57 protein-coding genes and 15 pseudogenes (1 of these 72 only partly in view) are annotated in these 56,664 nt (G+C 40.5%); 46 read left to right on the forward strand and 26 right to left on the reverse strand.

Annotated elements, in window-relative coordinates; translation table 11 throughout:
* Positions 1–126: 126 nt before the first annotated feature.
* The gene (locus AXI59_RS10190; protein WP_061528103.1) at positions 127–1,287 is read left to right on the forward strand and encodes an N-acetylmuramoyl-L-alanine amidase; all 1,161 of its coding nucleotides are present in this window, start codon (positions 127–129) and stop codon (positions 1,285–1,287) included.
* 111 nt (positions 1,288–1,398) lie between these two features.
* Positions 1,399–1,839, forward strand: coding sequence for a hypothetical protein (locus tag AXI59_RS10195; RefSeq protein ID WP_061528104.1), 441 nt, complete (start codon positions 1,399–1,401; stop codon positions 1,837–1,839).
* A gap of 148 nt (positions 1,840–1,987) precedes the next feature.
* On the opposite strand, the gene AXI59_RS10200 is transcribed toward AXI59_RS10195, so the two are convergent.
* Positions 1,988–2,428 carry an SMI1/KNR4 family protein gene (locus AXI59_RS10200; RefSeq protein ID WP_061528105.1) on the reverse strand — a complete coding sequence of 147 codons (441 nt, stop codon included), beginning with the start codon at positions 2,426–2,428 and terminating at the stop codon, positions 1,988–1,990.
* A gap of 14 nt (positions 2,429–2,442) precedes the next feature.
* Positions 2,443–4,269, reverse strand: a complete 1,827-nt coding sequence (locus tag AXI59_RS10205) for a T7SS effector LXG polymorphic toxin (protein ID WP_061528106.1) — start codon at positions 4,267–4,269, stop codon at positions 2,443–2,445.
* Positions 4,270–4,748: 479 nt separating this feature from the next.
* Here AXI59_RS10205 and AXI59_RS10210 point away from each other — a divergent pair, with 479 nt between their 5' ends.
* Together AXI59_RS10210 and AXI59_RS10215 are read left to right on the forward strand one after the other, a co-directional pair.
* Positions 4,749–5,735 (forward strand): HipA family kinase, encoded by a 987-nt coding sequence (locus AXI59_RS10210; protein ID WP_061528107.1) that lies wholly within the window; start codon positions 4,749–4,751, stop codon positions 5,733–5,735.
* A complete protein-coding gene (locus AXI59_RS10215; protein ID WP_061528108.1) occupies positions 5,702–6,574 on the forward strand; it encodes a DUF3037 domain-containing protein in 873 nt (290 codons plus the stop codon). Before AXI59_RS10210 ends, AXI59_RS10215 begins: the two co-directional genes overlap by 34 nt.
* A gap of 32 nt (positions 6,575–6,606) precedes the next feature.
* Here the strand turns inward: AXI59_RS10215 and AXI59_RS20390 are convergent, their stop codons facing one another.
* The 4 genes and pseudogenes from AXI59_RS20390 to AXI59_RS20720 all read right to left on the reverse strand — a co-directional run.
* Positions 6,607–6,801 carry a MarR family transcriptional regulator gene (locus AXI59_RS20390; RefSeq protein WP_061528109.1) on the reverse strand — a complete coding sequence of 65 codons (195 nt, stop codon included), beginning with the start codon at positions 6,799–6,801 and terminating at the stop codon, positions 6,607–6,609.
* A 403-nt stretch (positions 6,802–7,204) separates the two neighbouring features.
* Positions 7,205–7,702, reverse strand: a complete 498-nt coding sequence (locus AXI59_RS10225) for a tyrosine-type recombinase/integrase (RefSeq protein WP_082791757.1) — start codon at positions 7,700–7,702, stop codon at positions 7,205–7,207.
* 68 nt (positions 7,703–7,770) lie between these two features.
* Positions 7,771–8,019, reverse strand: coding sequence for a DUF6037 family protein (locus tag AXI59_RS20715; RefSeq protein WP_326832633.1), 249 nt, complete (start codon positions 8,017–8,019; stop codon positions 7,771–7,773).
* Positions 8,005–8,353: pseudogene (locus tag AXI59_RS20720) on the reverse strand (endonuclease); the annotation flags it as partial. The gene AXI59_RS20715 and the pseudogene AXI59_RS20720, both read right to left, overlap by 15 nt.
* A gap of 169 nt (positions 8,354–8,522) precedes the next feature.
* Between AXI59_RS20720 and AXI59_RS10235 the strand changes: the two are divergent.
* The 7 genes and pseudogenes from AXI59_RS10235 (at position 8,523) to AXI59_RS10265 (ending at position 13,079) form a co-directional block, all read left to right on the forward strand.
* Positions 8,523–8,777: a SunI/YnzG family protein gene (locus tag AXI59_RS10235; protein WP_061528111.1), complete on the forward strand. Its 255-nt coding sequence runs from the start codon at positions 8,523–8,525 to the stop codon at positions 8,775–8,777.
* 49 nt (positions 8,778–8,826) lie between these two features.
* Positions 8,827–9,384 carry an SMI1/KNR4 family protein gene (locus AXI59_RS10240; RefSeq protein ID WP_061528112.1) on the forward strand — a complete coding sequence of 186 codons (558 nt, stop codon included), beginning with the start codon at positions 8,827–8,829 and terminating at the stop codon, positions 9,382–9,384.
* A 101-nt stretch (positions 9,385–9,485) separates the two neighbouring features.
* Positions 9,486–11,288 (forward strand): T7SS effector LXG polymorphic toxin, encoded by a 1,803-nt coding sequence (locus AXI59_RS10245; RefSeq protein ID WP_061528113.1) that lies wholly within the window; start codon positions 9,486–9,488, stop codon positions 11,286–11,288.
* A gap of 11 nt (positions 11,289–11,299) precedes the next feature.
* Complete coding sequence (locus AXI59_RS10250; protein ID WP_061528114.1) at positions 11,300–11,758, forward strand: SMI1/KNR4 family protein; 459 nt, start codon at positions 11,300–11,302, stop codon at positions 11,756–11,758.
* A 53-nt stretch (positions 11,759–11,811) separates the two neighbouring features.
* Positions 11,812–12,416: pseudogene (locus AXI59_RS10255) on the forward strand (SMI1/KNR4 family protein).
* A 156-nt stretch (positions 12,417–12,572) separates the two neighbouring features.
* Positions 12,573–12,875 (forward strand): hypothetical protein, encoded by a 303-nt coding sequence (locus AXI59_RS10260; protein ID WP_061528115.1) that lies wholly within the window; start codon positions 12,573–12,575, stop codon positions 12,873–12,875.
* Positions 12,876–13,079, forward strand: coding sequence for a helix-turn-helix transcriptional regulator (locus tag AXI59_RS10265; protein WP_061528116.1), 204 nt, complete (start codon positions 12,876–12,878; stop codon positions 13,077–13,079).
* Positions 13,080–13,142: 63 nt separating this feature from the next.
* Here AXI59_RS10265 and AXI59_RS19330 read toward each other — a convergent pair.
* Positions 13,143–13,450, reverse strand: a pseudogene (locus AXI59_RS19330) (IS1595 family transposase); the annotation flags it as partial.
* A 165-nt stretch (positions 13,451–13,615) separates the two neighbouring features.
* Between AXI59_RS19330 and AXI59_RS20400 the strand changes: the two are divergent.
* A pseudogene (locus tag AXI59_RS20400) lies at positions 13,616–13,761 on the forward strand (hypothetical protein); the annotation flags it as partial.
* A gap of 11 nt (positions 13,762–13,772) precedes the next feature.
* Here the strand turns inward: AXI59_RS20400 and AXI59_RS10270 are convergent.
* Both AXI59_RS10270 and AXI59_RS10275 read right to left on the reverse strand, forming a co-directional pair.
* On the reverse strand, positions 13,773–14,792 hold the full coding sequence (locus AXI59_RS10270) for a hypothetical protein (RefSeq protein ID WP_061528117.1): 1,020 nt from the start codon (positions 14,790–14,792) through the stop codon (positions 13,773–13,775).
* Positions 14,793–14,859: 67 nt separating this feature from the next.
* Complete coding sequence (locus tag AXI59_RS10275; RefSeq protein ID WP_167348370.1) at positions 14,860–15,270, reverse strand: YiiX/YebB-like N1pC/P60 family cysteine hydrolase; 411 nt, start codon at positions 15,268–15,270, stop codon at positions 14,860–14,862.
* A gap of 9 nt (positions 15,271–15,279) precedes the next feature.
* Here AXI59_RS10275 and AXI59_RS19335 point away from each other — a divergent pair.
* Positions 15,280–15,678, forward strand: a pseudogene (locus AXI59_RS19335) (DinB/UmuC family translesion DNA polymerase); the annotation flags it as partial.
* Positions 15,679–15,984: 306 nt separating this feature from the next.
* On the opposite strand, the gene AXI59_RS10280 reads toward AXI59_RS19335, so the two are convergent.
* On the reverse strand, positions 15,985–16,488 hold the full coding sequence (locus AXI59_RS10280; protein WP_061528119.1) for a DinB family protein: 504 nt from the start codon (positions 16,486–16,488) through the stop codon (positions 15,985–15,987).
* A gap of 354 nt (positions 16,489–16,842) precedes the next feature.
* On the opposite strand from AXI59_RS10280, the gene AXI59_RS10285 reads away from it, so the two are divergent.
* The 5 genes and pseudogenes from AXI59_RS10285 to AXI59_RS19345 form a co-directional block, all read left to right on the forward strand.
* The gene (locus tag AXI59_RS10285) at positions 16,843–17,202 is read left to right on the forward strand and encodes a hypothetical protein (protein ID WP_061528120.1); all 360 of its coding nucleotides are present in this window, start codon (positions 16,843–16,845) and stop codon (positions 17,200–17,202) included.
* Positions 17,203–17,278: 76 nt separating this feature from the next.
* Positions 17,279–17,506: a hypothetical protein gene (locus AXI59_RS10290; RefSeq protein ID WP_061528121.1), complete on the forward strand. Its 228-nt coding sequence runs from the start codon at positions 17,279–17,281 to the stop codon at positions 17,504–17,506.
* A 63-nt stretch (positions 17,507–17,569) separates the two neighbouring features.
* A complete protein-coding gene (locus tag AXI59_RS10295; RefSeq protein WP_061528122.1) occupies positions 17,570–17,971 on the forward strand; it encodes a hypothetical protein in 402 nt (133 codons plus the stop codon).
* Positions 17,972–17,996: 25 nt separating this feature from the next.
* Positions 17,997–18,719 carry a hypothetical protein gene (locus AXI59_RS10300; protein ID WP_061528123.1) on the forward strand — a complete coding sequence of 241 codons (723 nt, stop codon included), beginning with the start codon at positions 17,997–17,999 and terminating at the stop codon, positions 18,717–18,719.
* A gap of 411 nt (positions 18,720–19,130) precedes the next feature.
* Positions 19,131–19,363 (forward strand): annotated as a pseudogene (locus AXI59_RS19345) (peptidoglycan-binding domain-containing protein); the annotation flags it as partial.
* Positions 19,364–19,402: 39 nt separating this feature from the next.
* Here the strand turns inward: AXI59_RS19345 and AXI59_RS20405 are convergent.
* The 3 genes and pseudogenes from AXI59_RS20405 to AXI59_RS10310 form a co-directional block, all read right to left on the reverse strand.
* Positions 19,403–19,647, reverse strand: a pseudogene (locus AXI59_RS20405) (contact-dependent growth inhibition system immunity protein).
* A 64-nt stretch (positions 19,648–19,711) separates the two neighbouring features.
* Positions 19,712–20,047, reverse strand: a complete 336-nt coding sequence (locus AXI59_RS10305; protein WP_061528124.1) for a hypothetical protein — start codon at positions 20,045–20,047, stop codon at positions 19,712–19,714.
* A 21-nt stretch (positions 20,048–20,068) separates the two neighbouring features.
* A complete protein-coding gene (locus AXI59_RS10310) occupies positions 20,069–21,907 on the reverse strand; it encodes a T7SS effector LXG polymorphic toxin (RefSeq protein ID WP_061528125.1) in 1,839 nt (612 codons plus the stop codon).
* 457 nt (positions 21,908–22,364) lie between these two features.
* On the opposite strand from AXI59_RS10310, the pseudogene AXI59_RS19355 reads away from it, so the two are divergent.
* The 4 genes and pseudogenes from AXI59_RS19355 to AXI59_RS20410 form a co-directional block, all read left to right on the forward strand.
* Positions 22,365–22,675 (forward strand): annotated as a pseudogene (locus AXI59_RS19355) (hypothetical protein); the annotation flags it as partial.
* Positions 22,676–22,759: 84 nt separating this feature from the next.
* Positions 22,760–23,941, forward strand: coding sequence for an alanine racemase (alr, locus tag AXI59_RS10320; protein WP_061528127.1), 1,182 nt, complete (start codon positions 22,760–22,762; stop codon positions 23,939–23,941).
* A gap of 25 nt (positions 23,942–23,966) precedes the next feature.
* Positions 23,967–24,251 (forward strand): HAD family hydrolase, encoded by a 285-nt coding sequence (locus AXI59_RS10325; protein WP_061523204.1) that lies wholly within the window; start codon positions 23,967–23,969, stop codon positions 24,249–24,251.
* Between the two features lie 27 nt (positions 24,252–24,278).
* Positions 24,279–24,578, forward strand: a complete 300-nt coding sequence (locus AXI59_RS20410; protein WP_240491507.1) for a hypothetical protein — start codon at positions 24,279–24,281, stop codon at positions 24,576–24,578.
* A gap of 273 nt (positions 24,579–24,851) precedes the next feature.
* On the opposite strand, the gene AXI59_RS10335 is transcribed toward AXI59_RS20410, so the two are convergent.
* Together AXI59_RS10335 and AXI59_RS10340 are read right to left on the reverse strand one after the other, a co-directional pair.
* Positions 24,852–25,196 (reverse strand): DUF3147 family protein, encoded by a 345-nt coding sequence (locus AXI59_RS10335; RefSeq protein ID WP_061528129.1) that lies wholly within the window; start codon positions 25,194–25,196, stop codon positions 24,852–24,854.
* On the reverse strand, positions 25,180–25,605 hold the full coding sequence (locus AXI59_RS10340) for a MarR family winged helix-turn-helix transcriptional regulator (RefSeq protein ID WP_061523202.1): 426 nt from the start codon (positions 25,603–25,605) through the stop codon (positions 25,180–25,182). The genes AXI59_RS10335 and AXI59_RS10340 overlap by 17 nt, the downstream gene beginning before the upstream one ends.
* A 437-nt stretch (positions 25,606–26,042) precedes the next feature.
* Between AXI59_RS10340 and AXI59_RS20875 the strand changes: the two are divergent.
* Positions 26,043–26,439: pseudogene (locus AXI59_RS20875) on the forward strand (MgtC/SapB family protein); the annotation flags it as partial.
* 614 nt (positions 26,440–27,053) lie between these two features.
* Here AXI59_RS20875 and AXI59_RS19365 read toward each other — a convergent pair.
* The 3 genes from AXI59_RS19365 to AXI59_RS10355 all read right to left on the reverse strand — a co-directional run bounded on the left by AXI59_RS19365 (position 27,054) and on the right by AXI59_RS10355 (position 28,354).
* Positions 27,054–27,227: a YjfB family protein gene (locus AXI59_RS19365; protein WP_082791760.1), complete on the reverse strand. Its 174-nt coding sequence runs from the start codon at positions 27,225–27,227 to the stop codon at positions 27,054–27,056.
* Between the two features lie 43 nt (positions 27,228–27,270).
* A complete protein-coding gene (locus AXI59_RS10350; RefSeq protein WP_061528130.1) occupies positions 27,271–27,678 on the reverse strand; it encodes a ribosomal maturation YjgA family protein in 408 nt (135 codons plus the stop codon).
* A gap of 100 nt (positions 27,679–27,778) precedes the next feature.
* Positions 27,779–28,354 carry a YjgB family protein gene (locus tag AXI59_RS10355; protein ID WP_061528131.1) on the reverse strand — a complete coding sequence of 192 codons (576 nt, stop codon included), beginning with the start codon at positions 28,352–28,354 and terminating at the stop codon, positions 27,779–27,781.
* Between the two features lie 125 nt (positions 28,355–28,479).
* Between AXI59_RS10355 and fdhF the strand changes: the two are divergent.
* The 4 genes and pseudogenes from fdhF (at position 28,480) to AXI59_RS10375 (ending at position 34,557) form a co-directional block, all read left to right on the forward strand.
* Positions 28,480–31,433, forward strand: a pseudogene (gene fdhF / locus AXI59_RS10360) (formate dehydrogenase subunit alpha).
* Positions 31,426–31,955: pseudogene (locus AXI59_RS10365) on the forward strand (helical membrane plugin domain-containing protein). The pseudogenes fdhF and AXI59_RS10365 overlap by 8 nt, the downstream one beginning before the upstream one ends.
* 201 nt (positions 31,956–32,156) lie before the next feature.
* Positions 32,157–33,353 carry a cytochrome P450 gene (locus AXI59_RS10370; RefSeq protein ID WP_061528132.1) on the forward strand — a complete coding sequence of 399 codons (1,197 nt, stop codon included), beginning with the start codon at positions 32,157–32,159 and terminating at the stop codon, positions 33,351–33,353.
* 19 nt (positions 33,354–33,372) lie between these two features.
* Positions 33,373–34,557, forward strand: coding sequence for a macrolide family glycosyltransferase (locus tag AXI59_RS10375; RefSeq protein WP_061528158.1), 1,185 nt, complete (start codon positions 33,373–33,375; stop codon positions 34,555–34,557).
* A 40-nt stretch (positions 34,558–34,597) separates the two neighbouring features.
* On the opposite strand, the gene AXI59_RS10380 is transcribed toward AXI59_RS10375, so the two are convergent.
* Positions 34,598–34,783, reverse strand: a complete 186-nt coding sequence (locus tag AXI59_RS10380; protein WP_053573476.1) for a DUF8096 family protein — start codon at positions 34,781–34,783, stop codon at positions 34,598–34,600.
* Between the two features lie 218 nt (positions 34,784–35,001).
* Here AXI59_RS10380 and AXI59_RS10385 point away from each other — a divergent pair, with 218 nt between their 5' ends.
* Positions 35,002–35,817 carry a uroporphyrinogen-III synthase gene (locus AXI59_RS10385; protein ID WP_061528133.1) on the forward strand — a complete coding sequence of 272 codons (816 nt, stop codon included), beginning with the start codon at positions 35,002–35,004 and terminating at the stop codon, positions 35,815–35,817.
* 35 nt (positions 35,818–35,852) lie between these two features.
* On the opposite strand, the gene AXI59_RS10390 is transcribed toward AXI59_RS10385, so the two are convergent.
* Genes AXI59_RS10390 through AXI59_RS10400 form a run of 3 tightly spaced genes read right to left on the reverse strand, consistent with a single transcriptional unit; the run spans position 35,853 to position 38,384 of the window.
* Complete coding sequence (locus tag AXI59_RS10390) at positions 35,853–36,605, reverse strand: ABC transporter permease (RefSeq protein WP_061523195.1); 753 nt, start codon at positions 36,603–36,605, stop codon at positions 35,853–35,855.
* A gap of 1 nt (position 36,606) precedes the next feature.
* Positions 36,607–37,347 (reverse strand): ABC transporter ATP-binding protein, encoded by a 741-nt coding sequence (locus AXI59_RS10395; protein ID WP_061528134.1) that lies wholly within the window; start codon positions 37,345–37,347, stop codon positions 36,607–36,609.
* A 53-nt stretch (positions 37,348–37,400) separates the two neighbouring features.
* Entirely contained in the window at positions 37,401–38,384 is a 984-nt protein-coding gene (locus AXI59_RS10400) for a DMT family transporter (protein ID WP_061528135.1), read from the reverse strand.
* A 132-nt stretch (positions 38,385–38,516) separates the two neighbouring features.
* On the opposite strand from AXI59_RS10400, the gene AXI59_RS10405 reads away from it, so the two are divergent.
* The 12 genes and pseudogenes from AXI59_RS10405 (at position 38,517) to AXI59_RS10460 (ending at position 50,807) form a co-directional block, all read left to right on the forward strand.
* Entirely contained in the window at positions 38,517–39,014 is a 498-nt protein-coding gene (locus AXI59_RS10405) for a cupin domain-containing protein (protein ID WP_061528136.1), read from the forward strand.
* Between the two features lie 385 nt (positions 39,015–39,399).
* Complete coding sequence (locus AXI59_RS10410; protein WP_061523191.1) at positions 39,400–39,816, forward strand: helical membrane plugin domain-containing protein; 417 nt, start codon at positions 39,400–39,402, stop codon at positions 39,814–39,816.
* Positions 39,817–39,858: 42 nt separating this feature from the next.
* Positions 39,859–41,037 (forward strand): NAD(P)/FAD-dependent oxidoreductase, encoded by a 1,179-nt coding sequence (locus tag AXI59_RS10415; RefSeq protein WP_061528137.1) that lies wholly within the window; start codon positions 39,859–39,861, stop codon positions 41,035–41,037.
* A 197-nt stretch (positions 41,038–41,234) separates the two neighbouring features.
* Positions 41,235–42,615 (forward strand): annotated as a pseudogene (uxaC, locus tag AXI59_RS10420) (glucuronate isomerase).
* 130 nt (positions 42,616–42,745) lie between these two features.
* Positions 42,746–44,038 (forward strand): annotated as a pseudogene (locus tag AXI59_RS10425) (glycoside-pentoside-hexuronide (GPH):cation symporter).
* Between the two features lie 48 nt (positions 44,039–44,086).
* The gene (locus AXI59_RS10430) at positions 44,087–45,085 is read left to right on the forward strand and encodes a LacI family DNA-binding transcriptional regulator (RefSeq protein ID WP_061528159.1); all 999 of its coding nucleotides are present in this window, start codon (positions 44,087–44,089) and stop codon (positions 45,083–45,085) included.
* Positions 45,086–45,160: 75 nt separating this feature from the next.
* A pseudogene (locus AXI59_RS10435) lies at positions 45,161–46,557 on the forward strand (tagaturonate reductase).
* 246 nt (positions 46,558–46,803) lie between these two features.
* Positions 46,804–47,475, forward strand: coding sequence for a response regulator transcription factor (locus AXI59_RS10440; protein WP_061528138.1), 672 nt, complete (start codon positions 46,804–46,806; stop codon positions 47,473–47,475).
* On the forward strand, positions 47,472–48,824 hold the full coding sequence (locus AXI59_RS10445) for a HAMP domain-containing sensor histidine kinase (protein ID WP_061528139.1): 1,353 nt from the start codon (positions 47,472–47,474) through the stop codon (positions 48,822–48,824). Before AXI59_RS10440 ends, AXI59_RS10445 begins: the two co-directional genes overlap by 4 nt.
* A gap of 126 nt (positions 48,825–48,950) precedes the next feature.
* Positions 48,951–49,886, forward strand: a complete 936-nt coding sequence (locus AXI59_RS10450; RefSeq protein ID WP_063668157.1) for an ATP-binding cassette domain-containing protein — start codon at positions 48,951–48,953, stop codon at positions 49,884–49,886.
* A complete protein-coding gene (locus AXI59_RS20420; protein WP_240491509.1) occupies positions 49,867–50,274 on the forward strand; it encodes an ABC transporter permease in 408 nt (135 codons plus the stop codon). The genes AXI59_RS10450 and AXI59_RS20420 overlap by 20 nt, the downstream gene beginning before the upstream one ends.
* A 341-nt stretch (positions 50,275–50,615) precedes the next feature.
* Positions 50,616–50,807 carry a hypothetical protein gene (locus AXI59_RS10460; protein ID WP_061528140.1) on the forward strand — a complete coding sequence of 64 codons (192 nt, stop codon included), beginning with the start codon at positions 50,616–50,618 and terminating at the stop codon, positions 50,805–50,807.
* Here the strand turns inward: AXI59_RS10460 and AXI59_RS10465 are convergent.
* Positions 50,789–51,004: pseudogene (locus AXI59_RS10465) on the reverse strand (TSUP family transporter); the annotation flags it as partial. The gene AXI59_RS10460 and the pseudogene AXI59_RS10465 overlap by 19 nt on opposite strands.
* 146 nt (positions 51,005–51,150) lie before the next feature.
* On the reverse strand, positions 51,151–51,615 hold the full coding sequence (locus tag AXI59_RS10470; protein WP_061528141.1) for a DinB family protein: 465 nt from the start codon (positions 51,613–51,615) through the stop codon (positions 51,151–51,153).
* A gap of 217 nt (positions 51,616–51,832) precedes the next feature.
* On the opposite strand from AXI59_RS10470, the gene AXI59_RS10475 reads away from it, so the two are divergent.
* The 4 genes from AXI59_RS10475 to AXI59_RS10485 all read left to right on the forward strand — a co-directional run bounded on the left by AXI59_RS10475 (position 51,833) and on the right by AXI59_RS10485 (position 54,884).
* Positions 51,833–52,969, forward strand: a complete 1,137-nt coding sequence (locus tag AXI59_RS10475; protein WP_156476260.1) for a response regulator aspartate phosphatase — start codon at positions 51,833–51,835, stop codon at positions 52,967–52,969.
* The gene (locus AXI59_RS19760) at positions 52,959–53,093 is read left to right on the forward strand and encodes a PhrA family phosphatase inhibitor (RefSeq protein WP_156476261.1); all 135 of its coding nucleotides are present in this window, start codon (positions 52,959–52,961) and stop codon (positions 53,091–53,093) included. The genes AXI59_RS10475 and AXI59_RS19760 overlap by 11 nt, the downstream gene beginning before the upstream one ends.
* 151 nt (positions 53,094–53,244) lie before the next feature.
* On the forward strand, positions 53,245–54,195 hold the full coding sequence (locus tag AXI59_RS10480) for an N-acetylmuramoyl-L-alanine amidase (RefSeq protein WP_061528143.1): 951 nt from the start codon (positions 53,245–53,247) through the stop codon (positions 54,193–54,195).
* Positions 54,196–54,275: 80 nt separating this feature from the next.
* A complete protein-coding gene (locus AXI59_RS10485) occupies positions 54,276–54,884 on the forward strand; it encodes a poly-gamma-glutamate hydrolase family protein (protein ID WP_061523180.1) in 609 nt (202 codons plus the stop codon).
* Between the two features lie 38 nt (positions 54,885–54,922).
* On the opposite strand, the gene AXI59_RS10490 is transcribed toward AXI59_RS10485, so the two are convergent.
* A complete protein-coding gene (locus AXI59_RS10490) occupies positions 54,923–55,519 on the reverse strand; it encodes an ImmA/IrrE family metallo-endopeptidase (protein ID WP_061523179.1) in 597 nt (198 codons plus the stop codon).
* Positions 55,520–55,667: 148 nt separating this feature from the next.
* Positions 55,668–56,009: an HTH-type transcriptional regulator Xre gene (xre, locus tag AXI59_RS10495; RefSeq protein ID WP_061523178.1), complete on the reverse strand. Its 342-nt coding sequence runs from the start codon at positions 56,007–56,009 to the stop codon at positions 55,668–55,670.
* A 189-nt stretch (positions 56,010–56,198) separates the two neighbouring features.
* On the opposite strand from xre, the gene AXI59_RS10500 reads away from it, so the two are divergent.
* Positions 56,199–56,378, forward strand: coding sequence for a hypothetical protein (locus AXI59_RS10500; RefSeq protein WP_061528144.1), 180 nt, complete (start codon positions 56,199–56,201; stop codon positions 56,376–56,378).
* Positions 56,368–56,664, forward strand: partial view of a helix-turn-helix domain-containing protein gene (locus AXI59_RS10505; protein WP_061528145.1) — the 5' end (the start) only. 534 nt of this gene lie beyond the right edge of the window; the window shows 297 of its 831 coding nt (coding positions 1–297); it begins with the start codon at positions 56,368–56,370; its stop codon lies off the right edge, out of view. Before AXI59_RS10500 ends, AXI59_RS10505 begins: the two co-directional genes overlap by 11 nt.

Raw genomic sequence — 56,664 nt, forward strand, 5'->3', positions numbered from 1 at the left:
AAAACAACTATGTGACTGAAAAAGGGCATAAGCAAAAAGCCGTTTTAAAACAGCACAACCTGACCAAATAAGGGCTGCCAGCAGGCGGCCTTTTTTATATTTCAAAACAGAATAGGAGAGATTTTTATGTCAGCGTTCAAAAATCAATATATCAATACTAACGAATGGACACGGCCGGGCATTAAAAATAATGGCGTCAGAAAACTTGTCGTTCACTATACCGCAAATCCCGGGGCGCCTGCTGCTAACCATTATAGATACTTTGGAGAAACGCTTCCCGCCCAAAACAGAAAGCTGTCGAAGAAGCAACAAACCTATGCGTCTGCTCATATCTTTGTTGATCGAACAGAGGCTATTTGCATTATTCCATTGAATGAGGTTGCTTATCACGCCAATGATGTCCAGCAGATCGTTAACGGGAAGCCTTACCGCGGCGTAGCAGCATTAAAACCGAATGCGAATTTCTTATCTGTAGGAGTGGAGCTGTGCATTGAAAAAAACGGCACATTCGACCCGGACACAGTGGCCCGCGCAGAACAAGTATGTGCCGAGCTGTGCAAGATGTTTAAACTTGATCCAATCAATGATATTGTGCGGCACTATGATATTACTCATAAAATTTGCCCGGCACCGTGGGTGAGCAGGTCACAGGGATTTACCGATTTTAAGGCCCGTGTTAAAAAGCGAATGGCTGGCACGGTTGTAACGGTGCCTGTGGTATCGAATCCAAACGTTACCCATACAGACACAGGAAGATTTATCAAAAATACCGTGGTGGCAAAGGACGGGCTTGTTTTACGTACACAACGAAGCGCTGCCTCTTCTATGGTGCTTACCCTGCCGAACGGCACGATTGTAAAATATCAGCTTGGTTCAACTGTGAACGGATGGGGCTATGTTGAGTACACCAATTCAAAAGGCCAAACATTCCACGGATATGTCAATGTCTCCTATATTAAGAGTGACAATGAGTTGAAAAGCGGCGGCCAGAAGAAAACGGCGTCGTCAAAGCCTAAAACAACCGAGAAATCAAAATTCAGCCTGCCTGCGGGTATTTTTAAAGTCACAAGCCCGTTGACCCGAGGGGAGTCCGTAAAACAGATTCAGACGGCGCTGGCGGCTCTTCACTATTACCCGGATAAGAGTGCAAAGAATTTCGGTATCGACGGCGCATACGGCCTGAAAACAGCAAATGCAGTCAAACGGTTCCAATCAATGTACGGGCTCCCTCAGGACGGCATTTACGGGCCGAAAACGAAAGCGAAATTAGAGTCTTTGCTGAAGTAATAATAAGCTCTCTCTTTTATGAAGGGAGAAGACTTTTCGAAGTTATTAGATATTCAAGATGTAATAAAAAATAAAGGAATGCAAATGTTAAAGTGAAGGGAGATGATTACTGTGAAAAAAATAATTGTATTGGTGATCTTATGTTTTTCGCTAAGCTCTATCACAGTAGCTGCTGCTAAACAAGAACACCGCCAGAACCCAAAAGTTTCTCAGGAGCTATTTGGTGTTTTTATGCATGAGCTTTTCTGTAAAAATATATTAGACAGTGCCCGTGAATTCTATAAGGATGACACACTCTCTGTTACCATTAAAGGAGGCGTTAAATTATCCGAAGACAAAGAAGGCAGGTATATAGTGAAGTTCATAATTATCCCTCATTCAAAGCTTCCGGGTAAAAAAGGCAAGATTTCAGGAACCGATACATTGACTTTCAGAGTAGACCCCTTCCTTTTGGGTTCTGGTTCAAGGGACAGAAATTCAGCAGTTACATTCCTGCATTTAAAGCATAACAACTCCACAAGCAAAATTGATAAAACAGGACACTCTACATAGGGTGTCCTCTTTTGGTAAAAAGGTTCCTGTCTATCACGAATAAACAGCAGATGCGAATTTACGGGCAAAAGCAAAACTGGAAGAATTACTGAAATAAACAAAGCCCTTCTCAAAAGGGAAGGGCTTTGTTTATACGGACTTTTTGATTCTATTCTTCGTAGAGCTTATCTACCAATTCCGTAAACGAATTACATATATGACTTAAAGCACCCTCAGGGTTTTCAAACGCAATTTCATGATCCCAAAAAACAAGAGGGGGATTACTATGATTCTTTCTAAAATCGTAGCAGATCTCATTACCAAACACATCATCTGCAATAGGAATTACTTTATCTGGCATTCTGCCGTCTCGATAACGATTAGAAACGTTAATTATGTATGATTCACTATCTTCATGAAAACTATGTAAGTATCCGAAAGCAATCCCTTCTCTTCCTTCAAAATCAAAAGTCTCAGGAGTTGGAGTTGCGCCAGAATAGCTTTTGACATATTCTAAGTAATCTTTTGGGAACTTTACTTGTAGCGTATTTTCTACTTCTTGAATTTCTTCGTTACTGATAGGATGTTCACCGAAATCCCATTCAACCATGTTATAACTCTCCTTTATCTGTATTCGGAACCTCCGCCCCAGATGTTTCTTCCACCAGTGTGCCCTGTCTTACCATGTATATCTGAATCAACTAGCTGCATTATACCTTCATTTTGATGGTGATGCCACGTAAACCCTTTTGGTTTTTTCCCTTTTAAAATTTGCTTCAACTGCATTTCTGTAAAGTGATTTTTCAACTCGGGATTTTTGTTGATTTCTTGCAACAGGAGTTCGGTTGCTTTTTTAAACTGTACAGTATCTTTTTCAAGATATAATGACTTATCAATTTTTACTTCTACAACGGGATCAAATATCGGAAAACCATCTTTATCATAAGGTATACCTGTTATAGGATGCACATCATTTTTTAAATGACCATTTTTTAAGTTAGTTGTTACTGTATTTCCAAAGGCATCTTTATGTGTGAACGGCGCGGCCTGTGTCAGCATATCTTGCTTTTTTTGAATTTCTTTCTTTAAAAGCGGGGTGTTTTTTACATTATGGGTGTTTTCAATATCTTGTGCTATTCCAACAAGGGCAGGTTCGTTCTTATTTTTCAATAAAGAGTTGATGTAGTCTGTTCCGTTTTTTATTCCTGTGTGTACATGGCTTGCAGCGCCAGGCTCCAATACTTTTCCCACCTTGGAGAAGCCTGTTTTTGCGAGTTTGCTTGATATGTTAACCGTCGAGCCCACACCTTTCAGGCCGACAAGGCTGCCCACCGCATAGGAGACGTAGTGCGCTCTAGAATACGTATCACCATTTACCATTTGATCATTCCACGAATCGGCTAGGTTTGTCCATATGATTTTTGCGTAAGACGGGGTATTCAATACGGTAGAAATTGTTTTAACAACCTTTTGTTCATCAGAAAGCTGATAAAAGTCCCAGGCGCCGACAGCGAGATCTTTCAGACCTAACACAGTATCTTTCCCAACATCATAAAGGCCGACCGCAATTCCTTTAAAGCCTTCTTCCAATTCATGTGTGTTTTCAATTTGGGTGAAATAACGCTGCTGTTCTTTTGTCAGGTTTTCATAGCCGATCGTTTTGGCCATTGAGTAGAATTCATCGGCATTCGCATAGTCGAAATTGTTCAGTCTTTCTTTCAGTTTTTCGACCTCGCGTTCTCTTGCTTCTTCTTTCTTAATCGTAAGATAAGCATCCGAGTGCCTTGCAATCTCGCCTTTCTTCTTATGGATGTCGCTTTCTCGATAAGCATTGGCGTTGTAGTGAAGCGGAGTGGCGTTTTTTCCTTTGCCTGTTGCGTTTTGGAGCTGCTGGAAGTCAGCTTGGATGAACTGTTCGTTCGCTTCGGTTTCTGCGTATTCTTTCGTTAGATCGTGATCAAGCTTGCCGAGCTTATGTATTGTTTCGCTTCTTTTTTTGTCAGCTGAAGAAAGCTTCTGATCTGTGCTCTCGGTTGAAAACAATTCGAGCGAGATGATGTCTTCGATCTCACCGAGGATGGAGCGCATGTCCTTTTTCTGTTCTTCCATAATCGCCTTTGATTTACTCAGGGCGTGGGTGAGCTCGTGCTCCAGAAACGATTCTTCCACATACGACTGGGAGAGTCCTGCATCATTAACTTTTCCGGAAAGGCTAGTGAGAAATGCGATCTTCATGTCGATTAAATCAAGCCAGCTGTCTGTGACACCGGCATGGTCTTGGAAAAAGGCTTTGATGTTGTCTGCGCCCCGGCCTGAGAAATCATTGTCACCGAGGTCAGCCATGCCCTGGAAGGCTTTTTTTAAATTGAGCATTTGGCTACGGAGTTGCTTGTATTCACTCGCACGCTGCTTCGCGGCGGCAAGGAGGGTGGTTGCTTCGAAAACTTTCATGACCATATCCTTTCATTCGAAATGCTTCAACAAGATATTACCATGGAAGAATGAAGAAAAAGATCAATGTGCGATCCAAAGAGGAAAAATGAATAATTTGATCTGTGTCTTTGTTCCTATCTGTGGATTTTTAAAGTGAGAAGGAGAGACTAAAAACGGCGGAATTTGCAAAGTCCTGTGGACTGAAAGCATTTGATCAATTTGAATATCAAGAAAGTTCAAGCCGGTTAAAAGAATTGGGACAGTCACCTTGTTTTTGTTTGGACATGTACAGCTCTAAAAAAAGATTTAGAAGCCGGCCGGAAGAAATATCGGCCGTATGATGAATGAAACTCCTCTAATTTTAAGAGGAGCTTTCGTACGTTTGCCACCTAATATAATAAAGGTCCTCACCCTTTGGAAAATTTTAATTGAATCAAATTGTACTCTAGAGTAAAATTAAGTCAATTAAATCGTTAAGGGGGAGGGAGCAGGGACAAGTGGTTAAAGAGATACAAGTTAACTCATTTTTAAGATTTCTTGGTCAAGGAATAAGTGAACCTGCACTTGTATTAGCAGATGATTTTCAAAAATACATTTTAAAAACACAAAAAGTTGTTGTCGGGGGAGAACGCGAACATTATAATTGTATGTTCCTAAATGAAATCCTCTCTTACAAATTAGCACAACACTTAGATGTACCCATTCCAGATGCTGCGATAGCTTTTATTGATCCACGCTTGATTGAAAATGATAGAGAAATCGTGTTTGTACATAAATTTGAAGAGGGCTACTTCTTTGCTTCACAAGAATTAGAAAATATAGAAGATAATTTGCGTGATAATTATCAGCAAATGATAGCAATGGGCAAACCATGGATAAAAAGAACTTGGAATGCTTTCTTTGATAATATAAAAAATACTGAAGATATTGCTAAGATTATTGCATTTGATTTATTGATAGCAAACTTTGATAGATATAGAAATCAAGGTAACCTTCTAATAGCAAACACTGAAGAAGGTCGAAAAGTCTTCGCAATTGATCACGGTCATGCTTTCTTTGGCCCTATTTGGACAAATGAAAAAATACAAAATATGAGACAAGTTTCTTTAACTCAACAGTACGTCAACTATTTCACTGATTGCGTTTTAAGTGTAAACAGAGATCAAGTTGATGGTTTAGGCTTGGTGTTTAATGCAATTCAACCTAAAATTGATTTAACGGACGTAAAAAATCATTCTTTTATGAATATTATAGCGGAAATTGAACATATTAATGAACATATAATTGATTCATTCTTTGAAGGAATACCGCAGGAATGGTTTGTTGAGTATAATATGCAAATGACCACTTATAAAGACTTCTTATTAAAACAAAAAAGTCTAGTAAGGCACATAATACAAAGTTTAATGAATAGAAATGCCTTCACAAATTCAGTAGGGGGGGTTTTACATTGGATAGACGAAAAGCGTGCTGGTACAGTGTAGTACGCTACCAATCAGACCAATTGGCAGGTGAGGTAGTTAATGTTGGTGTGATATTGCATACTTTAGATGGGGATGTTCCAACTATGTTTTATCTAGTAGAAGAAACTTCTCCTAAATTAAGATCCCTAATTCATTCTCCCGTTGATGCCAATCTCTATAAAAGTTTTAAAGATGCTTTGGAATATTATCTTATCAAAAGTCAAGACAATATATTAGGGCAAGTAGGCTCTGTAATTATTGGTTCTCAAGATAAAAAAACATTTTTAGATGACCTTTATGACTACTATAAAGATAAAAAATTAACGTTAAGTAGACCTAAATTTTCTCTAGCAGATGATTTGAAAGGATTTCTTGAAGCGATCTTTAATGTATATGTCGGAAAAGGATATATGCAAAAACAGAAAACTCATAGTATTAAGAAACAAATGAGAAGCATTTTCGAAGAAAGAAGGTTGTTGGAAAAGAAAGTTATGCATGATTTCTCAATCGAACCAATTGAAGGATTGGAAAGCGTTAAGATTAAGATAGATTTCGGTTATAAAAATGGAGTTTGGAATTATTTGCAGTCTATTCCTATTATAAATGGAAATACCAAAAAAACAGAATGGTTTGCTAAAACTAAGTTCTTATATGAGAATGCGCCTGATGGTGCAAAAATTCATTTATTATACCGTAAATCAGATTTAGATCAAAGCGATATTAAAAATGAATTGAATTATCTAGAGAATATGGATAACCGAATTATAAGATTTGATTTAGAGAATCAACAAAAAATAATTGAGTTGTGTAATACAATTGAAAGAGAAGCGCATGATATAGATTCACTAAAAATTTCCTAAAAAGAAGCTCAAACTGGGCTTCTTTATTTTGATTAGATAAGATAAGATCTCCATTTTTCCTCTTTTTGGTCCCTCAATTCACCTTTCGACATAAGGCTTTTCACAGCTGCACGTATTGCCTGTTCATCTTTCCCGGTTTTCCTTTTCAATTGTTCCATGGAGGGATTTTTTCCGAAGCGGGTCATATTAAAAAGAATCCGATACACTTTTCGCTCAAAATCAGTCATTTTGGTTTCATCTCCTTGAAAAAATTATATGCGAACTAATGTTCTTTTATCAATGGAGAATATATTGTGAATTCAATTGCTGGTTTTAAGTGGAAAATTGTTGGCGAGTTGTTGTCCAAACCTGCCAACAATTAATATTTTTATTCAGAAAAGATCAGATCTTTATTTTGCAATCCCTTGATAAATAAGTATTTATCAGGAATAAAAATAACAGTTCAGAAGATAATCGCTACCTTGACAGGGTAGAGGTCGCTGGTTCGAGCCCAGTCGGAATCATAGTTAAAAATGTTGGTATGAAGCCATTCTTGAGGTGATCGAGAGTGGCTTTTTGCTTTTCTCCTCAAAAAAAGTAACGAAAAAGTAACATCTGTGCATAAAAAAAGACCACGCATTTTTTACGTGGCTAACTCAATAGACTGTCCAATTGATTGGCGATTTCTTTTTGTGTTGTTGGTAACACGTGAGAATATGTTTCCAAAGTAATTTTAATGTTACTGTGGCTTTCGCTTACAGCTTTAACAGGAGCTCCTGCTAATAACAATATGGTTGCGTGAGTGTGTCTGAGATCATGGAATCTGATTTTGGTTACTCCGGCTTTCTCTATTAATGGATTCATTATTCTGTTTCTGATATTTGATGGATTAACTGGAGTGCCTAACGGAGTACAAAAGACTAAATCCTTATCTTTATAAACAGCTTTATTATTCTCTTTCTCACGCTCAATAAGTTTCTTGTGCTCAAGTAGCTTGTCCACTGTTTTGTCACTTAAATCAATAGTTCGGTTCCCGGCTGCTGTTTTAGCTCCAGAGCATAATTCTTTTGCATCATGGGACATAACTTGTCTAATAGATATTTTGCCGTTATCAAAATCTATATCTTTCCAACGTGTAACCCTAACAATTCACCTTGTACATCCGGTATGAAGAGCAACGTAGTTTGCGCAACATTCCTAGGAAAAATGATAAATGTTTATACATCAGGCAAATAGAATTCTTTTGATTCTGTCTTGTGCTTCGTCCAAGCGCTACTGATGTTATACGCCTTACATATTTGATATGCCTCTTCACCTAAACACTCTCTAGTTTTTTGCAGGTTTCTCACTTTTTTGCCTCTAATATTATTATCCCGCCACCCTTTGAAATAAATTTTCTCCCTATCTTCATAAGTAGGATTCAATTCAGCTATTTCATGAATTTCAACTCTTGAATTAACAAGCAAATAGCGGACAGTTTTGACTTCACCTTTATAATTGACTTTAATTGTAACCCCGTCGACTGTTGTGTTTAGTGTTACATCGACCAGCTTTTTCTTGTCAGATGCCTTTTTATCTGACGCATCTTTCTTTGAAGTGTTTTCGGTCTTTTCTTTCTTGTCGTTAACACTTTTGTCATTTGATTGATTCTCTGTCTTCTGATTAGTTTTTGTCTTTTTTGTATCCTTTTCTTCTTGCTGTGTTGTCTTATCTTTATCTTTATCCGTAGAAGCAGAATCAGATCCACACGCAGCCAAGGAAAAGAGATAATGCACTAATACCTAACAACCATTTCTTCAATGTAATTCCCCCAAATTTGTTTGTTCTGTCTCTATATCGGACAAACCTTCCTAATTATCAATATAAAACCAAAGATTGTAAATCAGGCTTTACTTAACATGTTAATATCAAGGAGAAGCCTAATATGTTAAAATTTAACTTAACACATAGTTGAAAGGGGAATGTAATTTTGTTTGGGATTAAAGTTGAAAAATCTGATGGAAAGTTAATTATCAATTGGCAGCTATCTAATATTGAAATTCCAATCAAAGAAATCAACGATGTATTTCTGGATACAAACTATGGAGGACAGGAGAAAAGTGCAGTAAGGATAGGATTTCCTTATGGCTCTACGGATAGGATAGTAATTAAAACAGCAAAAAACACTTATATTTTGTTTACTTCTAATGCTGCTTCAATTATGAATAATATTGTTACTGATTAACAAATTCGTATCCTCAGTAATTATTCTGAGAAATATGGGGGCGGTTTTATTGACTAACTTTGTCCATCAGACCATCAATGGTTTGAAAAGTCTTTTAGATGAAAAAGGAGCCGTTAAATTGTTTTGTTCTGAGGGGGATATCATGGAATGTCTTGTCACTTTTTCATCGAGCAAAGCATCTCTAAATGAAATCCAAAACTTTCAGTCGAATCACAAGCTTCTACTTCCTGAGGATTATCTGAAGTTTATCTCTCAGCATAATGGTGCAAAAATTTTCGAAATTCTTGCAGAGGGTGAGAATATTGGGGGAGGACTTCATTTATTTAGCCTTGAAGAAATAGATGAAGAACTAAAATATGAGGATTTGTTTGAGGGTATCAATGGAATACCTATTGGCTATCTGTTGGAAGAATGTCATTTAATGATCGACAAGGATAGAGTGAATCAAGGTGATCCTAACTATCTATTTATATTTGAAAGTGGTTCAGAATATAATCCATTAAATTTAAATTTTGAAATATTTTTAGACCGATATATTATGACGAACGGGGATGCTTTTTGGGACTGGCAATACTATACAGCAGAAAATTATTACAGAACGAGATAAAACCGTGTATGTGACAGTCGGAACAGACTGTCTTTTTCTGTTAATCAGATAATAAGGCTATGGTAAAATTTAGACGAGAATAGGTGGAAAGGAGACGTTAAATGAAGGTTTTTGAAGCACAGTCATTAATTTCAGCCGCAGAAAAGCGGGCAAAAGAATACGATCAGTTAAGGGAACAATTTATCAACCTCAGGAAGGCATTTCAAGGAATGGCTGATTTAGATGACAGTGAGTTTTCAGGTAAAGGCGCTGACAACATAAAAGCCTTTTTCCAAGATCACGCAGGCGTTACAGACAGTTGGCTTGATATGATAGATATGAAGATTGCTTTTCTTAACAGCATTTCAGGAAAAGTATCTGATGCTGGGCTGGCTGATTCATTTGTAGAAGAGTCATTCTTAGAGCACGAACTGATTCACTCACATCATAAGTCCAAGGCAATCATGCAGGAACAGCAAAAAGAAATCAGGAACATACTAAATGAAATTAGACATATTGTTCCGCTTGATGTTTTCTCAACGGATAGTGCCGATCAGCAACTTGATTCCGCTGACCAAAAGCGGAATGACACCATACATAAACTAGGCAAACTAGATCACGATTTAACCGCAGAATACGCAGAAACAGAAGCAAATGAACATTTCATTCAAGCCGACTTCCAGCAGCTCCAAAACGCCACAGGCAAAGGGAGAAGCGCAACGCCAATCAATTACAACGCCAAGGCATATAGGGAAAGTGACATCCATAAGAAAAAAGGAGAGATTGCAAGGCACTCGGATGCTTATTTGACGATTAAGAAGGAAGAAGCAAAAGAACGTGAAATCAAAGATCTGAAGAAAAAGCTCGCTGACGGAGTAACAGACCCGGATGAATATTTAGAAATTGCGAAGAAGATCGGTTATGAAAACCTTGAACCTGCTCAGCAACAGTATGTCATTCAACTTGAACAAGCAAAGCAGCTTGAAGAAGCAGGGGAAACTACTTGGGATATTATAAAAGGAGCAGGCGTGGGTCTTTATGATGTCGGGAAAGATACGGTAACCGGTTTATGGGACTTCATAACCGATCCGGGAGAAACGCTGTCAGCGCTGGGGAATGCAGTGATTCATCCAGTTAAAACATATGAAGCTGTTTCAGCAGCAATTGAAGCGTCATATCAAAAAGATATGGTGAACGGAGATGCCTATTCTAGATCAAGATGGGTAACCTATGCAATTGGTTCTGTTGCTGTGGCTGTTGTTGGAACCAAAGGTGCAGGGGCCATTAACAAAGCTGATGTAGCAGGGAATATCATAAACAAGGCAGGGCAAGCAGGGAAGAAAATTAAGGATGTTAAAATTCCAGATTTGCTACCATACAACCCTAAGTATAAGCTTGCTCTAGCTGATAACGTACCATACAATGTGGTTGATAGCCAAAACCTTAAGAATGAACTTTTGACTAATGCGAAGAAATTACCAGTTGGAACAAGAAAACCGTTTACTGGGCAAAAGATAAATCCCCCTTGGCTAAATAAAGAAAAGTATGAAGCATATGAAATAGAGGGGAAGGTAAAGGCAAAGGGGAAAGTTAAAGATGTAAGCCGAAGAGTGTATACTATGAAAGATATAGATATTAATCAAAAAACAGAATTCGGCGTTACAAATCTTCAGCTTATGAAAAACGGGAATGCACCTTATGCAAAAGATGGCACACAGATTAATTTACATCACTTGATTCAAGAAGAACCTGGCCCAATGCTTGAAATCCCAAACAGTTTACATACAAAATATAGTGATGTTATTCATAAGCTTAAGTCTGATGGTGAAAGTTTTAGAAATGATAAGGTTTTAAAAGCACAATACGAAAGCTTTAGAAAGAGATATTGGAAGTGGAGAGCGAAACAATTTGAGAACGAGAATTGAGGTGTTTAAAAATGATTTACTCGAAGGTTGAAAACTTTATTAATGAAAACAAGCAAAATGCTATATTTACAGGTCATGCAAGCCATGAAAACATAGTTGACATTGAAGAAATCCTCCAATGCGATCTTCCCAATAGCTATAAATGGTTTTTAGAAAAATACGGTGCTGGTGGTTTATTCGGTGTTTTAGTTTTAGGTTACAACTTTGATCATGCATCAGTTGTAAATAGAACTAAGGAATATAGAGAACACTATGGCCTTACTGATGGACTTGTGGTTATTGAAGATGTTGATTACTTTGCTTACTGTCTAGATACGAATAAAATGAAAGACGGAGAATGCCCTGTAGTTGAATGGGATAGGGTAATTGGTTATCAAGATACTGCTGCAGAAAGCTTTATTGAATTTTTTTATAATAAGATTCAGGAAGCGAAAGATGACTGGGAAGAGGATGAAGACTGGGACGACTAAAACTGTAAAGAAGGTTTATAACTTGTTTTTTCATACATATGGAGGGTATTATCGTGAGCTTCAATAATATCAAACAAAAGTGAAAAAGTTTTCAATTGATGCAAAAACAGATCGCAGTATTAATACAAATGAACAACTCAAAGAAATTGAAATGAATATAGGCAATCAATTACCTTCTGATTATAAAGACTTTTTGGAGGAATATGGAGGATGAGGCTGTTATTTAGAAAGTAAAAGAACAACAGATGAGATTGATTATGACGTTTGCTACAAACCTATAGAGAAAGATCCTTGGATGGGTAAGGACGATGATACACATCAATTGTTAGAGGGTTTTTATGGTTTAGCAAACGACCACAACAGTCTTCAAGAAGCGATCGATACCTATTCTGATCGCTTTCCTAGAAATATTATTCCTATAGCAAGCTCAGCAGGCGGAAATGAAATATGTATGGATGTCGACAATGAAAAGATATTGTTTTGGGATCACGAATTAAGTCATCCCAATAAAGACTTTTTCCTAATTGCCAATTCGTTTGAGGAGTTTATCCTAAGTTTAGTGGATGAACCGATTGAAACTGATGATAATGGTAGCGATGTGGAAATTGAGATTTTAGACAATGATTTTGGAAAGTTACTCTTTGGTAAGGACAACTAGTCTTTTTTTAAGCTGTTTTCTAAAAGATTGTTGTTTTTAGTTATAATGTTATAGAAAAAATTTATAATGTAAAAAGTATTTGACATTTTTGAAGCTAATGCTACAATAAAAAGTGTCAAATACTTTTTACATTTTTAATAAGGAGGAAACTAAAAAATGGATTGGGTTAAAATTGTGTATTCAGTCATATTGTTAGTTTGCGGAATTTTGATTTTTATTGCACCATTTTCTCAAAAGGGTGATGAAAGAAGGAAGTTTATCAACACGAAAGCTCAATCATATGCATTTATCGTAGTTACAGGTACGCTAATTTTAGAAGTTGCACAGTCAATTTATCTAACTATTCAGGGGAATACTTCTTATAATGGTAATGGAAATTCGCCGATAGTGTTTCTGACGGTGATTTTAATTATGTATCTGGTAACATTACTAATTTACAGGAAAAAATATGGTGATTAAATGAAAAATCACATTAAGAAATTAAGAAAATCAGCTAAATTATCCCAGGAAGAACTGGCTAAACTCTGTAAGGTATCCAGACAAACAATAAATGCAATTGAAAATGATAAATACGACCCTACTTTACAATTAGCGTTTGACATAGCCTCTGTATTGGATACCACAGTAGATGAGCTTTTCATCAGTGGTTCTATTAGAAAGTGATAAATTGACCTCATATCGAGGTCTTTTTTATGCACTCCCCAACATTTGAACAGTCCTGTAATTTTATTTTTGACACGCTGAAATAAGCATTTGTTCCACCTGTTTATCAAACGCTAAATCTTTACCTATTTCGAGCCAACGGAACCAATAAAGATAGTTGTCTAAGTATTTGGTTGCCACCCCTTGAAATCGTTCCATCCATCCCTTTAGACGGATATGAGAGTTATTAACGTGTTGAATGTGATAAATACCCTTCTTTACACGTTGTTTTTGACGTTCATTAACCGTTTCGTGTACTAATCCTTTAAGTTTAGCAACTTCTTATAATTGGTCGCTGTATCTGTGCATAACAAAGCAGACGGGTGAATATATTAATGCAAGCATTAGCATTAATGCCTGAAATGTTGACATAAGCATCACCCCCTTTCCATAGGGGATGAGCAAGACTCCCTTGAGTGAGCTAACTTCATGTACAGGAAATATTATACTATACATAAATGGCCTTGTCGTTTAAACTTCACAAATAAATTGCCAAAATGAAAAAAGAACCTGCATTTAGCAAGTTCTTTTTTCGTATTCAATCCTCAGTTAGTTTTTTTGAATTCTGTGAAAAGCTTGAGAAAAATGAGCTAGTTAAACCTGAGAATAAAAAAGCACACTTGACTTAAATAAATCCTTAGATTATTGCTTTGGTTAATCTAAAACCATAAAATCTTGCACTTTTGTTGTTTCTTCAGGTAAATCAAATTCATTAAGTTTCTTTTTAGTATGGATATCAAAAATCCCCATGTAGCCCCCAATACCTTTTTTGTTTTCCTCTTGCGAAATAACATAAAGTTTTTGATCTTTAAACTTTGCATTCATATATGGGAATTTTAAATCGAATTTTTCAAAAGAAAAATCTTTACCGTACTCAAGTAAACAGGCGTTACCAGATTTATTAATATATGTAACGTAGAATTTGCCGCTTTTTTTGTCGTAATATACTGTGTCCGCTTGTTCGAGATCCTCAGGGTATTTTATGAATTTTGATTTCCATGATCCTTTTTCGATTACAGTTAGTTCATGTTCTGAGCTCGCTACAATATATTTTTCAGAGTGATCAAATAAATCTCCATAGGAAGCTAATCCAAGCGTTTTAATAACCTCTTCTGTTTTTCTATCAATGACGTACATAGACATTCCTTGAATTACGTAAATATACTTATCATCGCTTTCTCCCATGGTTACTAGGGAGGGTAAAGTTAAGCTATATTTTTTATTGAACTTTTTATCCTTTACTTTCAACTCATTCCTATTAGTGTCGACATTATAGGCTTTTACAGAAACATTCTCTCCTTGATACCAAAAAGCGAATGGATTGGACAATTTGTGTTCCTTAATTGTGTTGTTATTTAATGTGTAATAATACGGTTCATGTTCAGCTAACAAGACAATATCGTCTGAAGAATGGGCTTTTTTCTGGATATATGGAATATCTGGTACCTTAAAGTATCGTTTGTTGAATTTTTCTCCTTGTGACGTGGATATGAGTACACTTTTCTTGATGAGTGGGTTTGAATAGATAAAGAAGATTTTATCCTCGGTTGGATCAATTTTAGAAGTACTTACAGAGTGTTCACCTTTATTAATAAAGAAAATATTGATCAACAATATTACTACTACACCAATTAGAACTCCTGAAATCCCATATAAAACATAAGACTTTTTCATACAACGCTCCTATCTTTTATATAAAATAAAAAAAGACACTTGCAGAATAAATCTCCAAGTAAAATTATTAGTAGCTAACAGTTTTTGATGAACCATCAATATCTGCAGGTGTGACAAGTGCTCCCCCATTACTGTCTAGGTCTGTTCCTTTTGTGTTTTTGTATGATTGCCACACAAGTTTAGAGCAATAATATTTATTTGTACTGTTTTTGGTTGTAGCAACTGAATAAGGCTTACCTGTTTTACTACTAGCATATCTCTGAGCCTTTACCTTATCATAGATGTCAGCACCCTTAACATACTGTTTCTTTTTGCTTTTGAATCGCTTACTCCAATTGTTCTGATAATTTCTAACACCCTTTCCAGCCCATGCTTCCATAACCCTTGAATTATCGCTTTGCACAATAGCATCGTGACCATGCCTCCAGCTGGAAGTACTATTATCATATGTTGTAAGTATATCTCCAACTTTACCCATTTGGCCACACGAAGAGCCCGCACACATCATAAAGTGGGGCGAACCATTAGCTTAGGAATCGGTTACAGTAAAGATGAGTTCGGCGGTGGCTTTCATAGAGCTAAAACGATTGATTTACCTACAAATATCACCATGGATATTTATCGATATTGCTTGATGCTGTTTGATAAATTCTACGCGGACAAAACGGTGAGAAGTGTTTCTGTGACTCTGTCTAATATCGAAGATGATGTAAATCAACAATTAAGCCTGTTTGAAAAAGATAATGAGAAGAGAAGAAAGCTTGGATTCGTTATGGATGGGATTAGAAATCAATACGGATCAAAAGCGATCTTACGAGCTGTTTCTTATACGCCTGGAGGTACAGCATTGCATAGAGCAGGTTTGACAGGTGGACATAAATCATAAAAAATACCCCCTATATATGGGGGGGGGGGTGACAAAACATTTATGCGGTTTGCCCTCTACGTTCCACTGAGAAGTCATGGCGATCAAGAGCGATTTGGATACTGGCTGTGTGACCTCTACGAGCTTCTTTTAAAACTTTGTGATCGTCAAGAAAATAATGTCCAACAATCCCAAGTAGGATAACTAAAAAAATAAAAGCTGATGCAAGTTTAAATTTCATAATGAAAGAACATGTTTTGAAAAAAAGATTCCTCAAAACATGTTTTATAATGTAATAGGTTAACTTCTTTATTTAATTAATTTTGATTACACCTGAGGGGGTTCCAAACCAAATTTTGTCCATTCCTCTTTTGCTGGGCCATAAATACCCGGAACAATTAATCCTGCTTGTCTCATAAGAACAGTCATTTGTCCACGATGGTGATTTTGATGTTGAATCAAAAACATCAAAAGTGAACCATTTGGCAATTGTTGACCAATAAAGTTGATACGTTCTTGAAGTGTATTGTCAGTCCATTGGGTTTTTAATGCCTGTACAAATGCATAACTGGCTTGATGATAGCTGTCAGCTATATACTGAGCAGAAGTAGGAACAGGATAATCTTCGACTGGGGCATGAAACGTTAAGTCTGTGTTTGAGGTAATGATGCGAATGGCAGCAACAGTATGCCAAGCGATGCGTCCTAAAGTCCAATTTTGTAAGGTTATTTCTTGTTTAAGTGATTCATCAGTTAGGCTATTTAGTAGTTTCTGTGTAGCATCGGATTCGAACTCCCAAGATTTTAAAAAATGGTCTAAGGTTTGAAACACAAGAATCCTCCTTATGATTTTTTGTTTTCTTTTTATGAACCTATAGTTTAATTATACCTCCCCGATTAGTTAAAAAGAACACCACTTTAGACAAGAATTATTTAAGGAAAAAAAGGCATCGCAACATTTTTATAAACGTCACAAACTAAATGACAACAATGAAGACGAATTAGATTTGTTTGATGTTGAATTGCAAAATGGATTCCTTTTTTACAAGGATTCTGAATAAAACAGCAGTTTCAAGCAAATAAGTGAGCAGCTAGATAAAACTTTATGAGGTTACAAAAGAATTTAGACTATATCACATGACGACTTTAAAATGACTTAGTGAAGTTAATTGAGGGGAATTTAACAATGGAATGGTTATTAAAACAAACAGACGAATATGAAACGTTTTGGCATGTAACTTCAAGAAAAAATATTGACTCCATATTGAAGAGCGGTTTGCTGCAGACCATTTCTGATGATGATGGGGACGGTGTTTATTGCATTGTCGAAAATTTATACGACACCGATCAATTGGAAAATGTTTTGAATTTTATGGAGCAGAACGGTGAGCATAGAAAAGATTTGGTTATTGTTGAATTCGAATATTTAGGAGAGTACTTCATTAATGATGGATGTGCGACTTACGAGAACCACCAGTGGATCCGTATTCCAAGTAATGTTCCTTCGAATTTAATTGATAAAGTAATTGAGTTAGATGAAATATAGAATTTTTTAACTTTGGATGGACAGAAATCCGTTTGCTGCAGTGTATAATAAAGGAAAATTATTTGGGGGTCTTGGAATGGAAATATTAAATTTCAAATATGAGGGTTCATACTTTGAAATTCATATTATGTTTTCGACTGTTGCTGAATTTAATCAAGTTGATCGTGATATTCAGGCTCATGTACGTGAAATAAGTAAGTCCATTTTAAAAGCAGCTACTGGGTTCAATTATTTCTTAAATGGCGCTACATATATCAAAAATGAAGAAGATAATTCGGTTTTTTGCTCTTTTATTCTTGATTAACGTTCAAATAAAACATGTCTTTTAACTAAAACAGTTAAACATAATTAATTAAGGATGAATTGAATGAGAACTTTGAAAACCAGATTTAAACGTTTATTGAGGCTACGCAATTTTGAATTTTTCCAAGTCATATCTGCAGAGAATAACGATTACATAGCACACTTATTAATACATGATGCAAAATCAGCTAAAGATTGTATTGATGTATACCTTATTTATACTCATGATCTAGATGACGATTCTTATAAGGACGTTGTGAGCTTTAACGATGATCTTTTAGGTATGAAGTATAGGCGTTCTCATTTCATGAATTTGTTAAAAGTTGAGGAAGAATTTAATTTTGATTTTCCTTTTGACATGCTTGCCATTCGAAATTATGTTCAAGAAATTTTAAATATACTTGGAATCGATGAAACCCTTCCTACAATGGAAGAAAGCGATTTTGATAGGTTGTCTCAAGATTGAATAAAGAACAAAGAGAGATGTGACAATGGTAAATGTCTTAACTAATATCTTAAAAAATGACAGATTGGACGGATATCCTTTATTTAAAAAGTTTTGTTCCCTCAAAGAAAAAGGGTTACGTAAGGAATCCTTTAAAGCATTATCTTCCTTTATTGATGAAGCAAAGGCATGGGATAATAATGCACAACAGAATTTTGCTTGTTGGCTATTTGCTTTATTTGAAACATCAGATGATATTCACCATATACTAGTTCATCCTTTGGAGAAAGAACTTTTAAAGCCTTTACTTGAGGTATGGATGAAGAGTAATCCCGAAGATCCAAGACCATATAGGTGGTATGGCGTGTTTTTAAATACTGAAAAACGTGTCGATTACTTAAACAATGCACTTAGACTTGGCGGCAGCAATGAACAATTATCCTTATTAACGCTAATCGATATTAATTTGAACGCCCTTTGGTATTCATTTCATCATATATTCGAAGATTTGTATCTTGGCGATATTAATGAAGATACAGCACTTCTTACTAAGTCCCGGCAGTTAAACAACAAGGTAGAATGTCAACAAACAAGAAAAAACAATAACGAAGAACTTAACTATTATCAAGATCTGTTGAATGACTGGGCGATGTTTAAAGAAGAACAATCAAAGGGATTTGTTGAATGGTGTGAAAATAAGGGTAGAACCTATCATTGGGTCAAAGCTTATTATTACGAAAATGTGTCAAGGGTTTGGGCGAATGATTAGGATTGTCTAAGATTAGTCAGAAAACGTGTCTCGTCCTTGACAGGGTAGAGGTCGCTGGTTCGAGCCCAGTCGGAATCATAGCCGAAACCCTTGCGCAGCAAGGGTTTTTTACTTTCTGTATTTAGTATTTTTATTGTCGCTCATCCATATGGGGACAAATTGGGGACGAAACTGTTTTTTTGATCTGGTTCTGTAGCAAATTCAAAATCAGCTCTGTTTCTGTGCTTAGTTTTTAGGATCGAATTGATTAAAGAGTTTTACCGTATTGTTTTCGAGTTTCTCGGAAACGTGGCCGTAAATATCACTTGTTGGCTAAATTTGTATATAAAAAGGGGCGATTTTGATGACAATCACAGTAAAGAAGAATCTTGTTTCTGAAGCTGAAAAATGCCTAATCCACTACTCGGCCGCAAGAAATCATCCTTTCCCCTGCCTTCCGGAATGTTTAAAGTCTCAAGCCCGTTAACAAAAGAGGCGGTCGTGAAACAGATCCAGACGGCGCTGGCGGCTAACCATTACTACCCGGCGCATATCGCCCAAAAACAGCGAATGCGGTCGAACGATTCCAGTCCATGCACAGCCTGACTGCTGATGGCATTTACGGGACGAAGACGAAAGCAAAGCTTGAGGCCTTATTGAATTAATAAAAAGGTCCCTTGAATTTTCAAGGGACCTATAAGTGATTATAAAGCTTCAAATTCTTTTCTATTTTTGAATTGTTCGAGCCACAGTATTGGAGATACTCCGTAACTATTGATATCTAGACCGTCAGCAGACTCCTATAAAATCATTTTTTCTTCATCTGAATAATTGCTATTTATAAACTCTCTTTGAGTGCTTCTACATCGTTTTCTTGCTCTTTTTTAGGTATCTCTTCTAAGTATTCTTCAAGTGCTGACTCTGGAGTGTCTATATCCTGATGAAAAATTCCTCCACAGAAACTTTAATTTCAATCACTCAACTTTCACCACCGAGAAAGGTTGGAATTAAAATTAACCTTTGAATATTTCAGGAATTTTATATCTCCATATCAATATCAACTCTTTAAATTGATCTGTTTCTATTGAGTTTTCATAAGGTTCATCGATCAAAAAAGGGTTTTCAACATTTGTAACATCTTTTTTTATCATCACACTTATACCATTTAAGTCAATTTCAAAATCTTCATGTTCTCCTTTTAAAACTTTCTCAATGTATTCTATATACTCATCAGCTTGTTCTTCAGTTGCAATATTTTCAATGAAGTCAGAGAAAAGACTGATTTCTTCCGGCAAAACTATTCTTAAATCACCAAATGGATCTTCCTCAAATTTGTATGAGTATTTCATATGCTATGATCACCTTTAAGATTATTTTTTATATAATGGATACGCTGTTGCTATTGTTCCATCTTTATTCAAATACATTTCAATTTTAATACCTGATGAAGAGACACCCCTATATTTATTTGAGCCGATTTGTTTTTTAGTTTGATAAGCTTCGTCAATTGCTTTTAATACCTCAGCACGATTCCATTCTCTTGGAAAGAAACTTGAATCCGCTATTTTTTTAACACCTTCAACCTCAACTTTCGCCATATAAACTCCATTTTTATCAGGCTTCTTTTCTGTGCCTGGAATAATCTTTCCACCCATCATACTTTCATGGTGATACCCAACTGCTTTACCTCGTTTATTAACTTCTCCATGGTAAATGTGTTTCATTGTACCTGTAGTATACTTACTATTTCCCGTACTAAAATTTGAACTCACAGATTTAGTAAGGACACTCTCTTTTTGATCTTCAATAATACTTTTCAATAAAGGAGTATTCTTCACATTATGAGTATTTTCAATATCCTGCGCTATCCCAGCAAGTGCGGGTTCATACTTATTTTTAGAGATGGAATTGATATAGTCTTTTCCTTTTTCAATCCCGGTTTTTACATGTTTTGCAGTGGCTTTTTCTCCGGCTTCCAAGACGTTATCCACTTTGGCGGCACCTGTTTTAGCGAGCTTGCTTGTTACTTTCACAGCAGAGCCAGCACCTTTAAGTCCAACAAGGCTGCCGATGGCGTAGGTGATGTAATGTGATCTTGAATACGCGTTCCCGTTAACCATTTTATCATTCCATGAATCCGCCAGGTTTGTCCATATGATTTTTGCGTAGGAGGGCGTGTTCAATACGGTTGATATGGTTTTAGCTGCTTTTTGTTCATCAGAGAGATGGTAAAAATCCCATGCCCCGACAGCTAAATCTTTGACGCCTGTTACCGTGTCCTTCCCGACATCATACAGGCCGACGCCGATTCCTTTTACAACGTCCCAAGCAGTTTCACCGACTTCTTCGAGCTGTTTTGCTTGTTCAAGCTGAATAACATATTGCACCTGAGCAGGTTCAAGGTTTTCATATCCGATTTTCTTGGCGATTTCCAAATACTCATCCGGATCGGTCACACCATCGGCCAGCTTTTTTTTCAAATCCTTGATTTTGCGGTCTTTCGCTTCTTCCTTCTTAATCGTCAAATAAGCATCCGAGTGCCTTGCAATCTCGCCTTTTTTCTTATGGATATCACTTTCCCGGTACGCCTTGGCGTTGTAGTTGATCGGGGTGGCGCTTTTTCCTTTGCCTGTGGCGTTTTGGAGTTGTTGAAAATCTGCTTGAATGAAATGTTCATTTGCTTCGGTTTCTGTGTATTCTGCGGTTAAATCGTGATCGAGCCTGCCGAGTTTATGTATCGTTTCGTTTCTTTTTTTGTCAGCCGCCGAAAGCTGGTGATCTACGTTTTCGGTGGAAAAGAGATCGAGTGAGATGATGTGTTGAATTTCTCCTAAGATGGAGCGCATGTCTTTTTTCTGTTCTTCCATGATCGCTTTTGACTTTTCCAGTGCGTGGGTGAGTTCGTGCTCTAAAAAGGATTCTTCCACATATGAATGGGAGAGCCCGGCGTCCTCGACTTTTCCGGAAAGGCTTGTGAGAAATGCGATTTTCATGTCGATCAGTTCGAGCCAGCTGTCCGCGACGCCTGCGTGGTCCTGGAAAAAGGCTTTGATGTTGTCAGCGCCTTTGCCTGAAAAATCATTATCGTCGAGGTCAGCCATGCCTTGGAACGATTTTTTCAGGCTGGCCATTTGGCTGCGGAGTTGTTTGTATTCGCCCGCTCGCTGTTTAGCGGCGGAAAGCAGGGTGTTTGCTTCGAAAACGTTCATGACCATATCCTTTCATTCGAAATACTTCAACAAGATATTACCATGGAAGAATGAAGAAAAAGATCAAAGCGCGGTTCAAAAGGGAAAAATGAATAATTTGATCCGTGTCTTTATTCCTATCTATGTATTTTTTAAAGAGAGAAGGGGAGACGAAAAACAGCGGAAGCTGCAAAGTTCTGCGGACTGAAAGCATTTGATCAATTTGAACCTCAGGAAACCTCAAGTCGGTTAAAAAGGTGGGGACAGTTGCATTACATGTTCAAGCCTTAAAAAAGAATTAGAAGCCGGCCGGAAGAAGTACAGGGCGTATGATCAGTAAAACCGCCTGTTTATAAGGGGGTCTTTTTTGTTATTTAATATGCACGTTACCGGGATACTTAAAGAACGTAAAACCAGAATCAGCAATCGCATACTTGGCTATATTTTCAATACTTTTTGAAGTGATCTTACTTTGGAAGAAAAACGTGGTGATGATCATGTATATCTCTTCACTGTTCAGTATGGCGGTCAACCAAAACAAATGTCAGAATCATAGGCAGACTATTTTTGTTAAGATGTCCTGACTAAAATCCTGCCGTATCAACCCTCACCTCTTTAAAGCATCATATCACATATTTCCTTGGATTGAAGAAAATCCAAATTGAACTAATCAGTAAATAAGAAGCCCGCCATGAAGACGTTTCAACGACAATTAAACAATTTGATATACGTGATGTCGAAGAAGGGCTTGCTGTTGAATTATTTCAGTTAAAGTTGAATAAAAATTAGATTGAAAGTATCCGCCCATAGATGTTACAGAATTTATTGAACGGCTAAATGCGGTTTATACAATTCAATAAGAAGGAATTGTTGATGAAAAAGCTTTGCCGAGAAGTTTGGATCGAAGTAAATCTTGATGCCATTAAAAAACATTTACGAGCGATTCGCCATCATATTCCAAATAAGACTAAAATTATGGCTGTCGTAAAAGCGAACGCTTATGGTCATGGGTCTGTAGAAGTGGCGCGCCATGCACTGGAACACGGGGCGAGTGAGCTTGCTGTTGCCAGCTTGGAGGAAGGAATCGTTTTACGAAAAGCAGGGATTACAGCACCTATCCTTGTGCTTGGTTTTACATCCCTTAAATGTGTTAAAAAGTCAGCAGCTTGGAATATAGAGTTATCAGCATTTCAGGTTGATTGGATTAAAAAGGCTAATGAGATATTGGAAAAAGAAGCAAGTGCTGATCGGTTGGCCATTCATATTAATGTGGATACTGGTATGGGACGATTAGGTGTACGCACAGAAGAAGAGCTTTTAGAAGTAGTGGAAGCACTAACGGAAAGTAAATTCCTAAGATGGTCAGGAATCTTTACGCATTTTTCAACAGCTGATGAACCAGACACTGCACTAACCAGGCTGCAGCACGATAAATTTATCAGTTATCTCCGCTTTTTAAAAAATGAAGGCATTAAACTGCCTGCCGTGCATATGTGCAACACAGCTGCAGCTATCGCATTTCCAGAATTCAGTGCTGATATGATTCGTTTAGGTATAGGCTTATATGGATTATATCCTTCAGCATATATAAAGCAACTAAATCTTGTTAAGCTTGAACCTGCATTAAGTTTAAAGGCGCGTATAGCTTATGTGAAAACCATGCTGACAGAACCCCGAACCATTAGTTATGGTGCTACGTACATCGCAGACCCCGGGGAAGTAATTGCTACAATTCCGGTCGGCTATGCCGACGGTTATTCTCGTGCACTTTCCAATCGCGGGTTTGTTCTTCATCGCGGAAGGCGAGTGCCGGTGGCGGGAAGAGTGACAATGGATCTGATAATGGTTAGTTTAGGAGAAGATGAAGGTAAACAAGGAGAGGTAGTCGTGATTTACGGTCGGCAAAAGGGAGCTGAGATTTCCGTTGATGAAGTTGCTGAAATGCTTGGTACGATTAACTATGAAGTGGTGTCTGCATTAAGCCGCCGCATCCCTCGTTTTTTTATAAGAGATGGTGAGATTTTTAAGGTGTCAACTCCGGTATTATACGTGTAGATTTGCATTTTTTGAGGATGTATAGTTGTACATAAAATCCCTCTTTAGAAGAACGAACAAGGAAATCCTGACTTATTTTATTTCGAAAGATGAGCTCAAGCTGACGAAGGGACTTACGGACATACTGAACCAGCTGAAAAAATCAGAAACGCCCATGGCCATTGCGTCCGCAACGGTAAAGGAAAATGTTGAGTTTTACGTTGGCGTTTTTCATTTAGACCGATGGTTTAATTTTGACAAAGGAACGTTTGATGACGGGAGCTTTCCCCGGCAAACCGGAACAGGATATCTTTATCATTGCATCGAATAGGTCTTACGCCAAACAAATGCTTAGTTATTGTCGGGACTTACAGCAGCAAAAAAGCAGGTAGCGGCAAGATTATTGCCATCAATCCAAGAGAAACAACTGGCGGGCGATGGAATTATCACTGATTCCACTGCGTTTTTTGATGAGTTGCCAGTTCATCTGTTTGAAACGTTACCGGATTTCTTTTCAGTGTGGGGAGAAGGTGGGGGGGTTCTTGAATTTATGGTTACTCACATAAGAATGAACTTTGAAATAAATCTTATAGTAAATCTCTCTTTTGATTTTTATCAAAAAAGGAACAATCCAAGACGGATAGTCAGCGGACACTGATCATCGCACAGGATTACTCTGTGTTGGTTAGCCCGTATTTGTTTTTCAGGATGATTGATATACATGAAGGAAAAGAAGAAACTCAATAAAAATGCGCAGGAGCAATCAGACGCTCTTGACAGGCAAGGAACGTTCTATCTTTAAATTAGATGAAGAATAATCTGAAAAAGAGTTTAATAGGTGACAGCCGACTATCCTTAATTCACCTTTTTAGGACAAGCAAACAAGACGTTTTTTATTGGCATAATCGAATTTGAGAAGGCACAACCTTTATTATTGGTTGACTAAATGCTTCATTATAATATCCTGGGCAAATAAGAATATCACCCATCCTGCTAATCCCAGACCAATTGAAACTATGAAGTGAATCGAATGCCGCAGCGCTATCCCTATGATCACTAACATAACAACAGTTGAAGGGATGCCCCATGCCACACTGAATGCAAATTTACTTAGTGTTGCTTTATGTTCACCCTGAATATACAGCCACACAATACTTAACATACTGACGATGGGTAAAGCAGCGATGATTCCGCCGTGATTGGGATTTCTCCGTGCTATTTCTGTAATCGCCCCAATAATAACAGCTGAAACGATAATTTTAACGATTGTGAACATCTTTTGCTCTCTCCTTCATTAAAGTAAGCGCCTCTAAGATGAATTGTCTTTCCTCATCACTCATTTTTTCAAAAAGAAGGTGTTTAAGCTTATCTTCATCGAGGCTGGAATGGCGATGAAGTACCTCTTTTCCCAAGTCAGTAAGTTTTAAAATTACCTTTCGCTCATCCTCAATGCTGCGGGTTTTACATACATACTTTTTTTCTAACAATCGTTTAATATGCTCTGAAGCCGTGTTTTGAGAAACTTCAATGGCTTTGGCAATTTCTTTTATTCCGACTGCATTTTCTTTTTGAATAACTTGCATAATCCTTATGCTTTGGTGAGTGATTTTTTCCTGATGCTGATAACGCAATTGATAGTAAATGTCCGTCCAGAGGTCATTTAACTGCATAATTTCTGTAGACATATTTCCTCCTTGTATCGTATTTTAAGAATATATCTTATAATACGATATATATGTGAGGAATACAAGACTCTGGAACAGTACTCCTTTAACTGCGGAAATATTGTTTCATTCCGATAAATATAGTGGTAAGAAAAAGAAAGATTTTCGGCGATTTCCAATTGGTATAAACCGCATGGACCTTCTTCTTCTCTCGCGAAACGGTATGTATAGTTTGAAGCGTATTTCCCTTTTTCGTATTCTTTTGTTTTGTCGTGCAGGGCGAATAAGGGACCGGGAAACGGATGCTTTATATCCTCCGCAAATAAATAAGATAAATAACAATAATATGAAGAACTATGGAATATATTTCATAAAACCTTCTTATGCCGATTGAAAAAAGATACACCGCATGATTGTGTTGTAAGATCGGGTATGATGATAAGGAAAGGGGAGAGACGATGGAACTTGATTTTGTGTTTCGTTTAGCGGTTGCCGGTCTGCTTGGTGCTCTCATCGGTTTGGAAAGGGAGTTCAGGGCGAAGGAGGCCGGTTTAAGAACGCATTTTTTAGTGGCTGTCGGCAGCGCCTTGATGATGATTGTATCTAAATACGGTTTTTTTGATTTGTTATCCAATAACCATACGTCTTTTGATCCGAGCCGGGTGGCGGCGCAGGTCGTCAGCGGGGTCGGATTTTTAGGGGCCGGCACGATTATTTTGCAAAGGCATGTTGTGCGCGGGCTTACGACGGCGGCGGGCATTTGGGCCACGTCAGGAATCGGCTTGACGGTCGGGGCGGGTATGTATGTCATCGGGATCAGCGGCACGATTTTAGCGTTAATCGGTCTTGAACTTTTAAACTTTCTATTCAGATCGGCAGCCTATTCTTTGGTGATCAGCTTTCAAGCGGAGGAGAAAGCCGTCAGTTATGATATGTTAAAATCACTTGAAGCAAAGGGTATTCTCATTACTTCCTATGAGCTGAATAAAGGCATTCTTGAAGTGAAGGGCAGAGCGAAAAGCAAAAGCGGAAAAGCGGCAGTGATGGAGAACGTTCAATCCGTCCCATATATGGTGTCTGTAAAAGTTGAATAGCAAAAAAAGAGCTCTTCTCTGCTGAATCCGCCATTTTCTTTCTGAACCTCTTTTATAAGAAAATCACTCCATGTTCACAAGTCATTAATACCAAGGGCAGTAAGGAAAATAGGGACGCAGGTAATAAGGGTATGGGTACGGTCTTGGATAGTATGGATACGGTCTCGGGAAATAATAAGGGCGCGGCCTCGGATAGTAATAAGGAGACCGTTCATATTCACCGGTCGCAAATTCGGTTAATAAAGGATCGTACAAGAGGAAAACCTCCCTAAGAAATTTTATTCCGTTTACCATATGCCTATTTGCCTGGCATGGTGTACGTACAATTCCGAGGAGGGAGAAAAAGCTGCCAAGAATATACCTGGCAGCCTTTTTTTACACTTTCAAGTCGATTGAATGGCCCGATGTCGGATGCTGGGGCGAGAGCATTTTCACTGTTTCCTCCGAAGCAGCCTGAGCATTTTGCAAGACCGTTTTTGTTAAAGCGATGTTTACATTTTGCGCCAGAGATGTCTGGTGCATAGCGATTGATAATGCGGGAATGTCCACAAATTCCACCTCCTTATCTCTTCATATCGGCGGCTTGCGCCAATTATAAAGAGAGCGCCCGGCTTCTTTTGCTTTTCATTGTCCATTCTATGAACGCAGAAGCGCACACCCCGACTGTATATGCAATGATGTCACTCCAAACAAATTCATAGCCGAGGACGAGCCCGCCGATCGGATTGCTTCTGATGGTGTCAATCCATGCCGCGTGATACAGCTGGCTGCATTCAATCAGATAGCAAAACGAAAGGCTCATGACAGCGGCTGTTTTCGTTTGTGCGTATCGAAACAGGAAACCGCATCCCGTAAAGATCATTGCGGCCCACAGGGCATCTCCTAGATAAGCGTTTACCGCGTCAGGAAGAAGGGCAGTCATATATGCTGTTCTGGATAATAGGCCGAGCACAATGATGAGTACGGTCAAAGCACCATATGCCAATCGATTTCTTTTCACGTCATCTTGTTCCCCTTTACACAGGTTCTCCCATGTATTGTAAGGAATTATGTATATGCTGTCTATGAAAAAAACGGCCCGGGGGCCGCTTTTTTTAATGCTATCTTGCTTTTAGATTGACATGGTCTGCTTTTTGATCACTGCCGATGACAAAATGGAGTTCATAATGTCCTGTATTGTAGACATAATCCGTTTCACCTGTTCCCGGTACGGCAAGGATTTTATCAGCGCTGCCGATTTGTTTGCTTAAGACGTCAGGTGTTACGCTGCCAAGGTTGAAGCGTCGTTCAACACCGGTGCCGAAATAACGGATTTCTGCGATTGTACCGTTTTTGTGATAGGAAAATCCATAGCCGGGATGTCCCATATTCCAGCTGTACAGGTCAAATGGATTGCTGCCGTCCGCTTTCCGTTCAGGCTCGCCGATTTTATCGTACACATCCTGCTTTGTGCTTTGATTTATTTTCAAGCCTTTAACGTCTTGCGGCATTTCTCCTTTAAAGGCTGATTGATAAAGGCTGTTCACCAGCTCTTTTGCACTTTGATTTGGATTTGTTATCTTTGAAGCAGCCGCGGCATGGACGGGCTCTGAAACTGAAAACGCTTCTGCACCGAAAACGGTTCCTGTCAGGATGACTGCCGCTAGCCCTGTGAGGAGCGGTTTTTTCTTCAACATATGTTAATGCCTCCTTTTTTCCTTTTGTACCCGAAGGTCCTCCGGGCTAAACGCGATGTTTTACTGAAAGGCCGGTTGGGGAATCATAGATGATGTATAAAGGGGTACAGAAAGGGGAAATCAAAATGGCTGATACAAAAAAGGTAACAATCAATGGTGTTGAGATGGAGGCGGCAGACGGACAAACCGTACTGCAGCTTTTGAACAACAGCTCAATCGAAGTGCCGCAAGTATGCTATCATCCAAGCCTGGGCCCGATCGAGACATGTGACATCTGTATCGTCAATGTAAACGGAGAATTGGTGAGATCCTGCTCAGCGAACATAAAGGACGGAGATGTAATTGACACACTTTCGTCAGATGTGAAAAAAGCGCAAATTATCGGCATGGACAAGATTTTATATAACCATGAACTATATTGTACGGTTTGCGATTACAACAATGGGGGATGCGAAGTACATAACACGGTGAAAGAAATGAGAATCAACCACCAAAGCATTCCGTTTGATCAAAAGCCGTATCACAAAGACGAATCCAATCCGTTTTACCGATATGATCCCGATCAGTGTATTTTATGCGGACGCTGCGTTGAAGCGTGTCAAGACGTACAGGTAACCGAGACCCTTACGATAGACTGGGAGCGTAAACGCCCGCGGGTCATTTGGGACAACGATGTGCCGATCAATGAATCTTCATGTGTGTCTTGCGGGCACTGTTCAACGGTTTGTCCGTGCAATGCCATGATGGAAAAAGGGATGGAAGGCGAGGCGGGGTATTTAACAGGCATCAATGAAAAGACGCTTCGGCCGATGATTGACCTTACAAAAGGCGTTGAAACCGGGTACGGCTCCATCCTTGCCATATCAGACATGGAATCCGCCATGCGTGACGAAAGAATCAAAAAAACGAAAACAGTGTGTACGTATTGCGGTGTCGGCTGCAGCTTTGATATATGGACAAAAGGAAGAGACATTTTAAAGGTTGAACCGCAGCCGGAGGCGCCTGCCAACGGAATTTCGACATGTGTCAAAGGGAAGTTCGGCTGGGATTTTGTCAATAGTGAAAAGCGTCTTACTAAACCGCTTATCCGGGAAGGCGATGCGTTTCGGGAGGCGGAATGGGAGGAAGCACTTGAGCTGATTGCTGATAAATTTACCGATATCAAAGAAACATTCGGCCCTGACGCCCTTGCCTTTATTACATCGTCAAAGTGCACCAATGAAGAATCATACTTAATGCAAAAGCTTGCAAGAGCTGTTATCGGAACCAATCATGTCGACAACTGCTCACGCTACTGCCAGTCTCCCGCGACAGCCGGATTGTTCAGAACGGTCGGCTACGGCGGGGATTCAGGGTCCATTAAAGACATTGAAAAAGCAGAGCTGGGATTATCGGCTCCAATACATCTGAATCGCACCCTGTCTTATCCACAAGGATTAAACGTTCACATAAGCTGCACGGACAAAAAATGATCGTCGCTGATTTGAGAAAACATGAAATGGCTGAGCGTTCAGATCTGTTCTTCCAGCCGCGCGCCGGATCTGACATCGTATGGCTCAACGCCGTTTCAAAATTCTTGCTTGATCATGATATGGCCGATACGGAATTTTTGCGTGAGCGGGTCAACGGGCTGGACGAATTTGTGAAGAGCCTCGAGCCGTATACAATGGAATACGCTGAAAAACATACCGGCGTTGCCAAAGACACATTGATTAAAATTGCCCATATGATTCATGAGGCCGGCAGTGTGTGCGCACTGTGGGCGATGGGTGTCACACAGCATATCGGAGGCAGTGATACGAGCACCGCTACTTCTAATCTGCTTCTGGTGACCGGCAACTACGGAAAACCGGGTTCCGGCTCTTATCCGCTGCGCGGCCATAATAACGTGCAGGGGGCCAGTGATTTCGGCAGTATGCCGGACAGCTTCCCGGGTTATGAAAAAGTAACGGACGAAAAGGCCCGCAAAAAATACGAACAGGGCTGGGGAACAGATCTGCCGAAAGAAATCGGGATGACAAACCATGAAATGATCGAGGGCATCCATTCAGGAAAGCTGAAATCAATGTATCTGAAAGGCGAAGAAATGGGGCTTGTTGATTCTAATATTAACCACGTCCACGCTGCGTTTGAAAAGCTTGATTTCTTCGTTGTGCAGGATATTTTTCTGTCACGTACGGCGGAGTTCCCCGATGTGGTGCTTCCGGCAAGCCCGAGCCTTGAAAAAGAAGGAACGTTTACAAATACGGAACGCCGGGTGCAACGCCTGTACGAAGTGATTGAGCCGCTTGGCGATTCAAAACCGGATTGGAAAATCATTATGGATGTCGCAAATCGGTTAGGCGCAAATTGGCACTACGAACATCCCGCGGACATCATGGAAGAAGCGGCGATGCTGTCGCCGATTTATGCCGGAGTCACATATGAACGTCTTGAAGGCTACAAGTCGCTGCAATGGCCAGTCGAGGCGGACGGAACTGATTCGCCGCTTTTATTTACGGACAAATTTCCGTTTTCTGACGGCAAGGCGATTCTCTATCCCGTTCAGTGGACGGAGCCGAAGGAATTTGATGAACAATACGATATCCATGTAAATAACGGCCGTCTGCTTGAGCATTTCCATGAAGGAAACCTTACTTATAAATCAAAAGGGATTTCTGAAAAAACACCGAGTGTGTTTTTAGAAGTATCGCCTGAATTGGCAGAAGAAAGAGGGCTCGAAGATGGAACACTCGTCCGTCTGACATCGCCGTACGGGAATGTGAAAGTCAAATGCCTGATCACAGACCGTGTGAAAGGCAAGCAAGTGTATTTGCCGATGAACGATTCGAATGAAGCGGCCGTCAATCTTTTAACGAGCAGCTATTCTGATAAGGATACTGATACACCGGCTTATAAAGAAACATCCGCCAAGATGGAAATCTTGAAAAAAGAAGGCATCAATCCGCTGCCGAAAATCAATTTCCGCTACGGAAACCCGCAGCCGCAGATCGGAGTTCAAGTTCAGCGGAAATGGGCGCGGAAGGATTATGTGTTTCCGGGAGACGCGGTAAAAAGGGGGAAAAAGCAAAATGGCTAAGGCAATCAAGACCATTCGCAAACAGACCGTAACGGACGAGGAGAAACGCAGGCAGGATTTAGAAGAAATTGAGACCGCCCTTTTAAACAATAAGGACGCTATTTTAGAATCCCTGCACATTCTTCATCATATGAATGAGCGCGGCGTTTTGGCGCTTCTCCGGGGGCTTTTCGGACAGGGAGACAAAGTGATGGATATTATGGTGAAAAAAGCTGACACGCCAGAAACCGCCAATACGTTAAAAAACCTCTGCTCCTGACGGGCGTGCTTGGCATGATTGACGTTAAACAGCTTGAGCCTTTCATCGTCAAAATCAACGCGGGAGTAACAAAGGCTGTTGAAGAAAAAGACAACGATAAGAAGACAGGTTATTTTGATATCGTCCGCGCTTTGAGAGACCCGGACATCAACAAGGCCGTCACTTTGCTGTTTTCTTTTTTAAAGGGAATGGGCGGGGATACAAGCGCTATGGAGAGAAACACGCAGCCTCCCGAAAACCAAAAGCACCATACAAATAAGTAACGAACATTCCCGAGCTTGAAGAAGGCTCGGGTTTTTTTGTGCGCTGTGAACGGTTTCTTGGGATAAATTTCACGCCCGATGTTATGACTTTTGTTGTGTTATATTAATAGTTAAGGTTATGAATAGAAAAAAATTGAAAAGATGTGCTACGATAAAAATCAAGGCGTCAAAGTTCAATAATGACAATGGGAGTGAGAAAACATGAGTAAGTTTAAGAATCCGAGACAAGCCGTCCAGAAAACCCTGATGAAAGGAAAGAACGGCCTAGACGCATATGACCCTTTTCCGTGGTACGAAAAAATGAGACGGGAAAACCCCGTTCATTTTGATGAAGAAAACAAGGTTTGGAGCGTGTTTTTGTACGATGATGTAAAAAAAGTCATTGGTGATAAAGAGGCATTCTCCAGCCACAGGCTTCAAATGACCAGTTCGATCGGCAATTCTATTTTGAATATGGATCCGCCAAAGCATACCCGTATCAGATCAGTGGTCAATCGTGCTTTTACTCCGCGGGTTTTGAAGGAATGGGAGCCGAGAATTCAGCAAATCACCGATGACCTGCTGAAACAGGCACAGGGCAGGGGAAGCATTGATATTGTTAAAGATTTATCTTATCCATTGCCGGTCATCGTCATTTCAGAGTTATTGGGTGTTCCGTCCGAGCATATGGAACAATTTAAAGAATGGTCGGACATTCTTGTCAGCACGCCTAAAGATGAGAGTCCTGAAGCGGCGAAAGTGAATGAGCAAGAACAGGATCAATGTGAGCGGGAACTGGCCTCATTTTTTGCAAGGATAATAGAAGAAAAAAGAAATCAGCCCGGTCAGGACATTATCTCCATTTTAATTAAAGCGGAAGAAGAAGGCGAGAAGCTTTCAGGAGAAGACCTGATTCCGTTTTGCACCTTGCTTTTGATGGCGGGAAATGAAACAACGACTAATCTCATCTCCAATGCGGTGTACAGCATAGCAGAGACTCCGGGCCTTTACGAAGAGCTGAGACAGGACCCTTCGCTCATTCCGCAGGTCATTGAAGAAACCTTGCGTTTTCGCGCTCCAGCTCCATTTGTCCGGAGGACGGTCAAACACGATATCGAGCTGAGCGGCCGCCTCTTGAAGAGCGGGGAAATGGTTCTTGGTTATATTGCGTCAGCAAATCGTGATGAGAAGAAATTCGAGCATGCTGATGTTTTTGATATCCGCCGTCAACCGAATCCGCACCTTTCTTTTGGGTTCGGCATTCATTTTTGTTTAGGCGCGCCGCTTGCCAGGCTTGAAGCAGAGGTCGCGCTGAAAGGGCTCTTAAAAACATATCACAAGCTGAAGCCCGTCCGGGTTGAGCCGATTCAAAACAGTGTCATGTACGGCTTAACAGCATTTGAAGCGGAAACAAATTAAAATAGGGGAGAAGAGAATGATAAAAAAAAATCACATTGCCATTATCAATGTGGCCGCTCACGGCCATGTCAATCCCACATTGCCGGTAGCGGAGGAGCTTGTCAAACGGGGGCACAGAGTTACTTACGCTACGACGGAGGACTTCGCACAAGCCGTTTTGAAAACCGGCGCCACCCCGGTTTTATACCGCACAAGCATTAAGCCTGACCCTAAGACAATAAAAGAGCAGGTTAATAAAAGCGATGCCTTTGTAATGTTTTTGAAAGAAGCGGCTGATGTGCTCCCGCAGCTTGAAGAGCTGTACAAAGATGACCTCCCGGACGCCGTTCTTTTTGATTTTCTCGCTCTTTCAGGAAGATTGTTTGCTGACAAATTTGGCATCCCGGCTGTGAAATTCTGCCCGAGTTATGGGATAAATGAGCATTTTCAAATAAAAAAAGACAAAGATATAATTGAAGCGGCAAAACAAGCGATAGAGGAATTTCAGGAAGAGGCCGAAAATGAACAAGTAAAACATATGACTATGGAAGAATTCTTTAAGCCTGAAAAACTGAATATCGTCTTTATGCCGAGGGCGTTTCAGCCGAAACAAGAAACCTTTGATGACAGCTTCTGTTTTGTGGGTCCGTCTCTTGGCGAACGTACAAATACAGGAAGTTTGGAGCTGGAGGAAGCGGATGACCGGCCGCTTATGCTCATTTCACTCGGAACGGCGTTTAATGCATGGCCTGAATTTTATCAAATGTGTATTGATGCCTTTCGGGATTCAGACTGGCGTGTCGTCATGTCAGTCGGCACATCAATCGATCCCGAGGGCTTTACAGATGTCCCTGACCACTTTATCATCCGCCAGCACGTCCCGCAGCTTGATGTATTGGAAAAAGCAAAGCTGTTCGTTTCTCACGGCGGGATGAACAGTACGATGGAAGCGATGAATGCCGGCGTTCCGCTCGTTGTGGTTCCGCAAATGCAAGAACAAGAGATAACCGCCACGCGCGTAGATGAACTGGGCCTCGGCGTTCATCTGCCTCCGAAAGAGGTCAGCGTGTCTCGATTGCAAAAGGACGTGCAGAAGGTGTATCAAGATAAAAACATCCTCAGCCGGGTGAAAAACATGCAGCAGAAAATTGAAGAAACCGGCGGCGCCAAACAGGCTGCTGCCGCCATTGAAGATTTTATAAAAGAGGCAGTTGTGGAAAATTGATATGTAACCAGGCAGCGGACTGATTCCGCTGCCTGCTTTGTTAAATGTTTTTCTTCATCCCGCATCTCCGGCATTCCCGCAAAAACTTTCCGCCTTTCACCGAGCTTTTAAACAGCGTATAGTCACAATTATCACAGCGTCCGCTATGCGCGTCAGGATATTCGTTAAACTCATAAATCACTGATGTATCATACCCTTTTGTTTCAAACTCTTTTTTCGTTTCCATTATTGAAAACCCCTCCGCAAATCTATTCGTTCTGCCCGGTTAAATCATACAGCAACCGCATGCGGGATTCAACGGGGGCTGTCTTGATTTTCCTTCACGTTTGCGTAACAATAATTGATATCATCAATAGAAATCGATGAGAAAAGAGAGAATCGGATGGTCAGTTTTCAGAAAAATCAAGCGGCTGTCCGGCATCAGAAGGGAAGAGGAAAACAGCGATGGGAAATGGGTTGAACGGTAAGCGGATTGCAATCGGCGGTTCGCGGAAAACAGAAGAAATCAGCACATTAATTGAAAAACAAGGCGGCACAGCAGTTATCCGCTCCCTGCAAGGAACCGTATATCCGGCGGAAGAACAAATTGAACCCGATCTGCGGAGATTTATAAAAGAAAAAGCAGACTGGGTCATATTTACAACCGGAATCGGCACGGAGACGTTAGTGTCAGTATCTGAGAAAATCGGTCTGAAGGAAGAATTTTTAGCAGCTGTCCATGAAGCGAAAATAGGCTGCAGAGGCTATAAAACATATGCCGCTCTGAAAAAACTCGGCATGACGCCGTCAGCTTCAGATGAAGACGGAACAACAAAAGGGCTGATCCGTTCTCTGGAGCGTTTTGAGTTCAAAGGGCAAAAGATCATGATACAGCTTCATGGCGAAAAAGCGCCTGTGTTAACGGAATTTCTTGAGGGGAAGGGAGCGCGGGTTTTCCCTGTCCTGCCTTATCAGCACATTCCGCCTGAAAGGGAAACCGTTGATAAGCTATGCCGGGAGCTGATGAACCATGAGATTGACGCGGTGTGTTTTACGACAGCCATTCAAGTGCGCTCCCTTTTTGATTATGCGAGAGAGATAGGGATGGCAAATGAAATAAAACAAGCATTCGAAGAACGCGTCGTGGCTGCGGCTGTCGGAAAAGTGACCGCTGAAGCCATTCGCGATGAAGGAATAACGAGGCTTCTTGCTCCGGAAATTGAGCGGATGGGGGCGATGATTATCGAACTGTCCCGTTATTATGAATCTCTGAACTCTTGATGCATTATTCAATAGGAAAAGAGCTTACTCTTTTCCTATTGAATTTTTTTTAACTGCCAGTGAGCCGTAAAAAGGGAAGGATAAGTCAAAGTGCTTAATATGACGCATGTCAGCAGGGCAGAGGCCATGGTCGTAAAAACGATCAGCAATTGAAAGCGCACCGCCTGTATTGGGTCTGCGCCGGCCAAAATCTGTCCCGTCATCATGCCGGGAAGCTGGACGAGGCCTAAAGTTTTCTGGCTTTCAAGCGTCGGAATCATACTGAGCTTCATACTTGATGTTAAAATGTGCCGGATGGCCTGCTTAGGTGTTCCGCCGAGAGAAAGAATTAATTGAATCTCTTCTTTCCGCATTTCAGCCTCTGACCCTAGCCGATTTAAAAACAAGCTCGACAGCACCATAGAATTTCCGATCACCATACCGCTTATCGGGATGACATATCGTGAGGTGAAAGGAATGATGTGAAGCGCCAATAAAATTCCCTGTGTTACAATTTCTACGATAGCCAGCGTCAGGAAAACACGCCAAAATGAGCCGATCCTCATTTTTTTTCGTTTCACGACATTTTGCGAGGCGGCAGTAAGCATGAGAAGCACCATTAACATGATAAACACCGGGTGATCGCCGTGAAAAATCAGCGACAGGATATAGCCGATAATCAAAAGCTGTATCACCGCCCTCACGGTTGCGATGATCATATCCTTTTCTACGCCGGCTTTAAAAGATTTAGATAAAAATAAAGCAATGATGACAAAAACACTGGTAAATAAAAGAGAAAGATAATCCATATTATCGGCCGCTCCCTTGTAAAAGCGCTCTGGCCGCTTCGTGTTTCGGATCTTTAAAAAACGTTTTGGTGTCTGCAGTTTCTAAAAGCCGTCCTTCCGCCATAAACCATATTGTATCGGATATCCGTTCGGCTTGTTCAAGGTTATGGGTAATCCATAAGACGGTCAGTTTTTTTTGCTGATGCCATCTTGTAATAAGTTTCTCAATCACGAGGACTGACGCCGGGTCTAAAGCGGACGTGATTTCATCAAGCAGCAAAATAGACGGCGGATTCGCAAGGGTTCTGGCTAATGAAAGCTTTTGCCGCTGCCCGCCTGACAATTCTTTTGCGTTTCGATCGAGCAGCTCGTGAGGAAGATCTGTAAAATCAGCAAGCTCTTCCGGTGTGTAAACCTGTGTCTGATGAAGTTTCTCAGCGAGCAGGAGATTGTCCCGAACCGTACCCTCTATAATAGGAGCGGACTGGAAAGCAAGCCCGGCCGTTTTTCTGAGCTCTTTGATATCCCAGCTCCTTACCTCTTTTCCGAATACAAGCACTTCGCCTTTATCCGGTGAATTCATAAGGTTGCACATCGACAGCAGCGTGCTTTTCCCTGAACCCGACGGCCCTATGATTGCCGTTATAGAGCCCTGCCGAATATGCCCGGTTACGTCGCGCAGTACGTCATAGCGGGTATCGTTTTGTTCGTAGCTTTTGTTGACTGACTGAAAAGAAATTGCGGGAATGTGTTCTTCATTCATGGAGTATTACACCTTTCGTAAGAGAGCCGTATTGGAACGGCTCTTTTAAAAAATTATGATCTTGTGAGATTTGCTGACGGTTTATCCGCCGTTTTCGGGCTTGGTTGATGGGAAGCGAAAGTATGCATCACCATCCCGGCAATAATAATGAATAACCCGGCAAAAGAAAGAAGTGACGGGAAAGCTGCGGATAAAAAGACGATTTCGCCAATCAGAGCGAAAAGAACCTCGCCCGACTGCGTCGCTTCGACAGCGGCGAGCTTTTGCGGCTCGTTTCTTACCATATCTGTAGCCCGGAAAAATAAAACGGTCGCGATAATTCCTGAGCTGACAGCGACGATAAAGGATTGAAACGTCTGGCCCGGAGCCGGAAGTCCGTCTGAATGCCATCCGAAAGCTGCGATTAACAGCCAGAAAGGAAGGCTTGCGAGCGTCATACCGAGCACGCGCTGAAACGTATCGAGTTTTCCTCCGAATTGTTCAAGCATTTTGCGATTGCCGAGAGGATAGGCAAAAGCGGCAATCACGACTGGCACAACACTGAATAAAAGTGTGCGGCCTGATAGTGAGCCAGCATGCTGAAGCTGAATCAGCCCGGCTCCGATCAAAATAATGACGGAAGTAACAAGTGAGATAAGCGGAATCTTTTGCCTGACAAGAATTGGGCCGGCGGATGAATCTTTTTTCTCATAGAAAAAGGGAGATAACAGCACTCCGGCGACAATCGTAATCTGCCACGTGCCGGCGATCAGCCAGCCGGGTCCGAAAGCTGCCGCAAAGGTAATCGGCGCGTAAAAAAGCACGAAACCGATAAAGCTCCACTTCAGCCAAAAAAACGGCTTGCTCCGCATTTCACGCCAAAGCGGCCCCCACTTCCCTTTTGCCGCTACAATCATAAATAAAAACGGAACCATAAAAATGAAGCGCAGGGAAGAGCTCCACATCCAGCTCCCGCCTGACAGCTCCATTGCCCTGTTTAAAATAAAAGTAACTGCAAAAAACAGAGATGACAAAATTCCGATTACAATTGCTTTCACTAAAATCCCTCATTTTGACACATTATTTTTTATACTATACTATTCACCGGAATGCTTCGCAATGGAATATCAGAAAATAGCGTTTTAACGGATGAAGAAATGTGGAATACAAAATAGTACGGAGGTGATACCATGCAGAAACAGGACATCCAAGCATTTTATTTTGAAGATGACGGCCGCATCCCGAACAACCCCGAGCTCCCGCTTGTGATTTATAAAGGGATCTTCAAAGCTGATACGGTAAAGAAAGCGGAGACAACCCTCCGTCAAAATGACTGGTCAAACAGCTGGACGGGAGGCGTATTTCCTTATCATCATTTTCACAGTACAACTCATGAAGTTCTTGTTGTGAGAAAAGGAAGCGCCGTTTTGAGATTCGGAGGCGAAAATGGAACCGATATCAGCGTTCAAGAGGGAGATGCTGCCGTCATTCCCGCCGGAATCGGCCATAAAAGAATATCCGAAAGTCCTGATTTTACGGTTATAGGCGCTTATCCCGGCGGCCGGGAGTATGATATAAAAACAGAAAAAAATGAAAGCACGGCGAAAGAAATCAGCCGCGTCCCGCTTCCGAAGCATGACCCTTTTACGGGAAATAGAGCGCCGCTTTTAGAGATTTGGGACAAATGACAGGAGAAAAGCGGATTGCCTGTAAAAAAATAGTGTCAAAGAAACGTTATAACACTGCCTCCATATAAATAATTTCATAAACGAAACAATTCACGTTCAAATTTTGTTCAAAAAGTGTTATCATGTAGAAGTAAATCAAATTGGGGTTTTTTATGTTTGCTATTTTCAGAGAGGAAAAAGGAATTTTGACTTATTCAATTGTTTTTGTTGATATAAAAATAATACTGAATATGGCAAAGTGAAAAACTGGGTAGTAAACATTTATTTTTGTAAATGATTGTGCATGAATTCACAATCCTGTTTTTTCATGCTTTCTGCATGAAATGGGGAAGGCTACCCTTTCCAAAAAAATCAGCATACTGCTTATAGTAAAGGAGAATCGGATATGCCAGAAACAATCGATCAAACAAATGAATCTGTCAGCCAAGGCCAACGCGATCTCATTGATCAGCTGTTAAAACCGGAAGTTCAAGAATCACTGACTGCTTTAGTAGATCAGCTTCCAAAACTGACTGAGTTAGTTAATATTTTAACGAAGTCTTACGACTTTGCACAGTCTGTAGCGACAGACGAAGTATTGAAGAGCGATACAGTGGGTGCGCTTACAGAAATTCTTGAGCCTGTGAAAGAAACAGCGAAAGAAGTGGCTGCTACTGCGATCGAAGCAAAAGACCGCGCGGATGCAAGCAATGAAGTGATCGGAATTTTCGGCCTGCTTAAAATGCTGAAAGACCCGCAAGCGCAAAAGCTTTTCCGTTTTGCTCAAAGCTACCTGCAAATCATGTCTGAAAAACAAAAATAATCAACTACTGCAAAAATTGATATAAAGGACGGAGGATACACGATGTCAAAACATATTGTCATTTTAGGCGCTGGTTACGGCGGAATTCTTTCTGCTCTGACCGTTCGCAAACATTACAGTAAAGATGAAGCACGCGTTACTGTTGTGAACAAATACCCGACTCACCAAATCATTACGGAATTGCACCGTCTTGCAGCCGGAAACGTGTCTGAACAAGCGGTTGCTATGCCGCTTGAAAAACTTTTAAAAGGTAAGGACGTTGATCTTAAAATCGCGGAAGTCAGCTCTTTCTCAGTTGATAAGAAAGAAGTGGCGCTTAATGACGGTTCTAAATTAACATATGACGCTCTTGTTGTCGGTCTTGGTTCAGTTACGGCTTATTTCGGCATCCCTGGCCTCGAAGAAAACAGCATGGTGCTGAAATCTGCGGCTGATGCCAATAAAATCTACAATCACGTGGAAGACCGTGTGCGTGAGTACTCTAAAACGAAAAACGAAGCTGATGCAACAATTCTTATCGGCGGCGGCGGTTTAACAGGCGTTGAGCTTGTCGGTGAGCTTGCTGACATCATGCCGAATCTTACGAAAAAATACGGCGTAGACCCGAAAGAAATCAAACTGAAATTGGTTGAGGCAGGTCCGAAAATCCTTCCTGTTCTTCCGGATGATCTTATCGAACGCGCGACAACAAGCCTTGAAAAACGCGGCGTTGAGTTCTTAACAGGTCTTCCTGTTACAAATGTAGAAGGAAACGTAATTGATCTGAAAGACGGATCAAAAGTCGTTGCTAACACGTTTGTCTGGACAGGCGGCGTACAAGGAAACCCATTAGTCGGCGAATCAGGTCTTGAAGTGAACCGCGGACGCGCGACAGTTAACGATTTCTTGCAGTCCACTTCTCATGAAGATGTATTCGTTGCCGGAGACAGTGCGGTATACTTCGCACCGGACGGCCGTCCGTACCCGCCGACAGCGCAAATCGCTTGGCAAATGGGTGAGCTGATCGGTTACAATCTATTCGCTTACTTAGAAGGAAAAACGCTTGAAACATTCAAGCCTGTAAACTCTGGTACGCTTGCAAGCCTCGGCCGTAAAGACGCTGTTGCCATCATCGGAGCGAACTCTACTCCGCTGAAAGGCCTTCCTGCATCTTTAATGAAAGAAGCTAGTAACGTACGTTACTTATCACATATTAAAGGGTTATTCAGCCTCGCTTACTAATCCTTTAATTGTTTGAAAGGCATTGCCCGGCGCTCTGAATTTAGAGCCTGCCGGCAATGTCTTTTTCTTTTTGCGGAATATAATCTGTTTCATTATTTTGAAAAATTAAACAAAAATGATTGATATATGAAAATGAGAAAGCTAAAATAAAAAAGAATCATAATGTTAACGTTAACATTTTAAGAAAGGATGAGATGATGAAAGCTTTTATGGGTGACGATTTTTTACTGGATAATGAAAGCGCTGTCAAACTGTACCGAGAACATGCGGAAGGAATGCCGATTATTGATTATCACTGTCACTTAAGCCCTAAGGAAATCTATGAAAATAAAACATTCGCCACGATTACGGAGGCATGGCTTTACGGTGATCACTATAAGTGGCGCATCATGAGGGCAAATGGCGTTGAGGAACGCTGCTTTACCGGAAACGCTTCAGATGAAGAGAAGTTTACGGCTTGGGCAAAAACAGTGCCGATGGCAATAGGAAACCCGCTGTACAGCTGGACTCATTTAGAGCTGCAGCGCTTCTTTGGCATTCATGACGTGCTGAATGAAAAAACAGCCCCCTCCATTTGGAAAAAAACGAATGACTTGCTGCAAGAAGAAGGTTTTGGCGTACGGGACCTCATTTTAAAATCGAATGTAAAAGTCATTTGCACAACGGATGATCCTGTTGATTCGCTTGAATATCACAGCCTGATAAAAGAAAGCGATTTCCCCGTGAAAGTTTTACCGGGGTTCCGCCCGGGCTCGAGATCAGCCGGCCGGGTTTTGCCGAGTGGGTTCAGGCGCTTGAGGAGCTGCGGGGATCTCCATCACTTCCTATAAAACGTTTTTGGAAGCGTTAGAATCACGTGTGCGCTTTTTCCATGCTGGAAGGGTGTCTGATCACGCCTTAGATCAAATGGTATATGCCGAAACGACAGAAGATGAAGCGGCAGGCATTTTTGCAGCCGGATTAAGCGGAAGGCGCGTGCCTTTTGAAGACGAAAAGAAGTTAACATGGACACTGCAATTTCTTTGCGGCCTCTACGCTGAACTGGACTGGGCGATGCAGTTTCATATCAACGCATTAAGAAACACAAATACGGGAATGCTCAACACCCTCGGCCCTGACACAGGTTATGACTCGATAAATGATGAACATATCGCAAAACCTCTGGCACAGCTTCTAAACTCCGCAGAAATGAAACAGCAATTGCCGAAAACCATTTTATATTCACTGAATCCTAACGATAACTATATTATTGCCAGCATGATGAACAGCTTTCAGGATGGAAAAACGCCGGGGAAAATTCAATTCGGGACAGCATGGTGGTTTAATGATACGAAGGACGGAATGCTTCAACAAATACAAGCGTTGTCAAACACAGGGCTTTTCAGCCGTTTTATCGGCATGCTGACTGACTCAAGAAGTTTTTTATCCTATACACGCCATGAATACTTCAGGCGGATTGTCTGCAGCCTGATCGGCACATGGACAGAGAATGGGGAAGCGCCGTATGATATGGAGCTTTTAGGGGGGATTGTCGAGGGAATTTGCTACCGGAATGCGCAGGAATATTTCCGTTTTTAAAATTTACCCAAAGAGGTGACGTATGAATAATGTGCCTGTCGTTACAGCATCACCCGCGGAGGTGAAAGGAGTTAAGCTGAGCCTGAAGGAAAAAGTGTCCTACGGTTTCGGTGATTTCGGAAACGGATTTATGTTTGACCTCGGACAAATATATTTGCTGAAATTTTTCACTGATGTTGCAGGCATCCCGGCAGCCTTCGCCGGCAGTATATTTTTAGTCAGCAAGCTGTTCGCGGCTGTGACTGATCCGATTGTCGGCTCGGCTATCGATTACAGAAAACATATCGGGCCGAGGGGGAAGTTCAGGCCGTACTTGTTATTCGGAAGTATTGTTCTTGCGATCTTAACCGTATTGATTTTTGTGTCACCGGATGTGTCAGTCACGTGGAAGCTCGTCTATGCTTATGCATCCTACATGCTTTGGGGTGTCGCTTATTCATTCGTCAACATTTCGTACGGATCACTTGGCGCCGCCCACACAGGATGCGGAGGACAGAACCGCGCTTTCCGCATTTCGTCAGATCGGATCGCTTGGGGCGCTATTGATTACGAGTGTCATCGTTATACCGATCCTCGTTCAATTTGATAACGTACACATCGGTTACCCTGCCGTCATGGGAATGATGGCCGTCATCGGGATCGCAGGGTTTATGATCTGCTATCGGAATTGTAAAGAAAGAATCACCGTCCGTGAAGCCCCGAAAGAAAAGCTGTCTGCCGGGTCGGTTCTAAAAAGCTTTATCGGCAATAAACCTTTATTGACAGTGGTTTTCATGACGATTTTTTCGATATCGGCATATTACATTAAATCAGCAATGCTTGTGTATTTCGCACAGTACAATCTTCACGACGCACAGCTCATGTCCTATACGAGTTTTATTATTATCGGTTCTTCATTTTTAGGCGTTCTGTTTCTGCCTAAGCTTGTCAAGCGGTTTGGAAAAAAGCAAACGGTGATGATCGGTTTTGCCGTCAGTGCGGCAGCTGATGCAGTGAATTTCTGTCTGCCGGCAAATGTATACGTGTTTACGGTTTTAGCGAGCATTGCTTTTATCGGCATCAGCATTCTGAACGGCATCACGTGGGCGCTTGTGTCGGATATTATTGATTACGGCGAATGGAAAACGGGCGAGCGGAAGAAGCCACCACCTATTCGCTGTTTAATTTCTCAAGAAAGCTTGCCCAATCTTTGTCCGGTTTTCTTTCCGGTGTTGGGCTGAGCTTAATCGGCTACATCCCAAATGTCTCCCAAACAGCCGGCACATTAATAGGGATAAAGGGTCTGCTGCTTTTATATCCTACTGTGCGGCATGCTGATCATCGGTTTCATGTACAAACTGACAGACAAACAGCACGCAGAACTCGTTCAGGAGTTAAACAGTGCCAAACCTCATCATTTGTGATTTTATGGGCCCTCCATTAATGGTACAATAGAAATAAATGTCAGGTGACAATGGAGAAAGGAAAACCGATGGTAACCATAAAAGATATCGCAAAACTAGCCAACGTATCCCACACCACCGTTTCCCGGGCGCTGAACGGCAGCCCTTACATTAAAGAGCATACAAAACAGAAAATACTAAAGCTCGCTGCACAGCTGAATTATACACCCAATGTAAATGCGAAAAGCCTTGCCATGCAAAAATCTCATACGATCGGACTGTTTTTTACAAGCATTACAAACGGAACTTCACACAGCTTCTTTTCCGACACCATAAAAGGGGTAAACCGCGCCATCAGCGAGGAATATAATTTATTCGTCCGCGGCATCGATGATCTGAAAAGCTATGACACTATCAGCCGAATGAGATATGACGGCATCATTTTAATGAGCCAAAGCGATACTGATAATTCATTTATTTATCATATCCGCGAAAAAAACATTCCGCTCGTAGTACTGAACAGAGATATTGACGACAGGAGCATCACCAATATCTTATCAAACGATAAAGAAGGCTCTATGCAGGCCGTTGACTGCCTGATCGAAAATGGCCACAGAGACATCGCCATTATTGAAGGAAAGGAAGGATTTAAATCGTCCCAGCAGCGAAAAGAAGGCTACTTGTCATCGCTGATCCGTCATCATGTTCCGATCAAGCAGGAATACAGTGTAAAAGGGCATTATGATATGAAAAGCGGCTATCAGGCGATGGAAAAGCTAATGTCTCTTCAATTCCCTCCTACCGCTGTCTTTTGTTCAAATGATGACATGGCCATCGGGGCGATGAATGCGGTTTTTGCCAAAGGGATGCAGGTTCCCGGAGACATATCGGTCATCGGGTTTGATGACATTGGCATTTCTCAATACATGACACCAAGGCTTTCAACAGTAAAGCGGCCTGTTGAAAAAATCAGCAAACTCGGCGCCGAGAAGATTTTAGCGCTTATCGCTGATCCGTGCACGGCAGCGGAAAAAATCTATGAAAATACCGAGGTTATGATAAGGGATTCTGTTAAAAAACTTGAGTAATGACCCGTTTGGAGATACCCGGTTTTCCATGCTGAAAATTGTTAACGTGTGCATAATGAGAAGGAGGCGAACAGCTTGCAGCGGTTAAATAAGACACTGTGTAAGGGATACATTCAATATCCGGAAAAGGTTCTTCAATTCGGGGAAGGCAACTTTTTGCGGGCGTTTTTCGATTGGCAGGTTGACCAATTGAATCAATTGACGGATTTTAACGGCAGCGTTGTCGCCGTTCAGCCGAGAGGGTCTGGAAAAATTAACATATTAAACGAGCAGGACGGATTGTTTACGCTTTTTTTGCAGGGGATGAAGGACGGAAAACCTGTTAATGAACATACGATTGTCCGATCCATCAGCCGGGGCATTGATCTTTTTTCTGATTATGCATCATTTAAACGGCTGGCAAAAACGGAGGAGCTGCGTTTTATTATCTCCAATACGACAGAAGCCGGCATTAAGTTTGCTCAGAGGGAACGTTTGGAGGATATGCCGCAAAAAACATTCCCTGGGAAATTAACGGCTTTTCTTTATTTTCGTTACAAGGCTTTTGCAGGCGATGCTGAAAAGGGCTGTATTATGCTGCCGTGTGAGCTGATTGAAGAAAATGGCCGGAGACTGAAGGAAACCGTTCTTCAATATGCTGAGCTGTGGAAGCTGGAGAAAGGTTTTATTCATTGGATTCATTATGCGAACATCTTTTGCAATACCTTAGTGGATCGGATTGTTCCGGGTTTTCCTGTGGACGACGGGGAGGAGCTCACCGAATCTCTCGGATATGAAGACCGTTTGCTTGTAGTGGGTGAACAATATTACTTATTATTAGGGAGATTTTCAGATTACTTGATTGCACAGGGAGGAAGCACTGTCTTAACTGAGGTGCCGGAGATGTTCGGCGCTGAAACGATTCTCATGCAGCGGGCGGCCAACGAAGAAGTGTTTCATAAAACGGTCCGATTGATCAATGATTTCAATCAATATTTTATAAAGCACGAGCAGCCGATTTATGAAAACCCGTCACCCGGAAACAAGGAAGGCGGCATTTCAACGCTTGAAGACAAGTCGCTTGGCTGCACACAAAAGCCGGAATTTCACCAGTTTCTGATGTACTGGCATACGGCGAAACACTGAAAACAAAGGGACTGACACTGCTTAGTGCGCCCGGCAATGATTTAATCGCTTCCTCAGCACTCGCCGCAGCGGGCTGCCACATCGTACTGTTTGCAACCGGAAGAGGCACACCTTTCGGCACATTTGTTCCGACTGTAAAGGTGTCAACGAATACAAACCTTTATCAATCAAAACCTCATTGGATTGACTATAATGCAGGCCAATTAACAGAAGAACAAACAGCAGAGGATGATATTGTAAGAGATTTTATTCAATACATCATACAAGTCGCAAGCGGTGAGTTTGTCAATAACGAAAAAAACGATTTTCGAGAGCTCGCGATTTTTAAGTCAGGTGTGACGTTATAAGGGAAAAGGCGATCCGTGTAAGGGTCGCCTTTTCGTATTGTCCTATCAATTTGCGTCTTGAAATGAATTGTGGAATGGAGTGCACAAAAACTGAATGGTAGCACTAAACAAGCAGAAGAAATTTTTTAGTGATATCTAATTAAGTTATAATTATGTAATGGTGCCTTAAATAAGGAGATTTTTATAATACATATAATTATTATGGAAGATTGATTTTTTGATCATGTAATTTCAGAGGAGGGCCTAATGAATAATATTTTATATATTGAAGATGACCAAGAAATTGGACAATTTGTAAAGGATGACTTAGAAGAACGGGGTTATATGATTAAGTGGCTCACTTCTTCCTATAATTATGAAAAATATATAGAAAAGGCTGACCTGATTGTACTTGATATTATGATGCCTGGTTTAGACGGATTTACAATCGGTCAAAGGATGAAAAAAACGCATCCGCAGATCCCTATTTTGCTTTTAACAGCCAGAACAGGTTTAGAAGATAAACTGAAAGGATTAGGGTTTGCGGATGATTATGTGACAAAGCCATTTCATCCCGATGAACTGGTCGCACGAATTGAAGTATTGTTAAGAAGGTTTGATAAGACTGCTATTCATGAGTTGAAGCTAAAACACTTAAGTATTTACTTGAAAGAAAAAAGGATTTTAAATAATCAAAGCAATGAGGAAATATTTTTAACTGACAAGCAGTTAAGGATTTTTTTGCTTTTGCTTAGACATCCCAATCAAATATTAACAAAGGAACAAATTTACGAAAATATTTGGGAACAGCCTTATATCGAAGGGGATAAGACGTTAATGGTACATATCCGGCATTTACGGCAAAAAATCGAGATAAACCCAAATGAGCCAGAGATTCTTGAAACAATCAGAGGGATAGGATATAGGATTAAACAATGAAATTATCGACAAAGTACCTTATTAATATCATTGCCTCAATTTTATTTTTTCCGATAGCCTTTTTAGGCGTTAATTTTCTATATTATGTCACATTAACATACATTATTGATCATCAGGGTCAAGTACATTATGAACCAAATAAATTGGAAAGTGATTGGAAGTCCGATATAGAAAATTTTTCAGGAAAGTCTAATCGAGAAATTACAGCTGCATTTCCACACATGAAGCAATATAAACACTCTGATATCATTTGGATAAATGATAAGGGAAAGGTGATTTTTTCAACCTCAGATCGGTTCGCCAAAAAAGGTGAGATTATTCACGTAAGCGAATTGATCAAATTAATGGAACAAAACCAAAAGAAATATTTATTGCTGAGTGCTTATTTAAATGGGAGTGAAGACAGCGGGTATGCATTTTTAGATACTCCCCGCTCAATTATAGGCTCTCAATGGGAAGTTATGAGGGCCAAGTATTCCTATATATGGTTTATCGCCTTGATTTTTGTCTGTTCACTCTTTGTGATTAATTCATGGATGTTTTTTGCAAAAATACAAAAAAGGTTAATTTCTCTGGGAAATCATATGAAAAAACAAGATAATGATGGAATACCAGAATTTGTAACAGTTAAACAGTACGATGAACTGGGACAAGTGGAATATTCATTCAATCAAATGGTTGAGGAATTGAAGAACAGCAGACAAAAAGAGCGGGAAGAAGGTGAAATCCGAAAAAACTTGATTGCTGATTTATCCCATGATTTAAGGACACCTCTTACGGTTATAAGAGGTCATACATTTTCGTTAAAGAATGAAATAAGCAGTGAAAATGGAAAGCATTCACTAGACATCATAAATGATAAAATTACTTTTATGGGCGAACTGATTGACAATTTGTCATCTTTTTCTCTTCTTGCTGCAGGTAAATTGCCGCTTCATAAAAAGAGGTGTGACATATTAAAGATTATACGTTCTTCGTTAACAGCTTGGTATCCAATTTTTGAGAAAGAGCACTTTACAATAGATATTAATCTAAAGGAAAACATCGTATGGGAAATAGACGAGACTTGGTTAGAAAGAATTCTTGATAACATTTTTCAAAATGTTTTGCGCCATGCTAATTCTGGAAAATACGTTTCAGTGCAGACAAAATGTATAGAAAATAAACTCGCTATAATAATTGAGGATAAGGGCCCTGGAATGGATTATAGATCTGAAAGAAAAGGTGCCGGAATTGGATTGTCTATCATAAATATGATGCTCAAACAAATGAGACTGGAACATAAAATAAAAAGCAATCAAAACGGAACGGTTTTTATTATTTACCAAAACAGCAGTGAAGAAACGTGAAACCATAGCGGTTTCACGTATTTTTATGTTGAGAAATTTAAACTTAAATTAACCTTGATTATATCTTCTTTTTAACCTCGTAAGTTTATATTATAAACAGAACAAGACGGAAAGGGATGATGATAAGTGGAGAAGGATGGTCCAGCTTTAATATCTAAAGGTATTAATGTTTCTATAAAAAAGAAAGAAATTTTACATGATATAAATTTGACACTGGAGAAAAGGAAAATTTACGGTTTGTTAGGTCCGAATGGTGCAGGGAAAACGACATTGCTTAAAGTTCTGTTAGGGATCTTTCCTCCAACTTCAGGTGAAGTGATTTTTGAGGGAAATAACTTATATTGTAATCCGAATAACGATGTGATTCAGTCTATCGGAAGCATTATTGAATTTCCCGGTTTTTATGAAAATTTGACTCTTTTTGAGAATATTAAACTGCATCTTAACTATTTAAAAAGATCAGCTTCGGAAGAAGAAATAAATGAGGTTTTAGGAGCGGTTGGACTTTATGAACATAAAGATAAGCTGTTTTCACAAACTTCATTAGGAATGAAACAGAGGCTGGGAATCGCCAGAGCAATTGCGCACGCTCCCGCATTGCTTTTGCTGGATGAACCGACGAACGGTTTAGATCCTTATGGTATTAAAGAAGTGAGGGAAATGCTGATACAAGAAGTAATGAAAAATGGGACCACAGTCGTTATCTCAAGTCATCTCTTAAGTGAGATTAATCTCATGGCTGATGAATTGCTTATTATGAATAAGGGACAAATTATTTTTGAGTCAGCCTTTATGAAAAATACACAACATCTTTATTTATACAAAATACCAGCGGAAGCAGGAATTGATTGGGCGGATATTGAGGAATTTGCTGATCATATTATTTCAAGAAATACACAGCAATTTGAATTTATTTCGGTAGTGCATCCGTCGGAAATGAAAGAGAATTTAAATCCTTATGGAGTTAACATGGAATCTATTGACGGATTTAAGTTATCTTTGGAAGATCTTTATTTAAAACTGCTGGCCAAGGAGGAAGGTCATGAGTCTGTTAGTGCGTAACGAATTTATGAAACTGAAAAGACTAAAATCAATTTATGTTATTTTCTTTCTAAGCTTTTTGCCATTCCTCATAAATGGAATCGGTCTTCTGACTATGAATGAAAATACAGATTGGAATAAATTTTATATGTTTGTTTTTAATCAGTATTCCATCCTTTTTCCAACTGTTATTTTTATTTTTTCAGGTTTTTATTTTTATTTAGAGTTTAAAAACAAGACAATGTTGAACTGGATGTCATATCCGTATCATAAATTCAAATTGATTTTATCAAAGCTAGCTGCAGCTTTTCTATTTTTGTTTTTGATTTCGTCTATTAATCATGTTATTCACTTAACAACCTTGTTTTTCTTTTTTGGGGAAGACGTAACGGCTAACGACTTGTTTTAGTTAGTAGCAACATCTTTTACTTCCACCACTCTAAGTCTGCTTACAATTCCGATTGCGGCTTTAATTGCATTCTTAAGTAAAAATGTAGTGGTTGTAATGATAACAGGTGTAGCCTCATTTCTAGTAATGACAATACTGTTAGCAAGTGATATCTCAATCGTCTTTCCTTTTTCTTTTATTTATCGTTTCAGTATTCAAATTTTTGAAAGTGATATGGGATATTCCAATTCAATTTTTTCAGTTTGGGGATTACTGATACTGGGACTGTATGTTTCGGTTTCCTTATCAGGCCTATACGTTTATTCGAAAAAAAACAGAATGTAAATGGAGGATGATTTTACATGGAGCAAATTATTTTTGTGATTTCAATGCTGGCTTTAGGAGTTACGCTGGTTACATTTTTCGGAATGATTTTGAATGACGGATTAAGAGGAGTATTAAACTTCTCAAGAAAACCCGTAAAATTTATGACTGGATCATTTCTGGTATACATCGTTGCGTTTGCTGTTTATATTTTAATAAGTGTGAAATGAACGGTCTGTTGTTTCCAATGGGAAACAACGCCAAACAGTTTGGTGATCGAGTTATATAAAAGATCAGTGCCGACCGCGATAGACGGGTTGATTCCTAAAATAATCAATAAGGGAGTTAAAAGCGCCGCTCCCCCGACACCCGTTAACCCGACCAGCGTTCCGACAATGAAACCCATGAATAAAATACTTACACTCATCTGAATGCCTCCTGAATAATCCGACTATTTTTATCAGATTATATATGATTAGAAGGCTATAATCAATTAAATTTTTAGAATATTTAAATGAATAGAAAAAATCCGCCGGCCCAGCAATGATATCGCTGGTTCGGCGGATGAGCAGGCTATGATTTTTGCTGATAAAACGGAAGGTCAGTATGGCCCATTTCTCTTACATATACAAACAAATTCCCTTTATGATGAATCTCATGCTCCATGGCAAGCTGAAGGAGAGCGGCTCCGGTTACATATCTGCCGAAACTGGCGGTCAGGTCAATTTCGCGGTTCAGCTGCTCATCAGTCAGCTCTGACAAAATGTTTGTCGTTTTTTCTGTGTACGTTTTCGCCAGTTTTATGAGATCTGTTTCTTCTTCCTTGGGCATGTTTTGGAGTGCTGATCCATTTCCTTCTTTAATGATTGTTGCGAACATGAGGAATGAAGAAAAAATGTGTTTCACAAGTTCTTCAGCAGACATTGATGTTTCCGCAGATTTGTAATCGTAATGCTCCCGGCTGATTTTTTCCGCCAGTTCAATCGTCACATTTCGATGTGATAAAAAGTGGCTGACCAGTTGATTTTGTGCTGTCATGTGTTTACCCCCATTTAAAAAGATAAAAGCTGTACTGACATGCTATATCAGTTGGGAGGGAAGAGACAAGCAATAAGCCCCGGTGCAGCAGGAAAAACAGCGGCTGAATCTTTGCGGTTAGCCGAAATTCGACAATTGCGGTCTTTTTGCGTTCTTCTTTTTCTTGCAAATATGATAAAATATGACATATCTCGGTCATTCCAAAAGGGGGGATTAATTGAGGATGAAGCAGACTATTCCGTCCTCTTTTGTCGGGCTCAAAATTAATGAATGGTATACCCATATCCGACAGTTTCACGTGTTTGAAGCGGAACGCGTCAAACGTGAAGTAGAGAGAGAAATTGAGGATATGGAAGAAGATCAGGATTTATTGCTGTATTATTCATTAATGGAATTCAGACACCGTGTCATGCTTGATTACATCAAGCCTTTAAAAGAGGACCCTTCTCAGCCTGAGTTTTCAGAATTATTGGAAGACATTGAAGGCAATCAGTACAAGCTTACAGGTTTGCTTGATTACTATTTTAATTTCTTTCGAGGAATGTATGAATTCAAACAAAAAATGTTCTTAAACGCCATGATGTATTACAAACGGGCTGAAAAAAACCTTGCCCTCGTTTCTGACGACATCGAAAAAGCTGAGTTTGCTTTTAAAATGGCCGAGATTTTCTACAACCTGAAACAAACCTACGTCTCCATGAGTTATGCTGTTCAAGCGCTTGAAACGTACCAATCGTATGAAACGTACAACGTCCGCAGAATCCAATGTGAATTCGTTATTGCAGGGAATTATGATGACATGCAGTATCCAGAAAGAGCATTGCCCCACTTAGAACTGGCTTTAGATCTTGCAAAAAAAGAAGGCAATCCCCGTCTTATCAGTTCAGCCTTATATAATCTCGGAAACTGTTACGAAAAAATGGGAGACCTCTCTAAAGCAGCCGAATATTTTGAGACATCCGTTTCCATTTGCAAGTCAGAAAAGTTCGATAATCTTCCGCATTCTATTTACTCATTAACACAGGTTCTTTATAAACAAAACACAACTGCTGAAGCAGAGGAGCAATACCGTCTGGGACTGGACATTGCCCGCGAGTACAATGATGAATTGTTTGTAGAGCTGTTTCAATTTTTACATGCGTTATACGGAAAGAAAATGGATAACGCATCCGTCAAGCACACGTTTGATTTTCTGGAAGAACACATGCTGTATCCGTATGTAGAAGAACTGGCGCATGATGCTGCTAAATTTTACATGGAACATGGACAGCCTGAAAAAGCGCTCACGTTTTACGAGAAAATGGTGCACGCCCAAAAACAAATCCAGAGAGGAGATTGTCTCTATGAAATCTAAACTGTTGTCAGGATTGCTGCTTGTTGCTGTCGGGTTCAGCTTTACACAGGTGTTCAGCCATGAAAGCCATTCAGCGGATCAAACGGACGGCACATTTCACATTGCCGCACGCAACCAAACATAAATACATGAAGACCCTTCCTCTGAAGGGTCTTATTTAGTTTCCGCTCCTCTTCTCATTGCAGCATTTTTATCCAAATACAGGGTCTTTCTGCTCGGACATCCGTCCTACGAATGCCACCTAGTAGTGAAAAAGGCATAAGGAGAGATGAAGAGTGAGTATTGAAGTAAAAAAACGGCTCGTATCTGCGGATAAATACGCATTAAAGTGCCCCAATACGATGACGCCGGAGTATATTACCATTCATAATACGGCGAATGACGCATCAGCTGCTAATGAAATCAGCTATATGATCGGCAACAGCGAATCAACAAGCTATCATTTTGCTGTCGATGACAAAGAAGTGATTCAAGGGGTGCCTCTGGACCGAAATGCCTGGCACTCGGGAGACGGCACTAACGGTACGGGAAACAGGAAGTCAATTGCGGTAGAAATCTGCTACAGCAAGTCTGGCGGCGCACGGTACAGAGCTGCAGAGGACCTGGCGATCACATTTATCGCACAGCTGCTGAGGGAGCGCGGCTGGGGGATTGACCGGATCAGAAAACATCAGGACTGGAACGGAAAATATTGCCCGCACCGTATTTTGTCCGAGGGCCGCTGGGATGAAGTGAAGGCTGCGATTGAAAAAAAATTAAATGGGAGTGCTGATGTTAAAACTGTCTCATCTGCACATAAGGACTCCGTTTATTACGTCAAAAAAGGCGATACGCTTTCTGGAATTGCCCAAAGCACCGGTGTGAGCTTGAAGACGCTGCAAAGCATAAACCACATTCAAAATCCTAATCTGATTAAGATCGGCCAAGCGATCAAGCTTCATTCTGCGGTCTCATCTCCCAGCCAAGCGAGTCACTGGAAGCTCCCGTCCGGCATTCTTAAGGTGACAAGCCCTATGATGAAAGGCAGTGCTGTTCTCCAAGTGCAGCAGGCGCTCTCTTCGCTTTATTTTTATCCTGACAAAGGCGCCAAAAATCATGGAGCTGACGGTGTATACGGACCGAAAACGGCAAATGCCGTCAAACGGTTCCAATCAGTGAACGGCTTACCAGCTGACGGAATATACGGACCGAAGACAAAAGCAAAATTGGAAGCAAAGCTCTCTTAACCTAAAGGCGAAGAAAACCATTTTCATTTTGTCCGGTGTAGCGTAAACTGGTGCTGATACGTAAAGGAGAGCACCTGAATATGAACGATATGTATAATCATTTTCATGCATTAAAAGCGGCGGAATCGGAATACCGCATCGTGTGTCGGGAAAAACAAGAGGCTGACCGTATTGTTTTCAGTCCTCACGGGGGTGGAATCGAACCCGGCGTAAGCGAGCTCGTGCATGCTTTTTCCGACCGCTGCTCTATCTATTTATTTGAGGGCATGAAAAAACGAAATAATCATTTTCTGCATCTGACAAGCACCCGGTTTGATGAGCCGGTTGCGCTTAGAATGGTTAAGCGGCATGACGCTGCCCTTGCGTTTCACGGCTACCGTGATAGGACAAAAATGCACACGATTGCAGGCGGATCAGATATTGCCGGCGCGAAAGCCATTGTGGAAAGTCTCCGTGAGGCGGGATTCAGCGCCGAACTTGCGGCTGAAAACGGGAGATTCAAGGGGGCGCACCCGGCTAATATCGTAAATCAAAGCAAAAAAGCATTGGGCATACAACTTGAATTGAGCACCGCCCAGCGGCGGGCATTTTTCGATCATTTTACATTCGGCGGGCGGAGGTTTTCAAAAAATGATTGTTTTTTTCGTTATGTGGAAGCGGTAAAACGTGTGTTTTACTGTGAAGATTGATTGAGAGTGCTGTCACCGGGCTGGATGCCCGGCGTTTTTTATTCAGAGCTGCTGAAGCTGTAGGCTTCTTTGCGTTCGGCGGCAGCCATGCGGCGCTCCGCCGGCTGATACCCGCCCGTTTTTCGTTTTCCTGACAGATGATACGCCAGCTGCTTCTGAAATTGAATACCTGCTTTACGCCGTTCAAAAAGCTCCAGCCTTTTTTCCGCAAATGATTTTGTCACACGGAAGGCGGCTGCGATTAAAGTGACGGCATGGCTTCTCCATTGGGGAAGCTCCATATTTAACAGCATAAAGGTCGGCACACAGAAGTGGTACATAAATTGATTGGCTTGAAATTCCTGCAGCTCTCTGAACAGCTTGTTCATGTGAAAATGGTTTCCGGTATGCTTCAGCACATGGCACAGCTCATGCGCGAAATCCTCCCACTGCTCTTCAGGCGACTTTCTTTGATTAAGTATGATGCTGTACATGCCGTCTCGCTTCAGCATCATGCTGGGGATATCTTCAAAATGAATCCAAATATCAAGCTCCCTCGCAATGGCCTGCATATCAATATGAAGAGGGGCGGTCATTCCCATGCGGCAATATAAGTTTTTTACGTATTCCTCCAGATGTGTTAAAAAATCGCCCAATTGAATACACCCTTTCGAACATATGTTCCTTTTTGAGTGAGAAAGAAAAGCCCTCATCGGACTTTGAATCATTTCCCTTTTCTTTTAAAACTAAACATGCAGCCTTTTTATCGGCTTATTTTTCGTTTTATTTAACGAAAAGAGCGAATTATTTATTTTTCGGCTTGCGGTTTTTTTCTTTTTCTTTTAGATAATTAATGAATTCAATCGCCTGCTGTTTGCTTTCCGGGGAAAAATCCTGCATGTCCCGATACGCGATCTGCAAGTCGGGATCTGAAAACATATCTTCATCTGAAGGCTTTTCTTTTCCGGTTAACAAGTAATCTGTCGTCACTTTGAAATAATCCGCAAGCTTTTGCAGCGTTTCATAATCGGGTTCTGAGCGGCCGTTTTCATAATGAGAGTATCTGGCCCGTGAGACACCGATATGATTAGCGATTTCTTCCTGTGTTTTTTTTCCTCTGAGACTCTTCAATCTTCCGCCTATCATCCGAATGACCTCTCTTTTTTCAACACCCTAAGTTACTTCTGATTATAGATACAAAATGTATCGAAATAAAGAGATGATAAAAAAAGTATCAAAAATGTCTTGATGATACGAAATGTATCGTATATAATCGAACTCAAAGAGATACGAAATGTATCATAAGTGATAAGAATATTATCAGGGGGGTATGATATGCAGCCGATTATCATTCGCTTCAGCCGCAATCAGGCTGACCAGCAGTTTTTAGGACAAGCAGGCGGTTCCATTTCGTTTACCGCTTGCGGACTTCCGGTATTCCGTTTTGATAACCGAATGCAATATGAGTTGTATGTAAACTTAAAGAAAAATGGTGATACACAGCATGGATCGTAACAGCTATCCGTTTCTTACATATTCGGGATTATTGAATTCAGAACATTATGACAAAATGGGTTCCTCTGTTTGGCTGTTTTTATGGTTCATCAGCTCAACGACAAAGGAACAGGTGCACGATGGAGTCAAGTGGGGGATCGTTCTAGGGCAAAAACCCGTAAAAGCAAGGGAGATGGCTGAGGTATTCGGCGTCAGTGAAAAAACCGTCAGAAGATGGCTTGATCTTTTAGAAAAGCATGAATATATCAAAGTCGTCCGGGCGCCTTACGGATTGATGATTTCTGTT

This window comes from Bacillus nakamurai, from assembly GCF_001584325.1.
GTDB lineage: Bacteria > Bacillota > Bacilli > Bacillales > Bacillaceae > Bacillus > Bacillus nakamurai.

Coding starts and splice junctions, on each gene's coding strand:
- AXI59_RS10190 (WP_061528103.1), top strand. CDS start 127: ATGTCAGCGTTCAAAAATCAATATATCAATACTAACGAATGGACACGG.
- AXI59_RS10200 (WP_061528105.1), bottom strand. CDS start 2,428: ATGGTTGAATGGGATTTCGGTGAACATCCTATCAGTAACGAAGAAATT.
- AXI59_RS10205 (WP_061528106.1), bottom strand. CDS start 4,269: ATGAAAGTTTTCGAAGCAACCACCCTCCTTGCCGCCGCGAAGCAGCGT.
- AXI59_RS20390 (WP_061528109.1), bottom strand. CDS start 6,801: ATGACTGATTTTGAGCGAAAAGTGTATCGGATTCTTTTTAATATGACC.
- AXI59_RS10245 (WP_061528113.1), top strand. CDS start 9,486: ATGAAGGTTTTTGAAGCACAGTCATTAATTTCAGCCGCAGAAAAGCGG.
- AXI59_RS10250 (WP_061528114.1), top strand. CDS start 11,300: ATGATTTACTCGAAGGTTGAAAACTTTATTAATGAAAACAAGCAAAAT.
- AXI59_RS10260 (WP_061528115.1), top strand. CDS start 12,573: ATGGATTGGGTTAAAATTGTGTATTCAGTCATATTGTTAGTTTGCGGA.
- AXI59_RS10265 (WP_061528116.1), top strand. CDS start 12,876: ATGAAAAATCACATTAAGAAATTAAGAAAATCAGCTAAATTATCCCAG.
- AXI59_RS10270 (WP_061528117.1), bottom strand. CDS start 14,792: ATGAAAAAGTCTTATGTTTTATATGGGATTTCAGGAGTTCTAATTGGT.
- AXI59_RS10275 (WP_167348370.1), bottom strand. CDS start 15,270: ATGGGTAAAGTTGGAGATATACTTACAACATATGATAATAGTACTTCC.
- AXI59_RS10285 (WP_061528120.1), top strand. CDS start 16,843: ATGGAATGGTTATTAAAACAAACAGACGAATATGAAACGTTTTGGCAT.
- AXI59_RS10290 (WP_061528121.1), top strand. CDS start 17,279: ATGGAAATATTAAATTTCAAATATGAGGGTTCATACTTTGAAATTCAT.
- AXI59_RS10295 (WP_061528122.1), top strand. CDS start 17,570: ATGAGAACTTTGAAAACCAGATTTAAACGTTTATTGAGGCTACGCAAT.
- AXI59_RS10300 (WP_061528123.1), top strand. CDS start 17,997: ATGGTAAATGTCTTAACTAATATCTTAAAAAATGACAGATTGGACGGA.
- AXI59_RS10305 (WP_061528124.1), bottom strand. CDS start 20,047: ATGAAATACTCATACAAATTTGAGGAAGATCCATTTGGTGATTTAAGA.
- AXI59_RS10310 (WP_061528125.1), bottom strand. CDS start 21,907: ATGAACGTTTTCGAAGCAAACACCCTGCTTTCCGCCGCTAAACAGCGA.
- alr (WP_061528127.1), top strand. CDS start 22,760: ATGAAAAAGCTTTGCCGAGAAGTTTGGATCGAAGTAAATCTTGATGCC.
- AXI59_RS10335 (WP_061528129.1), bottom strand. CDS start 25,196: ATGTTCACAATCGTTAAAATTATCGTTTCAGCTGTTATTATTGGGGCG.
- AXI59_RS10340 (WP_061523202.1), bottom strand. CDS start 25,605: ATGTCTACAGAAATTATGCAGTTAAATGACCTCTGGACGGACATTTAC.
- AXI59_RS10355 (WP_061528131.1), bottom strand. CDS start 28,354: ATGTTGAAGAAAAAACCGCTCCTCACAGGGCTAGCGGCAGTCATCCTG.
- AXI59_RS10370 (WP_061528132.1), top strand. CDS start 32,157: ATGAGTAAGTTTAAGAATCCGAGACAAGCCGTCCAGAAAACCCTGATG.
- AXI59_RS10380 (WP_053573476.1), bottom strand. CDS start 34,783: ATGGAAACGAAAAAAGAGTTTGAAACAAAAGGGTATGATACATCAGTG.
- AXI59_RS10385 (WP_061528133.1), top strand. CDS start 35,002: ATGGGAAATGGGTTGAACGGTAAGCGGATTGCAATCGGCGGTTCGCGG.
- AXI59_RS10390 (WP_061523195.1), bottom strand. CDS start 36,605: ATGGATTATCTTTCTCTTTTATTTACCAGTGTTTTTGTCATCATTGCT.
- AXI59_RS10395 (WP_061528134.1), bottom strand. CDS start 37,347: ATGAATGAAGAACACATTCCCGCAATTTCTTTTCAGTCAGTCAACAAA.
- AXI59_RS10405 (WP_061528136.1), top strand. CDS start 38,517: ATGCAGAAACAGGACATCCAAGCATTTTATTTTGAAGATGACGGCCGC.
- AXI59_RS10410 (WP_061523191.1), top strand. CDS start 39,400: ATGCCAGAAACAATCGATCAAACAAATGAATCTGTCAGCCAAGGCCAA.
- AXI59_RS10415 (WP_061528137.1), top strand. CDS start 39,859: ATGTCAAAACATATTGTCATTTTAGGCGCTGGTTACGGCGGAATTCTT.
- AXI59_RS10430 (WP_061528159.1), top strand. CDS start 44,087: ATGGTAACCATAAAAGATATCGCAAAACTAGCCAACGTATCCCACACC.
- AXI59_RS10440 (WP_061528138.1), top strand. CDS start 46,804: ATGAATAATATTTTATATATTGAAGATGACCAAGAAATTGGACAATTT.
- AXI59_RS10445 (WP_061528139.1), top strand. CDS start 47,472: ATGAAATTATCGACAAAGTACCTTATTAATATCATTGCCTCAATTTTA.
- AXI59_RS20420 (WP_240491509.1), top strand. CDS start 49,867: ATGAGTCTGTTAGTGCGTAACGAATTTATGAAACTGAAAAGACTAAAA.
- AXI59_RS10460 (WP_061528140.1), top strand. CDS start 50,616: ATGGAGCAAATTATTTTTGTGATTTCAATGCTGGCTTTAGGAGTTACG.
- AXI59_RS10470 (WP_061528141.1), bottom strand. CDS start 51,615: ATGACAGCACAAAATCAACTGGTCAGCCACTTTTTATCACATCGAAAT.
- AXI59_RS19760 (WP_156476261.1), top strand. CDS start 52,959: ATGAAATCTAAACTGTTGTCAGGATTGCTGCTTGTTGCTGTCGGGTTC.
- AXI59_RS10485 (WP_061523180.1), top strand. CDS start 54,276: ATGAACGATATGTATAATCATTTTCATGCATTAAAAGCGGCGGAATCG.
- xre (WP_061523178.1), bottom strand. CDS start 56,009: ATGATAGGCGGAAGATTGAAGAGTCTCAGAGGAAAAAAAACACAGGAA.
- AXI59_RS10500 (WP_061528144.1), top strand. CDS start 56,199: ATGCAGCCGATTATCATTCGCTTCAGCCGCAATCAGGCTGACCAGCAG.